General features: G+C 43.4%; 31 protein-coding genes (1 of these 31 cut by a window edge). 20 read left to right on the top strand and 11 right to left on the bottom strand.

Annotation, left to right across the window (positions count from 1 at the left end; all coding sequences use genetic code 11):
- The 6 genes from J8L84_RS04610 to ffh form a co-directional block, all read right to left on the bottom strand.
- Positions 1 to 93 carry the 5' portion of a phosphoenolpyruvate carboxylase gene (locus tag J8L84_RS04610; RefSeq protein WP_211069652.1) on the bottom strand. 1128 nt of this gene lie to the left of the window's left edge, so the window shows 93 of its 1221 coding nt (coding positions 1–93); the start codon lies at positions 91 to 93; its stop codon lies off the left edge, out of view.
- Positions 90 to 725: a hypothetical protein gene (locus J8L84_RS04615; RefSeq protein WP_013784910.1), complete on the bottom strand. Its 636-nt coding sequence runs from the start codon at positions 723 to 725 to the stop codon at positions 90 to 92. The genes J8L84_RS04610 and J8L84_RS04615 overlap by 4 nt, the downstream gene beginning before the upstream one ends.
- Complete coding sequence (locus J8L84_RS04620; protein WP_211069653.1) at positions 722 to 4471, bottom strand: ATP-binding protein; 3750 nt, start codon at positions 4469 to 4471, stop codon at positions 722 to 724. The genes J8L84_RS04615 and J8L84_RS04620 overlap by 4 nt, the downstream gene beginning before the upstream one ends.
- 322 nt (positions 4472 to 4793) lie before the next feature.
- Entirely contained in the window at positions 4794 to 5204 is a 411-nt protein-coding gene (locus J8L84_RS04625) for a hypothetical protein (RefSeq protein WP_211069654.1), read from the bottom strand.
- Between the two features lie 278 nt (positions 5205 to 5482).
- Positions 5483 to 7546 carry a hypothetical protein gene (locus J8L84_RS04630; RefSeq protein WP_211069655.1) on the bottom strand — a complete coding sequence of 688 codons (2064 nt, stop codon included), beginning with the start codon at positions 7544 to 7546 and terminating at the stop codon, positions 5483 to 5485.
- Positions 7547 to 7710: 164 nt separating this feature from the next.
- Positions 7711 to 9141 carry a signal recognition particle protein gene (gene ffh / locus J8L84_RS04635; RefSeq protein ID WP_211069656.1) on the bottom strand — a complete coding sequence of 477 codons (1431 nt, stop codon included), beginning with the start codon at positions 9139 to 9141 and terminating at the stop codon, positions 7711 to 7713.
- 322 nt (positions 9142 to 9463) lie between these two features.
- Between ffh and ccsA the strand changes: the two genes are divergently transcribed.
- Both ccsA and J8L84_RS04645 read left to right on the top strand, forming a co-directional pair.
- Positions 9464 to 10255: a cytochrome c biogenesis protein CcsA gene (gene ccsA, locus J8L84_RS04640; protein ID WP_129737313.1), complete on the top strand. Its 792-nt coding sequence runs from the start codon at positions 9464 to 9466 to the stop codon at positions 10253 to 10255.
- Positions 10256 to 10383: 128 nt separating this feature from the next.
- Positions 10384 to 11676: an HlyC/CorC family transporter gene (locus tag J8L84_RS04645; protein WP_013784915.1), complete on the top strand. Its 1293-nt coding sequence runs from the start codon at positions 10384 to 10386 to the stop codon at positions 11674 to 11676.
- Here J8L84_RS04645 and J8L84_RS04650 read toward each other — a convergent pair.
- Entirely contained in the window at positions 11673 to 11861 is a 189-nt protein-coding gene (locus tag J8L84_RS04650) for a hypothetical protein (protein WP_013784916.1), read from the bottom strand. The genes J8L84_RS04645 and J8L84_RS04650 overlap by 4 nt on opposite strands.
- Before the next feature lie 165 nt (positions 11862 to 12026).
- Positions 12027 to 12539, bottom strand: a complete 513-nt coding sequence (gene sixA, locus J8L84_RS04655; RefSeq protein ID WP_231518498.1) for a phosphohistidine phosphatase SixA — start codon at positions 12537 to 12539, stop codon at positions 12027 to 12029.
- 170 nt (positions 12540 to 12709) lie between these two features.
- Between sixA and J8L84_RS04660 the strand changes: the two genes are divergently transcribed.
- The 3 genes from J8L84_RS04660 (at position 12710) to J8L84_RS04670 (ending at position 20515) form a co-directional block, all read left to right on the top strand.
- A complete protein-coding gene (locus J8L84_RS04660) occupies positions 12710 to 15457 on the top strand; it encodes an insulinase family protein (protein ID WP_211069657.1) in 2748 nt (915 codons plus the stop codon).
- A 156-nt stretch (positions 15458 to 15613) separates the two neighbouring features.
- Positions 15614 to 20158 (top strand): EAL domain-containing protein, encoded by a 4545-nt coding sequence (locus J8L84_RS04665; protein WP_211069658.1) that lies wholly within the window; start codon positions 15614 to 15616, stop codon positions 20156 to 20158.
- Positions 20159 to 20350: 192 nt separating this feature from the next.
- Complete coding sequence (locus tag J8L84_RS04670) at positions 20351 to 20515, top strand: hypothetical protein (RefSeq protein WP_167347518.1); 165 nt, start codon at positions 20351 to 20353, stop codon at positions 20513 to 20515.
- A gap of 180 nt (positions 20516 to 20695) precedes the next feature.
- On the opposite strand, the gene J8L84_RS04675 is transcribed toward J8L84_RS04670, so the two are convergent.
- From J8L84_RS04675 to fadI, 3 genes are all read right to left on the bottom strand, one after another.
- The gene (locus J8L84_RS04675; protein WP_211069659.1) at positions 20696 to 20893 is read right to left on the bottom strand and encodes a hypothetical protein; all 198 of its coding nucleotides are present in this window, start codon (positions 20891 to 20893) and stop codon (positions 20696 to 20698) included.
- 201 nt (positions 20894 to 21094) lie between these two features.
- Positions 21095 to 23233: a fatty acid oxidation complex subunit alpha FadJ gene (gene fadJ / locus J8L84_RS04680; protein ID WP_211069660.1), complete on the bottom strand. Its 2139-nt coding sequence runs from the start codon at positions 23231 to 23233 to the stop codon at positions 21095 to 21097.
- 19 nt (positions 23234 to 23252) lie between these two features.
- On the bottom strand, positions 23253 to 24563 hold the full coding sequence (gene fadI / locus J8L84_RS04685; RefSeq protein WP_013784923.1) for an acetyl-CoA C-acyltransferase FadI: 1311 nt from the start codon (positions 24561 to 24563) through the stop codon (positions 23253 to 23255).
- Between the two features lie 305 nt (positions 24564 to 24868).
- Here fadI and J8L84_RS04690 point away from each other — a divergent pair, with 305 nt between their 5' ends.
- From J8L84_RS04690 to cysN, 15 genes are all read left to right on the top strand, one after another.
- Positions 24869 to 25825, top strand: coding sequence for a MoxR family ATPase (locus J8L84_RS04690; protein ID WP_057793039.1), 957 nt, complete (start codon positions 24869 to 24871; stop codon positions 25823 to 25825).
- Positions 25826 to 25828: 3 nt separating this feature from the next.
- On the top strand, positions 25829 to 26791 hold the full coding sequence (locus J8L84_RS04695; protein WP_211069661.1) for a DUF58 domain-containing protein: 963 nt from the start codon (positions 25829 to 25831) through the stop codon (positions 26789 to 26791).
- Positions 26791 to 27363 (top strand): DUF4381 domain-containing protein, encoded by a 573-nt coding sequence (locus tag J8L84_RS04700; RefSeq protein WP_211069662.1) that lies wholly within the window; start codon positions 26791 to 26793, stop codon positions 27361 to 27363. Before J8L84_RS04695 ends, J8L84_RS04700 begins: the two co-directional genes overlap by 1 nt.
- Entirely contained in the window at positions 27356 to 28390 is a 1035-nt protein-coding gene (locus J8L84_RS04705; RefSeq protein ID WP_211069663.1) for a VWA domain-containing protein, read from the top strand. Before J8L84_RS04700 ends, J8L84_RS04705 begins: the two co-directional genes overlap by 8 nt.
- The gene (locus J8L84_RS04710; RefSeq protein ID WP_211069664.1) at positions 28390 to 30387 is read left to right on the top strand and encodes a VWA domain-containing protein; all 1998 of its coding nucleotides are present in this window, start codon (positions 28390 to 28392) and stop codon (positions 30385 to 30387) included. The genes J8L84_RS04705 and J8L84_RS04710 overlap by 1 nt, the downstream gene beginning before the upstream one ends.
- The gene (locus J8L84_RS04715) at positions 30388 to 32145 is read left to right on the top strand and encodes a BatD family protein (RefSeq protein WP_211069665.1); all 1758 of its coding nucleotides are present in this window, start codon (positions 30388 to 30390) and stop codon (positions 32143 to 32145) included.
- 152 nt (positions 32146 to 32297) lie between these two features.
- A complete protein-coding gene (locus J8L84_RS04720; protein ID WP_211069666.1) occupies positions 32298 to 34151 on the top strand; it encodes a DUF885 domain-containing protein in 1854 nt (617 codons plus the stop codon).
- Between the two features lie 185 nt (positions 34152 to 34336).
- On the top strand, positions 34337 to 34894 hold the full coding sequence (locus J8L84_RS04725) for a sigma-70 family RNA polymerase sigma factor (protein ID WP_129737289.1): 558 nt from the start codon (positions 34337 to 34339) through the stop codon (positions 34892 to 34894).
- Positions 34887 to 35591 (top strand): DUF3379 family protein, encoded by a 705-nt coding sequence (locus J8L84_RS04730; RefSeq protein WP_211069667.1) that lies wholly within the window; start codon positions 34887 to 34889, stop codon positions 35589 to 35591. Before J8L84_RS04725 ends, J8L84_RS04730 begins: the two co-directional genes overlap by 8 nt.
- A 267-nt stretch (positions 35592 to 35858) precedes the next feature.
- A complete protein-coding gene (locus J8L84_RS04735) occupies positions 35859 to 37868 on the top strand; it encodes a GGDEF domain-containing protein (protein WP_211069668.1) in 2010 nt (669 codons plus the stop codon).
- A 151-nt stretch (positions 37869 to 38019) separates the two neighbouring features.
- Positions 38020 to 39528: a sodium/proline symporter PutP gene (putP, locus tag J8L84_RS04740; protein WP_211069669.1), complete on the top strand. Its 1509-nt coding sequence runs from the start codon at positions 38020 to 38022 to the stop codon at positions 39526 to 39528.
- A gap of 286 nt (positions 39529 to 39814) precedes the next feature.
- Positions 39815 to 40729, top strand: a complete 915-nt coding sequence (gene cysD, locus J8L84_RS04745) for a sulfate adenylyltransferase subunit CysD (protein WP_013784935.1) — start codon at positions 39815 to 39817, stop codon at positions 40727 to 40729.
- The gene (gene cysC, locus J8L84_RS04750) at positions 40729 to 41325 is read left to right on the top strand and encodes an adenylyl-sulfate kinase (protein WP_057793062.1); all 597 of its coding nucleotides are present in this window, start codon (positions 40729 to 40731) and stop codon (positions 41323 to 41325) included. The genes cysD and cysC overlap by 1 nt, the downstream gene beginning before the upstream one ends.
- A 17-nt stretch (positions 41326 to 41342) precedes the next feature.
- On the top strand, positions 41343 to 42125 hold the full coding sequence (cysQ, locus tag J8L84_RS04755; protein WP_211069670.1) for a 3'(2'),5'-bisphosphate nucleotidase CysQ: 783 nt from the start codon (positions 41343 to 41345) through the stop codon (positions 42123 to 42125).
- 1 nt (position 42126) lies between these two features.
- Positions 42127 to 43542, top strand: coding sequence for a sulfate adenylyltransferase subunit CysN (cysN, locus tag J8L84_RS04760; RefSeq protein ID WP_211069671.1), 1416 nt, complete (start codon positions 42127 to 42129; stop codon positions 43540 to 43542).
- Positions 43543 to 43657: the final 115 nt, after the last annotated feature.

Consider the following 43657-nt stretch of genomic DNA (forward strand, 5'->3'; position numbering starts at 1 on the left):
CGTGCCGTTGATATAAACCTGCATGATAAGGTCGCTGTGCTTACCCAATGCATTTAGTAAGCGAGCGCCTGTTTGAATAAGCGCTTGGCTCATAACAAACTACCCTGGGTAATAGCAGCATCAGCTTGCTCAGATAAACTTAACGCTTCTGTTTCATCAATAAAACGCAGCATTTCATACAAGTGCTCTACTTTACCGGTGGCAAGGTAAATCTGCTTTTCTGGGTTTGGCTTGGTTAAGTAACCCATTTCGGTCAAGCGTTTAAATACCTGCTTTAACTGGCCATCCAAATTCACGCTGGTAGAACCAAACATGCGGTAACGAGAAATTTTCTCTAGTTGCTCGGCATACGCAGGGGTATCTTCAATAGTAGTTTGCAGTTCGTTTAAGCGAATAGCATTGCCCATTGTCACCGGCATATCAGACTCATTGGCTTGTTGTACTAACAACAACCATTCCACAAGTGGTACAAGATTCGACGCAGTATCCTGAAACTGTTGGGTTAGAATTTTTCGCTCAGCCTCACCAATGGTTAAGTAACTGGCAAAAAAAACATCGCCTTCTGCCGTGCTTGAAAGTGTGCGGTTTAGCAATGCTAAATGAGGCTCTAATTGCTGAGCTTTCTCACGGTTTTTCAAAAAGCGCCATGCTTCCTCGTCAGTAACCTGACAAATAAACGTCCCTTGCAATAGTGCGCTTAACACGCGGCCTTGTTCAGTCATCATGATAATGTCTCCTGGCTAGCGTTCCCTTTACCTTGTGCTTTTTTGGCCTGTAGGCGAGCAGCAATACCACTGGTTCTAGGCTGAACCACCTGCAACTGACGGGTGACTTTGTCAATAAGGTAGCGATTCTCAAACAAAGTCAGTACTTCCGATTCAGGATTCGGGAATGCGCCTACAACACTAATGTTATTGTTCTGACAGGCATCGAAAATTTTCTTCACGTTGCTTTGATGCAGTGTACCCAACTCATCAATGGGCCAGTGTACGGTTGCTTCTGCATCGCCTCGCAATAAACGGGTAAAGGCCAGTAAGAACTTACATAAAATAAGATAAGCCATACCATGACTAGACGATTCATTTAACTGGCGATCGGTGCGAATAACCAAATCGCTCTTGCCTTCACGTAAATGAAGTTCGATATCAAGCAATTTACTGATGCCGCCAGTAAGTGCAGCGCGGCCTAAAATGTCTAGCACACGACGCATACTTAGCCCGTACTCTTCTTCAGGCAAGGTATTTGCGCCCTCTTCCATCCAGTGCTCGTAGAGCTTCCTAAACTGCTCTAGCTCTGGCCAAAATTCTAGCTCGCTAATGCGAGAGCGAATCTTCACCGCAGAATCAGACACACCATCTAGGAACAATTCACCGTCGACCTCTTGGGTAATCCGGCGGCTTTGCGACACAATGCGCTTATCTATATCTGCAAGTACAAAGTAGTACTGAGACAAATCGGCACCGAATATTCGGCCTTGCTCACGTAAGCCTTGTAGTTTCTGCGGCACTATTACATTTAGCAACTGTGATAAGTGAGATACCATACGGCGATGATCGAAGCTCTTTACCCCGTGGGCGTTAATAGTGGCGCATTCTTCACGTGCGCGTTCCCAGGTATCAGACAGCCCAGTTCCAGCTTGCGCTGCAATTAGCTGATCGAACCTTTCTACATAAGCACGAATATCGCTATAAAGGGTGTCTCGTTCTTGCAAGTGCCCTTGTACTTCAGAAATACGCTGGTTCACACTGACATCGTCATGCTTAATTTCAGTAAACTCTTTTGCGGCTTGCAGGGTAAGCTTACTGAGTGATTTGCTTAACGTACGAACTTGTTCTAATTGATCTGTTGCAGTTTTAAGCTTAGTTTCAAGTGAAGCTTGTTGTTCTTGCAATTGTTCACGGGTTGTTTTGTACTCGCTTTGCTTTTGCGCCAAACCGCGTTCAGATTCCCCTAACGATTTCCGCGCTTTTGCTAGTTCGTCTTGCCATACCACCTTTTGTTTGGTGAAAATGGTAGCGTACCAACGTTCGTAGTCAGCCACTTTATGGCGGTGGGTTTCGGTGCGGTTTATATCTTCTTTCAGCTTATTAATTTGCTTCTTAAGTTGGCCTATTTCATCGATGTCCACACCGCGATTATTCAGCTCATTTTCAAGCCACTTTTGCATATCTTCACGGTCGCGAGCAGCATTCGCTTTTGCCTGCTGCATGTCTTTATCAATTTGCGCAATACGCCCAGTGCTGTCGGCGATAAGTTGTTGCCAATGGAAGCTATGCTCTGTTTCCGACTCTCGCTGCTGATCTTTTATTTCGTCACGGCTAAGTTCATATTGAGCTTTGGCTTGCTTTTGGGCTTGAAGATTAGCTTCAAGTTTTGTTTTCGCCTTTTGCTTGCGCGCTGAAAGCGCCTGCTGGTATTCGCTTAACAAGCTGTCGCGGTCTTGTTGCGCGCGCTTACGGCTAGCTTCAGCACTTTTCACTGCATTGTCTTTTTGAGTCATCGACAATTCAGCGTTGCGCACATCTTCATTGGCTTTAGCTAAACGCGTTTCGCATTCATTTTGCGCAGCTAGTGATGCGGCTTGACGAGTTTCAGCTAACTGAAGCTGTTGCTTTAAGGCTTGTTCAGTTTGCGCGTATTCGGGCGTTTCAAGCTCTGAGAGGGCTAAGTTGATACCCATTAGCGAAGTACTTGCTTTCTCGCTATCCGACTTAGCGTCCGATTTAGCGTCTTCGACAGCTTTAGTCACGCTGGGGCTTAAGTCGTTTCGGTCTAACAATTCAGGGCGAAGTACTTTACCTAGCGATAACTCCCAATCATCAACATTGGCACGTAAGAACTCTAGCAGTGAGCCCTCACCTGGGTACAGCAAGCCATTGATTTTTGAAACTGCACTTTCTTCTTTTTGAAAGGCAACCCGCGCTTTATCAAGGGCGTTTGAAGCATCTTGCCTAAACTGCACCGCTTTACTATGGGCTTGCTGAGTTTGTCGGTACGCCGCTCGAGCCGCATCTTCGTTAACCGACGCTTCTTTTGTGGCGGCATCAAGCAAATCTAATTGCGACTGCTCAAATTCGTTGTAACCCGCGTTAGATAGCGAGGCCTTTAGTTCAGCTTCAGCGACTTTAAGCTCACCAGAGGCGGTTTGAAAATTGGCTTGTAGGGTGCTGAGCTGGCCCGCGTAATCATCACGAATGCGGGCAATGGCTTCGTGTTCTTGTTGAGTTTGTTCTGCTTTGGTTTCCGCTGCCTCTTGCCTTGCCGCTGACAGTGACTCTAACGAGAGTGACAACTTATCGCCTAACTCAGCCAATCGTTTGTTATAGGCTGATTCTATATCTTGGTGTTTTTCGGTAAGTAATAGATAGCGGCTGTCGGCTAATTCACGGGCGTTTTGCCATTGCGCTAAATTGGCAACGTCTTCTTTTAACTGGTCGATATTCTGGTCTTGCCATTTATCGAATTCACGTTCGACGGTATCCAGTTCACTAGTGTATTTTTCAACATCGGCACGGGCAGACGAAATAACTTGGTTAAGATGATCCCGCGTATCGTGCCACTGACTATCAGTTTGTTTACGCTGGAAGGTATTCTCGTCTAATTCGTTTTTAGTGGTATCAACACGAGTGGATAAGTGCACTTTATCTAGCTCAAAGCTGTGCTTTAAATTAGCTAATAGTTGCTCAGTGCTACTTAATGCCATATCGGCTTGTTCAAGTTTGCTGAACTCAGGGCGAATATTGTCGAACTGTTTAATTAACTGGCACTCTTTAATCCAGTCATCAACACGATTACGGCTTAAGCCTGATGTGGGCGGTGTTACGCCATCTTCTTCCAAAATAGCGGCAATCATGGCTTTGATGGTTTCCATCTTGCCTTCTTTTGAATGCACCGCTTTTGCAAGTTTTTCAATATGACGCATATGCTTGCTTGGCTCACACAGGCTGAATATTTTGGCGTAACCTAATAGTTCTCGACCGTTACCGCTTTGGTTCAAGACACCATGATCGTTTTGTACAATAGCGCGGAAATCTTTGGTGTTCAGTAAACTGGTTACCATCACGTTATTGCGTTTCATTGCCCGAGCAAGTTCTGCACTGCTTACGCTCACATGCTTACCACTTTTTTGCTTAATTAAGTAATCGTCAATATCGAACGGTTTACCCACTAAGCGATAGTTAACACCCGTGCCATTAGAGCTTAAAACCGCTTGGCATATATCACCGTCGGCGCGAGCATACTCATAAATAATAAAGCTAGATAAACGAGGTAAGTACCAACGCTCAAAACTGTCACGAGTAGCAGGAACTACACGACTAGGATATTCGCCGTAAAAAACTGGAATGAGCCGCTGCAAAGTCGTTTTACCCGATGCATTCGTACCACAGATGTTGGTATGCCCATCAAGCTTTAATTCAACCACACCCGGCAAATGGGTATCGATGAGAACAATACGTTTTAAGCCTGCCATTCAGTATCCTATTATTTTGAGTCTTTGCATGTAGCCTGAATAAGCTACTACCACTTTAATCAACCGTCTTTTTCATTCCATTTCCAACAAACTATTGCTGTCCTTAGACACGCTTGTTAAATGGATAATTAGCCGGTCAGTGTATTATGAATTGAATGATTTGCACAGACGGGAAAAGGGTTTGTGGCGTGCCAGGGTAAATGAATGCTGTTTTTTTATTCAAAGGTTGCACAATATTCATATCCGCTTTGTATCATAGAGACAAGGCGGGCAAGAAGTGAGCATACCTATAGGGAAATAAATGCGTTATTGCATAAGGTACTTACTCGAATACTCTCGCGGTTTGTGCGTTAAATCCATGTTTCGCCAACCAGTCAAACCCTTCTGATGCAGTTTCAAAGTGGCGTGTTGACCCTTTTTGTTTTTCTAAATCAATCATACGGTCAAGTTGATAAGTTTTTAATGCGTTGTCTTTATAGACTCTCGCGGTATGGGTCATGTTATTTGCTTCAGCCCATACAAGCATTTCGTTGATTACAGGCTCAGCATCAGGTGTTGATAACGCCCACTCATCAAAATAAACTAAATGTGCCCATGGAGCGTGGCTTATCATTCGACCAGTATTTTTAAATGCTTGACTAAAATTTTCAGTAATAATTGCGTCCCACGCACCTTTTACATGGATGATGACAATATTATTGTCTCGTCTAATAACATAATGTTTGTTCTTCATTTTAACTAAGCACTCGCTCGTTTATCAGAAGCTTACGTTAAGTATAGATGACTGTTATTTATATGCTTTATCTTTCACATAACTTTTATATTACTTTCTTCTGGCGCCTTGTCTTACCTATAACGTACAAATTCACTCCTGTAGTGCCCCCTACCTTAAGCATAATTTATAGGCGCAAAAAAGGGGCTATTAACTAGCCCCTTCCAATTACCGCTTACCGAATTTAGAACTCATAAAGCAGTATGACTATTTTATCGCGCCCTCTAGACGAAGCGATATTATTGGTTCAATAGCACAGATACCGATTCTGGCGCGGTGAAAGAAACACTATAGCTTGGTGCCATATCTCCCGATGCTTGATTGAGAATATTATCAAAACGCAGTACGGCATTGTTCGACTTTTCCGCCACGTAAACATGCCCATTGCTAAGCATCAAATCGACTGGGTTGCCTAACATGCTTAACGGACCAGAGATAGAGACCGACATATCCGTTAGGCCACTTGCATTTCCAGCGCCTGGAATAACATAAAGCTTTCCATCGGTGGCATCAGCACCACTACCCACATCAGAAATGACCAATGAGTCGCTTTGTGCATCGTAATCGATACCATGAATATTCGTAGGCGCGGCTACAGCCGTTCCCGACATTGCAGGCGTAATTAATCGGTCTTCACCGTCAATAGTGTCCATACCGCTATTAAGTTTACGCACCACATCTTCAAATACGGCCACTGTACCGTTAGTCAGCGCTAAGAATGCTTGGTCTGTTGCTGCATCATAGTCAACATCCCACGGGCTAGCGCCGTTAGATGCCGTCAGCGAAAGCAACGGAGCAACATTACCTGCAGCACATGTTGAGAAGATACGAACACCTGGTGCGGTGGCATCTATATCGGCAACAAAAATAAGATTATCGTTTGATGAAACATCAAAACCTTTAGGTGCAACAAGCCCTGTGCTATCACCGCTAATTTCATGGTCGTAAGACGTATTGTACATGCCATCGTCACGGGTAGATTTAAGACGATTTACTACCAATATGCCACCTGTACTGGTTGCCGTATCATCAAAGGTAATATACCCGTCGCCCACTGCGGTATAAGTTGCGCTCTCAATACTAATCGTGCTATCGAAGCTAGCTAATTCACTGCTTAACGTGGCGCTATAGTGCATAACACCGCCGGTGGTATCGCCAGCTGTTCCAGGGTTACTGGTTACACTTATCCCCTTGATGGGCATGGTAGACAGACCATTGTCAGACGCGTCCATTTGCATTTCAACATCTGTTAATTCAGCAATTGATTCAGGTTTGCTGGTAGAGGTAACAAGGTCAGGGGCTATGTCGCCACTCTCACCACTAAATATGTTGGTGAAAACAAGAATAGCGTCATTGGATTTTTCGGCGACGCGCAGGGTAGAACCGGTAAGTGCAATATCAACTGGATTACCTAATACCGTTGATACACCGCCAATAGCTCTGTTAGGTACGGTAGCGCCATCAGCAGTGGCTGCACTGGTGAGCACAAATAGTTGACCATCGTCAGCTACGGCAGCATCACCAACATCCGATACCACTAATCTGTCTGACATAGGCTCGTAAACAATACCATGAGCGTTAACAGAGATTTGATTTCCGTCGTTATCTGAAGGCACTATAGTACGCGTCACTGTTGGAGCAAACTCAGAGGCTATCACATCATCGTATACCGCAATGGTGCCATCGGTTAATGCCACGAATAACCTGTCAGCCTCTTCATCAAATGCCACATCCCAAGGTTGGGCTGCGGTTACAATTTCCGCTACTGGAGCCACATTTCCAGCAGCTTGGCTACCAAAAACACTGATGCGCATACCGGTAAAGTCAGCAGCAAAGATAATGCCCGCTTCATTAGCAACTGCAATTCCTTTTGGGTTAGTTAGCCCCGTATTTACGCCACTAATTTCTGTGTCAGCATCAGCTGAATACATACCTGAAGTACTGCTTGATAATGAACATAATGTACGTAACAAGGGCGTATCGCTGTCTCCTGCTTGTATTAAGCTACCGGTTTGTGTGAAGGCTATACCTTCATTTGCGCCCGAATTTATGGTCTCAAGAATATTAGCATTTTGATCAACAAGGCTTATGGTGCCGCTATTGCTATCACCATTGTTGGCAATGAGAAATTGGCTTTGAGGTAACCCAGGTGCACCATTGCTACCATCGGCGCCATCCATACCATCAACGCCGTCTATACCATCTTTTCCGTTGTCGCCATTACAACCCGTCAACAACATGGCAACGGCAAGCGAAATCGTTGTTAGCTTCAGTGTGATTGGTGAGGTATTTACTATTTTCATGCGATGTAACTCCATTTTGCGTACTCTCAGATTAAGTAGACGCGTGAAACTGCTTACGTCCTGTCACTTAAACCAAACGACTCACCTATAGAATTAGATGCAAGAAAATAAAAAAAAGCCTCATTTCGTTAAATGAGGCTCTTAAATATCATCAATTTTAAAGGCTATCTTGGAGGGAACATACCACCACCGCCGCCGAAGCCACCAGGGCCTCCGCCGCCACCAAATCCACCTGGACCGCCCGGCCCACCTGGAGGCATCATGCCTTTCATCTGGCGCATCATTTTCTTCATGCCGCCACCAGACATTTTCTTCATCATTTTTTGCATTTGAGTAAACTGCTTAAGTAAACGGTTTACATCTTGAATCTGGGTGCCAGAACCTGCAGCAATACGACGTTTGCGAGACCCTTTAATGATATCAGGGCGAGAACGTTCAGCGGGGGTCATCGAATTAATGATGGCTTCCATCTGATTGAACTGCTTGTCGTTGGCTTGCTCTTTGATTTTTTCAGACATACCGCCCATACCCGGCAGTTTGTCCATCATTCCCATCATGCCGCCCATGTTCTTCATTTGCTCAAGCTGATCTTTGAAATCTTGAAGATCGAAGCCCTTGCCTTTTTGAACTTTCTTGGCCAGTTTTTCCGCTTTGTTGCGGTCAACTTTACGCTCTACTTCTTCAATTAAGCTGAGTACATCACCCATGCCTAAAATACGAGAAGCGATACGCTCTGGGTGGAATGGCTCTAGCGCATCTACTTTCTCGCCCATACCGATAAACTTAATAGGTTTACCTGTAATATGACGAACAGAAAGGGCAGCACCGCCTCGCGCATCACCATCGGCTTTCGTTAAGATTACACCGGTTAATGGTAGTGCATCATTAAAGGCTTTTGCTGTATTTGCCGCATCTTGACCAGTCATGGCATCAACCACAAACAAGGTTTCAATGGGCTTAACAGCAGCGTGTAAGTCTTTAATCTCGTCCATCATGTCGTTATCGACATGCAAACGACCCGCGGTATCTACAAGCAGTACATCAAAGAAATTTTTCTTCGCTTCATCGATGGCCCCTTCAACAATGTGAATAGGCGTTTGCAAAATAGTTGACGGGTGAAAAGATACATTCACTTCGCTGGCAAGGGTTTCCAATTGTTTGATCGCCGCTGGGCGATAAACATCGGCACTTACTACCATAACCTTTTTCTTTTCGCGTTCAGTTAGGTATTTAGCAAGTTTAGCCACTGAGGTGGTTTTACCCGCCCCTTGAAGGCCTGCCATTAAAATAACCGCCGGAGGCTGAGTGGCAAGGTTTAGCTTTTCATTAGCTTCACCCATCACCGCTTCTAGCTCAGACTGAACAATCTTAATAAAGATTTGACCAGGCTTGAGGCTCTTGGTGACTTCAGTCCCAACTGCACGCTCTTTAACTTGTGCAACGAAGGATTTAATAACCGGTAATGCAACATCCGCTTCAAGTAACGCCATGCGCACTTCGCGAAGCGTTTCTTTAATGTTGTCTTCTGTAAGACGCCCCTTACCACTGACATTTCGTAATGTCTGGCCTAAGCGTTCTGATAAATTTTCAAACATAGTATGAAACTTCTATTTATTTCAGACGTAATGCGCCTATTGTAACGTAAAAGGGCGACTTAACGTACCGTCTAGTGAAGGAAATTTCTTTCCTCTGTCTACTGCTCATGCATACAAGCCTGACATGAGCCACCATTAAACTAATTCAGGGGGTTATTGTCTCATCTCGTAGGCTTGCATGCGAGGGAATTAAACGAACTCTATTGCCCCAATACATGGTACTTGCATAAAGAAAAACAAGGAGATGGTTGAATTTAAGCCCAACTTCCAGTATCAATACCGCCAGTATTGGTGATAAACACCATTTTTTACAGGAAACATCATGAACACCGCTTTCGCCATTGCCGCCGCTGCGCTTTACGCTATGGCCGCCATTGTTTTACTTGGCAAGTTTGTACACCAAGAAGGCCCAAACAAACGCTTAGGCTTAGGCATTGCTAGCTTAGGTGTTGTTGCGCACATTGCGTTTTTGCTTAACGTTATTATGGTAGCGCCTGGCCAAGACATGAGTATTACCAACGTGCTTTCATTAGTAGCTTGGATAATTACCACCGCCATGCTGATATTTGCTCGCGCAATTCCTAATCTTATTTTGCTTCCAGTGGTATTTGGGTTTGCTAGCTTATCGGTACTAGCCTCGTTGTTTATTCCCGTGTCTTATATTATGCATATAGAGTTGCAACCCGGGCTTGTGGTGCATATCAGCTTATCTTTATTTGCCTACTGCACTTTAGTTATAGCCTTTCTCTATGCCTTGCAGATGTCGTACATCACCTATCGATTGAAACAAAAAGGCGCAACGCTGTTACATTCATCTTTGCCACCTCTGATGTTAGTTGAAGGCATATTGTTTAAGCTTTTGCTGGCAGGAACATGCTTGCTATCTGTGTCGCTTCTTAGCGGATTTGTTTTCTTAGACGATATGTTTAATAAAACGTATGCGCATAAAACGGTACTATCAAGTGCCGCGTTAGTGGTGTACTTAATATTATTGGTAGGTCAGAAGCTTCGAGGATGGCGCGGAAAACAAGTGATATTCATGACAGTACTCGGTGTTATCTTACTGTCACTTGCATACTTCGGTAGTAAATTGGTTCGAGAAATATTGCTATAAATCGCCATTTATCCAAATGAATTAATCAAATTTACGTGCACACCTTGCGTATGCTGCGTATATTGCACATGTAGACCCAATTTCAAATTATAGTATTTGAACATCAATAAATGATAGGAACCCAATAGTTGGACGACATATCTACGAGTACGCTGTTTATCGCGCTCGGCGTACTCATATTACTTTCTGCGTATTTCTCTAGTTCTGAAACAGGCATGATGTCGATAAACCGATATCGCCTTAAGCACCTGCAAAACGAAGGCAATAAATCTGCCCAACGGGTTCAAAAACTTCTCGACCGCCCCGATAGACTTATAGGTCTTATCCTAATAGGGAACAACCTTGTTAATATTGCCGCTTCATCGTTAGCGACAATTATTTGTATTCGCTTGTTTGGCGATTACTGGGGCTTATTTGCAGCCACCTTTGGCTTAACTTTAATTTTGCTTATTTTCGCAGAAGTTACCCCGAAAACATTAGCTGCACTTTACCCAGAAAAAGTGGCCTTCCCAAGTTCAGTAATATTATTACCCTTGCTAACCATTCTTTACCCGTTTGTCGCTTTTATTAATGGCATTACTAACGGCATTTTAGCGCTACTTAAAATTAGTCCATCAGATGGTAATGATGACTCTTTAAGCCGCGAAGAATTACGTACCGTTGTTTACGAAGCCGGCAGCCTTATTCCCAAAAAACACCAAGATATGTTGGTGAGTATTTTGGATTTAGAGAGCGTAACAGCGGAAGATATTATGGTGCCAAGAGCTGAAATTGTTGCCATAGATATTAACGATGAATGGAAGCGAATTCAGAAGCACCTTACTCACGCTCAACATACCCGTGTGTTACTTTACCGCGATAGCATTGATGATGCGGTAGGGTTCGTACATGTGCGCGATGCACTACGCTTGTTGTCAAAAGATCAGTTCACTAAGTCAAGTCTGCTTCGTGCGGTAAGAGAAATATACTACACGCCAGAATCTACGCCATTACATACGTTGATGTATAAGTTCCAAGCAGAAAAAGAACGTATCGCGCTCGTTGTCGACGAGTATGGCGATATTATGGGCTTGGTTACATTAGAGGATATTCTTGAAGAAATCATCGGCGACTTCACCACCAGTATGGTGCCTGATCACAGTAAAGAAGCACACGTTCAGCAAGATGGCTCTGTATTGGTAGACGGCAGTGCTAATATTCGTGACCTTAACAAAGAAATGGATTGGAACTTGCCTACTGAAGGCCCGAAAACATTGAATGGGTTATTGCTAGAGTATTTAGAAGAGATTCCAGAGAACAAAGTGAGTGTTCGATTGGCAGGTTACCCGTTAGAGATTGTGGATATTACAGAAAACATGATCAAAACGGTTCGCATTATGCCGGAGTACTTCAACGCACCCCAGTCTGGCGCTTCAGACTAGATTTTATCTACTGCTTTTTGAGCACGTTTGGCAAGCACTTGCGCTTTTGCAGCCGCAACCTTGTCAGACAACGTAGACAATTTTGTAATAATGTCCTGCATCTCCTCGTCTTCGCGCAAATCTGCTTCCGCCATGTGCGACTGCAATGAACGCTTGAGGAGTTCAGGAATAGATTTGCTGGTCATTCCCCACCTTGCTTTCGAATAAACTTTGACACTCTCAATATTTATTATCGGTCAAAAACAAAACTTCTGAAGCAAAATTCACAAATAAATCTTTAGTCTAATGTAACCATGGTTGTTCAAGCCAGATACACCACGTACATTGACCTTTTATCGCCATTTAAACCTTCAGCCTTGGTAATGCGTTACCAAGGTGCCTTTTTGTGTTCTGAGCGAGTATCGAATAACGGCAATGGAGGCTGTAGCGAATAAACTGGTTGTATAAGACTGGCACAATGCGTCAACCAAATAGCTGACTAATGGCATGTGGCTAACCACTAATATTCGCTTAAGGGGTTGTTTAGAATTCACAGCACTGTGAATGCGCGCCGATAAATAATCGCTAACCAATTCTGCCGAGCCGTCGGGAATAATATCTTCATTCACTTCGACTTTATCAGCGACGATATCGAGGGAGACCATATCAAGGGTTTGACGCGTTCTGCGATAAGGGCTGATTAACGCCAAATCTACGGCGTTATCAGGACAATAATTCGCACACAACCACTGCGTAGCGGCCGACGATTGCTGTCTACCAACTTGAGTGAGCTGCCGACTTTTGTCATCCAAACGCGGTGCTTCTGCCTCTCCGTGGCGCATGATAAATAAAAAAATGTCGTCGTTGCTACTTTGACCTGACATAACATTACGCATACTATGTTTTAAGTGCAGTTACGATAACAGAGTGCTTTAATTACGCATAGCACAAAACCTAAATAGTGGTTATTAAACTGTATTATTTCATTTCAGGGATTGTGAGCAGTTCGTGGTTTTCCTGACAATTTTGTCTTGAGTTATTACAATGAGATCATGTGACTAACGTTCAAAAGTTTGATAACGCATATCATCTTACCTTGCCTAACGGTCTAAGGGTTATGTTATGCCATGAGCCACAATCCAGCACCTCCTATGTTTCTATGGCGGTTCGTGCGGGTCATTTTTACGATCCAAACGAATGTCAGGGGCTAGCCCATTTACTAGAACACATGCTTTTTATGGGAAGTCGACATTTTCCAAACCCAAATAGTATCAATGGGTTCATCGAGCAACATGGCGGTAATATTAACGCGTGGACAGGCACTGAATATGCGAATTATCACTATCAGTGTGACGGTTCTGCGATTGCCCAAACCCTGCCGGCCTTTGCCGATATGTTGCGCCAGCCCATCTTAAATGAAACCGCGCTTACAAATGAAATCAAATCCATTGATGCAGAGTTTCAGTTTAAAATTAAAGACGACTTACGCCGGCTTTATCAAATTCACAAAGAAACGTGTAATCCTGCTCACCCCTTCTCCAAATTTTCTGTTGGCAATGCTGATATATTTTCAAAACACGAAGTTAGCAGCCTTCGCGAGGCATTAAGAGCTCTGCATAAACAGTATTATTGTGGGCGCAATATGTGTTTGTGTATTTCAAGCCCAGTTCCCATTGCTCAGTTAGAAGCGTTAATAACACAGAGCTTTTCAAGTTTTGAGGCCGGCGCGTTAGCCAGTGATTCTTGGCCTGCGCTTTATTCCTCTTCTCAGCTTGGTATTCAAATTAATATTAAACCGCTGCAAACAGCGCGGCGAATGATAGTAACCTTTGCATTGCCTGGTATTCACAACGATATCGATACCAAACCGCTAAATTATATTAGTCATTTACTTGGCGATGAAGGCGAAGGCAGTTTACTTGCCTACTTAAAGAGCCAAAACTGGGCGGTAAATCTAATTGCTGGTTCGGGTATTGAAGGCGACAAATTCAAAGACTTCAATATTAGCTTTCAGCTAACAGAGCTTGGGTTAGCAAACCAACACAATGTGGTAATGGCACTATTTAGTTACTTAGAATTGGTTAAGCTCTCTATTAATGATTCATGGCGATTCGAAGAGAAAGCACAACTTACCGCACTAGCACTAGAATATGAAGAAAACGTTAAGCCGCTAACGATGGTTAGCGAATTTGCTCAGCATCAATTTTTATTCACTCCGGAGCAACTAAGAAAGCTTCGCACGAGTATTGGTAGCTACGATGGCGCAGTTATGAAAGAGGCCTTGTCGTTCTTTACGCCGTTTAATATTCGATTAAAAGTAATCTCTCCGGATGTAGAAACCGACAGAAGCTGCGCATATTACAATGCAAGATACCGTGTTCAGCCTATTGCTGAAGAACAGTTGAACGCCTTTGCGTCACCAATAACGATTGAAGCATTATCACTGCCCCCTCCGAACCCCTATTTGGGGGAAAGCTATGCGTTAGTATTACCCGAAACAGGATTCGATAACCCTACGAAACTGGTTGATAAAGACGGTGTGCGCTTTTGGTTTGCACAAGACCAACAGTTTTTTAGCCCCAAGGGCGACATTTATGTCTCGTTTGATATGGTGCATTTTTCTGATTCTTTAACCGCGGTTGCTGCTAAGCGAATTTGGTTAAGTGCATTAAATGACTACCTGCAAGCCAAGTATTACCGCGCCGAAATTGCGGGTCTGCATTATCGAATTTATGGCCACCAAGCTGGCTTTACACTGCATACCCGAGGCTTTACCAATCAGCAGATGTTATTAGCAGAGCAGTTACTAGAAGCGGTCTTATCGTTTAAACCATCAGAGTTTAATTTTCAGCATTACAAACAAATGCAGCTTCAGAATTTACAGAACTCATTGTTAAACAAACCAACTAACCGCTTGTTCTCTAGGTTGAGTGTGTTGATACAGCGTAATACTCAAGCCCCAATAGAATTACTGCAAGCCGTAGCCAACACATCTTATGAAGATATGATTAAAGTGCGTGACACTGCATTTGACGATTATTTCATAGAAAGCTTTGTGCATGGCAATTGGGCCAGCGAGCAAGCAATGGAGTTCGCAAACACTATTGATCGTAAATGTGATAACACCAGCGGTGCACCTTTGTCTCGCGCGGTATCAAAACTACCCGTTGGCGAAGCTTTTTATCATCAAGTCAGTTGTGAGCACGACGATGCGGCTGTTGTGCTGTATTTACAAGCCCCCACTGCAGGCCTTCACGACACTGCACTTTGTATGGTGTTAGAGCAAATGTTGGCGGCACCATTTTTCAATGCGCTTCGAACAGAACAGCAGTTGGGCTACATTGTGGGAACCGGCTATGTACCCCACAATCAACACCCTGGGATGGCATTTTATGTGCAAAGCCCTAATAACAGTGCCAAAACGCTACTTGATGCCATGACCGTATTTCTGTTTCAGCAGTTAGAAGAAATCGAGTTTTATCGTTTTTATTGGTCTACGATCAAACAGAACTTATTAAAACAACTTGAAGAACGTGACCTTAATTTGTCGATGAAGTCGCAAAGACTATGGATAAGCTTAGGTACGCAAGATTTAAGCTTTAATAGAAATACACAACTCGCTGAGTGTATTAGTGCGTTGAGTTTTGAAGATATTCAGAGTTACGCTCATCAACTTGCCAAGCGAGAGCGTTGCGGAGAGTTGATTCTGTTTGCAGAAGGTAAGTATGAAAAACTAGAAACGCCAAAGCACAGAACCATAAATGGAATTTCTGAGTTTAAATCCCAAATTCCTTATTACTAGCAAAAGATGGTTAACAATTGAACCATCACCCTCCTATAACTAAAAATCGCTTGTAGAGCCCGCGTTATTTCGGCATATTTATTATTCTGGCTGTTAGGGACGCGGCCAGCCTAACTATAAATTATAATGATAAGGCGTAATGCCAAAGGTGTGTAGGTGCGCTCAACCCTAGCTTACTCAGTTATAGTCATATGGCTTCAACTGCTTGGAGTAATTTTCTCCGATGCGGCGGCCATAGAAGTTGCTGATTTACAATTTACTGAGTTAGATAATCGAGATGGGTTATCTAGTACCGTTGTCCTCGACATTGCCGAAGACGACAAGGGATACATATGGCTTGCGACACCTAACGGGCTTAACCGTTACTCTGGTTATGAAATTAATCAGTATCACCCGTCAGATAATGACCCCCATGCCCTTCCTAGTGGATTTATTCAAAAATTATTTGTTGATTCTGATGGCATCCTTTGGATTGCGACTCATTCAGGGTTAGCCCGATACCGACCAGAAAGTGATGATTTTGAAACATTTTCCAAGCAAAACTCCGTTATCAAACTCGATGTAATCACAACAATTAGTGAAGGTATTAACGGTAATATTTTGTTCTCGGACCATAAATATGCGTATTCCTTATCTAAAAACGAAAATGACCAAATAAAAATACTTGCCCAAGTCTATAAGTCCGATAGCACCATAAAGTTAATATATGATGAACCTTCTCGAATCTGGTTTGGCTCTAACGAACTAGGTGCAAAGATTTTAGATAAGAACTCCAACGAAGTTTTTGAGTTAGGTATGGTCAACCCATGGGGGATCAGTCTAGATACAGGGGCTCTGCATGATATTACAGTAATTGAAGGCAATTATTGGTTAGCCACTAATAAAGGCGTATATATTATTAGTGCGAATGGCGGCCAACTCAAGCACATTAGTAGAGAGTTGATGAACCTTGATGGCGACGTAAATGTCACCTCTATCATAGAGTTTGATGAGCATGTTTGGTTCAGCTCAGACAATGGCCTCTTTATCGTTAATACCAATATTGAATCGCCAAAAAACATATCTTCTGCAGACATTACCCATTTAAGTTCAGACAAACAAAATACAACCAAGCTCAGCCAGAATATTATTTTCGGTATCACTAAAGATAGATCCGGTGCCCTATGGCTTGGCACTATGCAAAATGCTTTCAAATTCCACTCGGAGTTTTCTGAAATACGTTTTCACTCTAGTGCACTTAAAGACACAGATGGAGATGAAAACTCAACGATATGGGGTCTAGCCCAAGATTCTTCAAATGACATATATTTTGCTTCTCAACAAGATGGAATTGGGAGGCTTGATCGCGTTACGGGTGATTTCGATTATATCTCTTTCGATGAGGAAATCTCTCCTGGCACTAGCTATTGGGATGTTGAAATTGATAAAGAAGGTTATTTTTGGGTTGCTAGCTCAGGAGGTTTAAGTGTTTATAAGCGAATAGATAATAAGCTTGAACTATTGAAACGTTATTTCCCTGGTCAGTTTGTTGACTATATTTATAAAGGAAACGATAAAGTTTGGGTTTGGTTAGAAGATAATGGCCTGTATTCATTAGACACAACTATGAATACGGAAATCTCTTCGCCTATTCATCATGAAGTAGATACTGCTTCTACCATCCTGCTCCCTATATTTAGTGACAATAACAATCGGTTATGGCTTAGACAAGAAAGTGGCATTCTTCTTTACTCCCTGACGAGCAACAGAGTAGTAGAGCGAATTGGAAAAGAAAAAGGCCTCTCGTCACCCGTTTACGGCGTGTATGAAACACCTGACGCGTATTGGTTAACCACCCGTTCGGATGGCGTGCTTAAAGTTGACAAGAAAACTCTGCAGGTCGTACAGCGTCAAACTCGTGATGATGGAAAAGGGTTTATTTTTTCATCTATTGGTACCCACGACAGTATTTGGTACGCAGACAGTGCGGGGGTCCATCAAATAGAACTTTCTACACTCACGGAAATATCGAGTGTTTCAAATGATCAACTTGAATTTAATTCTCTTGGGGAAAGTGCAGTTTTAGCAACCTCCAATGGGGATATCTATTTTGGCGGCAACAAAGGCTTCAACAGAATATCCAAAGCACATCAAGTATCATCAATAGAAGGTGAAAATCGAACCAGTACGCCCGAACTATTTGAATTTAGAGTTTTTGGTGAATCAAACCAAGCAAATACGGGATTACTTGGTACCGATAAAGTAGTTGAAGAAGACAGTTTACTCGCAAATATTACATACAAAAGTGACAAACTACTTGAGTATTATGAATCTAGATTCAGCATTTCATTTGGTTTAATAAACGCTGTCTACCCCAAAGAGGTTTCATATCGCTATCGCCTAAAAGGCATGGATAATTTATGGGTTTACAATGAAAATGTTAGAACCGCTCAATTTAACAACATTTCGTTTGGCAATTATATTTTTGAAGTTCAAGCTATCGAGCCAGGGAAACATTGGTCTAAAAGTCGCGAGTTAAAAATCTATATTAATCGCCCGCCTTGGCTTCATACTGTTGCATTAGTTTTTTATGCGCTAATACTTACCATTGTTTTAGCCTTTATCATTCGACAGTACCAACTACGTAAATCGAATCAACTTTCCATACGTGAATCAGAAGAGCGACTTAAACTTACTTTATGGAGCTCTGGTGACGAACTATGGGATTGGGACGTATATCGTGGCCAAGTATATCGAGCAAACACATGGGGTACGTTAGATTTCCCGCAAGACGATATAAGAACCACGGGCGCCTACGACGCTAACATTCACCCTAATGATATTGGGCGCGTTAGAGATGCATTGCGCAGTCATTTAGAAGGCAAGAGTGACTTCTATGAGCTTGCCTATCGCGCTAAAACTTTTAAAAACCAATGGATATGGTTACTAGATCGCGGAAAAGTGGTTGAACGGGATCATAACCAGCAGCCGGTTCGAATGACCGGAACGTTGAAGAATATTAACCATCTAAAAGAAGCCGAAGAACAGCTAAACCTGTTTAAGCGCTCAATTGAAAATATCTCTGAGGGTGTTTTCATTACTACCACCCAGTTCAAATTTATTTCAGTGAATAACGCTTACTGTAGCTATACAGGTGAAACTAGAGAACAAGCCCTTGCAAGCTATCTGCATTTCCATTTGTATCCCGATGCGTTTACAGAAGAGATTAAAAAGACACTGAAAACCAAAGGTAATTGGTCGGGTGAAGTAGAATCAGTTCGCGTTAATGGTGAACGTTACGAAATGGAACTAAACATAGATGCAGTACACGATGACGACGGAAAGATAAGTCATTTCGTGGGTGTATTTAGCGACATCACCTCACGTAAGAGTACCGAAAAAGAATTACTTAAACTGGCTAATATCGACCCACTCACTGAGCTTCCTAACCGCTCGTTCTACCAAGCGAGTCATCAGAACTTAGTGCGTAAAGGGGCTCCTCACACTTTGCTGTGTTTAGACATGGACAACTTCAAGAAGATAAATGACTCGCTAGGCCACCAAACTGGCGACATCTTAATTAAACAAATTGCCAAACGCCTACAACGTATTACGGGTAAAAATGCTACATGTTACCGACTTGGTGGCGATGAGTTCAGTGTCTTAATGGAAGATAGTGCAGATATTCATACTGTCACCCATTATGCACAAAACTTACTCGATACCCTTGCTCGCCCGTTCATTATCAATAAGCAAGAGTTTGTGTTGGGCGCAAGCCTGGGGATAGCTTTTTTCCCTGACGACGGTAATACGCCACAAGAAATGCTAAAAAATGCCGACACCGCCATGTACTTTGCAAAAAATAATGGTGGTAATAGCTATCAATTCTTCAGCGGTGAAATGAACCAAAATGCGGTTCGTCAGTTGCAAATCGAAAACTTAATTCGCCAAGGTATTAAAGACGACTTATTTACGGTTTACTACCAACCAAAAGTTGATATCGCCTCTGGTAAACTGGTGAGTATGGAAGCGTTAGTGCGCTTTGAACACCCGCAGAAAGGCATAGTGAGTCCTGGGCAATTTATTCCCCTTGCTGAGCAAACAGGTCAGATCATCGAAATTGGTGAACAGGTATTACGTAAAGCCTGTATAGATACCAAACGCTGGGTCTCTCAAGGCTTATTTACCGGTCGCGTAGCCGTGAATATCTCTGTTAAGCAATTCGAACTTCCAGATTTAGACGATAGAATTAACCGTATTTTAAGTGAAGTTGGCCTATCCCCACTTCATTTAGAGTGTGAAATTACCGAAGGGACTTTAATGGAAGACCCTGAAAATGGCCTTCGGATGATGAGCCGCCTGAGAGAGCGCGGTATACACCTTGCCCTAGATGATTTTGGTACTGGGTACTCTTCCTTGGCCTATCTGAAGCGATTCCCACTCAATACGCTTAAAATAGATAAGGCCTTTATTGACGATATCGCTAAAAGTAGCGTAGACCGTCATATGGCAGCAGCAATAATTAATATCGCTCACAACCTAGGCTTAAAAGTAGTGGCTGAAGGGGTTGAGGAAGAAGAGCAGCTTAATATTTTACGTCGCTATGATTGCGAAATGCTACAGGGCTTTTTATACAGCCGCCCGCTTAATGCTGAGCGTTTTGAAAAATTACTTACCGAAAATCAAAAACTTCACAACCTGCTTGGCCATTCAAACATCTGACTATTTTTTGGCGCTTACTACTTTTGACTAATTCAAGTGTCAAAAAACGCACCAAAACCAACCTTAAACCATAAAAATCAACAGCTTAAAAAGTTGGCACATCTCTCGCAATATCTTCTGTAACCGGTAAACATCCTTTCTATCGGTTTTGTTTGTTCGTTCTTAAAATAAAAAAATCAGAGGAATATTAAAATGTTAAAAGAGTATGCTGTTGCATTAGTACTATCTACCGCTACCCCTGTTGCTGCTGATAACCAAGAAGGCGCTAAGCAAGCCCCTGAGCAGCAAAAAGAGTCGGTTACACAACCTCAAAACTACCGCCCTAAAACCGGCAATGGTTATGGTGTAGGCTTATAATAGCCTCGAAGAATTCCAAAAAAGAGAGCATAGACTCTCTTTTTTTATACCTGAAATTCAGCGGTGCGCCTAATGCATAGACTTGATGGGGGATAGAAAGGGGTTATTCTTGCTTTAAAGGCTTTAAAGGCTTTAAGCGCTTCATACATAACAGTGCTTCTATAGCCTCTATGTAGCTGTTTAAGCTTCTACCATTAGATTATTAAATCCTACAGCCCTGCGCCAATGTATATGTCTGGCAATACCGAACAAAGGGAATACAAAAGGCCCTATCACTAACGCAAGCGCTGCCCAATACTTAGCATTCATTCCCCACTTCACAGCCTCAACATAAAAGAAAACACTACTTAATAGGCTTATCGATATTAAAACAAACAAAAAGCTCTCCTACTTAACTTAGTATTTAAGGGAATTGAAAAACTCTTTTAAATACAACGCCAAAATTTTGACTGGAATTTTTTAAACTGCGGGATTGTACTGAAAATTGACTAGTAAACCAGCAACATTAATCATTACATACAAAAAAGCCGGGAACCCTTAATTTTTCAGGAGCCCGGCTATTTATCTATTGCTTATACATCAGTAAAAGGTGCTGTTCTCTTCAGCCATTTTCACCAATATATCTGCAGGTGTGAATTTATCACCCACGGTGCTAGCGTAATGATTCAAACGCTCAACAACATGTTTAATGCCTAATGTGTCCATGTAACGGAAAGGACCACCTAGGAACGGTGGGAATCCGATGCCAAAGATAGCACCAATGTCGCCATCACGGGCATTTCGAATAACACTCTCATCTAAACAGCGAGCGGCTTCATTAAGCATCATAAGCACGCAGCGTTCAGCCACTTCTTTTTCACTCAATTTAGTTGACGGTGTTAAGCCTAGAAGTGAGTAGATACTTTCATCCACTTCTTTACCTGGCTTCTTGCCTTCGTAGCTGTAAAAACCTTTTTGGTTCTTTTTACCTTTACGACCATCAGCCAGTACTTTATCGAAAGCAGATGGCGCCGTAAAACGCTCTCCAAAGGCTTCTACTAGGAAAGGGATAATCTTAGTACCAACATCAATACCAACCTCATCAAGCAACTTCACAGGACCTACAGGGAAGCCAAACTTAACGAGAGACTTATCGATATGCTCGATAGGCTCACCAGCAAGAATTAAGCTAGCCGCTTCATTCATGTAAGGCGCTAAAATGCGGTTAACGTAGAAGCCTGCGCCATCTTTAACAACGACGGGTGTTTTACCCTGCTTTTTCGCAAATTCAACAGTAGATGAAATAACTTGATCTGACGTAGTTTCATGAGCGATAACTTCCGCCAATGGCATTTTATCTACAGGTGAAAAGTAGTGAAGGCCAATCACGTTTTCAGGACGAGCCGCTTTGGCAGCAATTTGGGTAATTGGAATAGAAGAAGTGTTAGAGGCAAAGATGGTGTTCTCTTTGCAATTTTCTTCAATATCCGCGACCATTTTTTGCTTAAGATCTAAATCTTCAAATACCGCTTCAACTACAATATCGGTATCTTGATAGCCGCTATAGTCTAAGGTGCCAGTGATAAGCGACAGTTGCTTTTGCATTTCGCTACTACGCATGAAGCGCTTTTTCACTTTCTTATTTAAAATGTCGTAGCTGTATTTCATTGCGTTAGCAATGCCTTCAGGGCGAACATCTTTAATACGCACAGGCACGCCAGCTTTGGTAGAGGTTACAAACGCAATACCGCCGCCCATTAATCCGCCGCCTAATACGCCAACTTTTTTCATTTTCTCTGGCGCTACGCCTTCAATACCGTTTTCTTTCTTCATGTCGGTAGTCGCGAAGAATATTTGGCGTAATTGGAAAGATTCAGGCGTCATCACCAACTTTCCGAATGCTTCAGCTTCGGCTTTGAGGCCAGCTTCAATGCCATCGCGCATGCCAGTTTCGATAACATCAATGATGTAACCTGGCGCAGGATAGTTACCTTTAGTTTTTGCAAACGTCGCTTCGCGCGCTTTTTTGAACATCATGCCGCGGCCTGGGCCGGTATTTTCAAGCATTTTGTCCATTACGCTTTTTTGCGGCGCTTCACGCTCAGGCTTGCGCTTAAGGGCAAACTGTTCAGCCACTTTAAGCAACACGCTTTGCGGTACAACATCATCAACAATGCCGTACTTTTTAGCTTGCTTCGCGCGGGCTGGCGCACCAGTAAGCATCATTTTCATGGCTTGCTGTATACCAATTAAACGAGGTAATCGTTGTGTACCACCACTGCCAGGCAATAAGCCAAGCTGAACTTCAGGCAAACCCACCTGAGTACTTGGTGAATCGGTACAAATTCGATAATGACATGCAAGGGCAAGCTCTAGACCACCACCAAGCGCAGGGCCATTTATGGCGGCAACAAAAGTTGCTTTCATGCGCTCGATACGGTCAAAAATAGCTTGGCCGCCTGCTGCAATCGTTGTTGCGTCTTCTGCGGTATTACATGCCGCAAGCATGCTAATATCGGCACCGGCTACAAACGAGTTTGCTTTGCCACTCGTTAGCACAACACCTTTAATACTGGTATCTGCATCAATGTCATCCAGCATGGCAGATATTTCATCGCCAAAAGCTGCTTTTAGCGTATTCATAGACTCGCCAGGTACATCCATGGTGAGTATGGCTACGCCATTGTCTTGTTTAATTAACGTAAAGGCACCAGATGTTGCTTGAACGTCATTTGTCATTGTTGTGTCCTGACTCATATTATTCTGTCTCCACAATCATAGCTGCACCTAAACCACCCGCTGCACAAGCGGTTAGTAGACCAGTACCACCACCTCGGCGATTAAGCTCGTTAAGCATTTGAGTAATCATTCGCGTACCTGTCGCCGCAAACGGGTGACCATAAGCAATAGAACTTCCCATTACGTTAAATTTGTCCATATCAATTTCACCGGTCGCTTTAGCGCGGCCAAGTTTTTCTTGGGCAAATTTATCGCTGGCAAACATCTTCACATTAGAAAGGGTTTGCGCCGCAAAGGCTTCGTGCATTTCGATAAGCGTAATATCGTTTAATGTCATGCCTGCACGGTCTAGTGCGATTGGGGTAGCGTAAGAAGGCCCCATTAACATGTCTTCCCAAACGTCGATGGCAGAGAATGCGTAACTTTTTAGGTAACCTAATGGCTTATAACCCAGCTCTTTCGCACGGCTTTCAGTCATCATAATAACGGCTGAAGCACCATCAGTTAGTGGGGTGGCGTTAGCTGCCGTTACCGTACCGTATTTTTTATCAAAAACAGGACGAAGTTTTGCGTAGCCTTCAAGCTTTGAATCGAAACGTACGTTATTATCGCGAGATAACGCGCCTTTATACGGTTCTGCATAAGCGGTCATCACTTCACTATCTAGCTTACCTTCTTCCCAGCTTTGCGCCGCAAAACTGTGTGAACGATGCGCTAGTGCATCTTGTTCTTCACGTGAGATATGGTGCGATTTCGCCATTTGCTCAGCAGTTTGTCCCATAGACAAACCAGTTGAGTATTCTGCAACGGCTGGCGGCACAGGGGCCAGATCTTTAAGGCCTAAACGCTTAAAGATATTAAACTTCTGACCCAAGGTTTTGGTTTTTTGAAGATCCACCAATGCGCGAGCTAGGTTTTTAGATACACCAATTGGCGATACAGACGTAGAGTCAGCACCACCAGCAATACCTACCTGAACGTGGCCAGCCATCATACTTTCGGCAATATTCACAGTGGACTGGAAACTAGTGGCACATGCGCGAGATACGCTGTAGGCGTCTGTGTGCACGTTCATGCCAGTACCCAATACAATTTCACGGGCAATATTTGGGGCTTCAGGCATTTGAACAACTTGACCGTAGACAACCTGATCAACCCATTCTTTTTGTATACCATGGCGTACGAGCAGTTCGTTAACGACCATTTTACCTAAATCGACAGCGGGAACGCCGTGGAAATATGTCGCCATTTTTGCAAACGGAGTACGTAACCCCGCCACAATGGCGATGCGATCACCCTCGCGGGTAGTAACAGATTGTCTTGTTGACATAATGCACCTAAATTAATGACCACGTGAAATAAGTGGTCTGACCTGTAATAAACCCAATTTTTACAAACAATGAACAAAATAGCAAATTATCAACGTTCACGAACAGTTTTCAGCCTATTTGTTTCGAATAAGCGTCGCCTATCTGAAAATTAGATGTTTTTAACGACTTGAACTAGACGACAAGGGAACCATATAAGAAAAACATAGTCTGTTTTATGCCAATTTATCTACTCGCGACACACATTTGGGCGCGTTAATTGGTTTACTTTTCCTGATAACTAGAATTTCAACGGAATAATTGCATTATGGCAGCGGAACAATTTCAGCAACTGCAGAAGTATTTAGATCAGCAAATTATTGGTCAAAGTGCACTTACGAAAAGCCTTCTTATTGCGCTTTTAGCCGATGGTCACCTATTAGTAGAAGGACCTCCAGGTTTAGCTAAAACACGAGCAATCAACGCGCTTGCCAATGGTATCGACGGCGACTTTCATCGCGTTCAATTTACCCCAGATTTATTACCTGCTGATTTAACCGGCACGGATATCTACCGCCCTGAAACGGGTGAATTTGTTTTTCAAAAAGGCCCACTATTTCATAACTTAGTTCTGGCCGATGAAATTAACCGTGCACCTGCTAAAGTTCAATCAGCGCTGTTAGAAGCCATGGCTGAGCGCCAAATAACGGTTGGTAGTAAGACCTACCCGCTTCCACCATTGTTCTTAGTTATGGCTACACAGAACCCGCTTGAACAAGAAGGCACGTACCCATTACCAGAAGCACAGCTCGATCGCTTCTTAATGCACGTTGATATTGATTACCCAGACGCAGAAACAGAGTTAGAAATTTTGCGATTAACCCGTGGTGAAGCACTATCAGTACCGCCAGTAACACCGCCTAAATTAACTCAGCAAGATATATTCTCTTCACGTAAAGAAGCGCTCGCGCTTCATATGGCGCCTGAGCTTGAGCAATATTTGGTGCAATTGGTTATGGCCACCAGACAACCCGCTAAGTTTGACGCCAACCTTGCTGAGTGGATCGCCATGGGTACTAGCCCTCGCGCTACCATCAGCTTAGACCGTTGCGCACGTGCACACGCTTGGTTAAGTGGACGAGATTTTGTTGGCCCTGATGATATTCAAGCGGTTGTACATAACGTACTTCGTCATCGTATTATTTTGTCTTATCACGCAGAAGCGCAAGGCATTACCATGAACGATGTACTGAACCAGATTGTTGCTACTGTTGCTGTTCCATAAACGATGAGTGATGTTCATTCGCAGTTAGCGTTACTGCAAACCAACGGTGTTAATTTGTCTACTGCTGAACTATTGCGTTATCAGCAGTTGGCGAAGCTATTTAGCCTTGCGCCTAAGCGTTCTCCTCAAGCCCGTCTTGCCGGTAGCTATTTGACCAAGCATAAAGGTCGAGGCATGGAGTTTGACGAAGCTAGGCACTACCAACCAGGCGACGACATTCGAGCAATCGATTGGCGCGTTACCGCCCGTACCGGTAAAACCCACACTAAAATATATCGTGAAGAGCGAGAACGCCCAGTATTTTTGTTTTGCGACTTTTCGCCATCAATGATGTTCGGAACACGGTTACTGACTAAATCTATGCAGGTTGCTCACATCTGTTCACTGATAAGTTGGTCTGCGGCAGCGCATGGCGATAAAGTAGGCGCGTTGCTGTTTAACCAAAAACAGCACAAAGAAGTGAAACCCCTTGCTCGTAAGCGGGCTGTTTTGCACATTTGTCACGAGTTGATGGATTTGCATGCCACCAGCCATGAGCAACTGGCGAGCACTGAGGCCGATACTCAAGCTTTTGCAGACGCATGTGCTCGACTTCGTCGTTTAGCTCGCCCAGGTAGCCTCGTGTATCTACTTTCTGATTTTCAGCATTTAGGTAGTGCAGCACAGCAACACTTAAGTCAGCTTTCACGCCATTGTGAAGTGAGAGCAATTATTGTTGACGATCCTATTGAACACACCTTGCCCCAAACACGCTCCATTCAACGGGTAAGTGTTTCTGATGGCATTAATCAACAACGATGGTTATTAGGCGATAGAAAAGAAGAAGACACCTATCAACGTTGGCGTGAACAACAAAACAGTGCAATGGAACAATCACTTAAACAAGCAAATATTTCTCGCTACCACATTTCTGCGGGACTGCCTCTTGATACCCAAATTCAAGGCATGCAACAGGAGCGCTTTTGATGCAAACAGCCCAAGGTATGCCGCAAACCGACCCTCTTGCACAGCTTAAAGATATACATGTTCCAAACAATGTAGACGTTTGGCCTCTGGACTGGGGCTGGTGGTGCTTAATTGCGTTATTCTTAGCTGGTGCAATAAGCCTCATTGCCTATCTTGTCAAAAAGCATAAATTCAATAAGCCCCGTCGCGATGCACTAAAACTGCTCGGAAGTATCTCATCGGCAGATGAAAACTGGCCTATGCAAATCAACAACGTACTAAAACGTACCGCCGTGACCTATTTCAAACCACAAGAAGTAGCAGGGCTTTACGGAAACAGTTGGCATGAGTTTCTATTGAAAACGCTGCCAGACAGACACAAAAATACTATGAGCGATTCATTATCAACACTGCATTCGCAGCAGTACGCGCCCAAATGCGATAACAAACATTTTGACGAATGCAGTAAAGCAGCAAAAGCGTGGGTGAAGCACTTTAAAGTGGCCTCCCCTTCGAGTAGTAAGGGAAAGCAGGCTTCACAAAAACCTTCACCGCTTGAACAGCAAAAAAGTCAGGAGGCAACCCATGCTTGATTTCGCATGGTGGTGGGCTTTGTTCCTACTCCCCCTCCCTCTACTTGTTCGATACTTAATGCCAGCGAAGCCACAACATGTGATGGCTGCCTTACAGGTGCCTGCGTTAAGACCGGGTATTCAAGACACTCCCTCACCGCTTAAAAGCAGCAAAATCCCGGTCCTAATTGCTTCGCTAATTTGGCTCTGCGTGGTTATTGCAGCAGCCCGGCCTCAGTGGCTAGGTGAGCCAATCAGCATTCCAAATGAAGGCCGAGAGATGATGTTGGCGGTAGATTTATCCGGCAGTATGAAAATTGACGACATGGAATTAAATGGCAGACAAGTGAATCGACTGACCATGACAAAGTCTGTGCTGTACGATTTTATCCAGCGCCGCGTGGGTGACCGTTTAGGCTTAATATTGTTTGCCGATACCGCTTATCTTCAAGCACCACTCACCTATGACAGAGATACGGTTTCTACTTTACTAAGCGAATCTGTGATTGGTTTGGTGGGAGAACAAACTGCAATTGGTGATGCCATTGGCTTAGCGGTTAAACGGTTTGATGCAAAAGATGAATCAAACAACGTGCTCATTTTGCTTACCGATGGACAAAATACTGCAGGTTTCATTACCCCTGAGCAAGCAAAAGAGTTGGCAGTAAATAAAAAAGTGAAGGTTTACACTATTGGCGTAGGCGCAGATAAAATGCTTATTCAGAGTTTCTTTGGTAGTCGACAGGTGAATCCTTCTCAAGAGCTAGACGAAGACATGCTAAGTGACCTTGCTACTTCTACCGGTGGACAATACTTCCGCGCTAGAGATGTAAAAGAGCTAGAAGCCATTTACGCAAAGTTAGACGCACTAGAGCCTATACAAGGTGAAGCGAGAAAAATGCGGCCGCTAACAGCCCTCTTCTACTTTCCATTGGCGGTAGCCTTTGCTTTATCTGCCTTATGGGCATTGATAGTGATTGGAAGTACATTGTTTAAATCACTGTCACGGTCTCACGTTCCATTGAGCGACAAAAAGGAAAGTGTGTAATGGAAGATTTTATTACCAATTTTCATTTTTTGCGCCCAGAATGGTTTCTTGCTCTAATTCCTGTGCTTGTTTTATATGTGGCACTTAAGCGTAATACCTCAAAAAAATCGGGCTGGCAGTCAGTTATTCCCTCACATCTGTATCAACACATGGTGGTAGGAAAATTTACGAAGGGACAAAAGCCCCCTTTCTGGCTACTTGCGTTAGGTTGGCTGCTTGGTATTGTTGCCCTAGCTGGGCCCACATGGGAGCGCCTTCCCCAACCGGTTTATCAACTGAAAATGGGCCATGTCATAGTGATGGACATGTCGTTGTCGATGCGCGCTACTGACATTACCCCAGACCGACTTACTCGAGCCAAATACAAAGCCATTGATCTTGTAAACCAAATAGGTGAAGGCGAAATGGGTTTGGTGGCTTATGCGGGTGATGCATTTGTAGTGAGCCCGCTTACCCAAGATGCCGCTAACATAACGACACTCTTACCCAGTTTGTCACCCGAAATTATGCCTGTCCCTGGCAGCGACCCCTTATTAGGCGTTGAAACCGCTGCTGAGTTGTTAACGAACGCGGGTTACAGTAAAGGTATGATTTACTGGATAACCGATGGTGTCGATTTACGCCAACAACAAGAACTACAAGAATACGTTGCTGGCATGCCTTTTACGTTGAACGCTCTTGCTGTAGGAACAGACGACGGTGCTCCTATCAGGCAAATAACTGGTGAATTACTAAAAGATAGAAGTGGCGCTATTGTGATACCTAAACTTAATAGCAGTGCAGTAAATGCAGTTGTCCGTGCTAGCGGCGGTAAATTTAGTGAAATTACCACCAATGATGACGATATTACTTCACTCGCTTCCTTGTCGTTACTCGATAGAGACGGTGAATCAGAGGAAGATGCGAGTAATGCAGAAGGCGACCAATGGCGCGAGTTTGGTCCCTACCTTTTATTGGCTCTGCTTCCGCTAATGGCGCTTGGATTTAGGCGCGGATTAGTGTTTGCTGTTATAGCAGCTATCTATATGCCGATGAGCAGTGAATCAGTGATGGCACAATCTGTTACCCAAGAGCCGCCGTCAGAGAGTTCGACGTCCTCCTCTGTGTCATGGTGGAAAAAACCATTTTTAAATGCCAATCAAGAAGGCTTGGCAAACTACTCAGATAACGCCTTTGATCAAGCCGCGACTACATTTGAAGACCCTGCTTGGCAAGGTGCGGCGCATTACAAGGCCGGCGACTACGAACAAGCACTGGCCGCTTATCAACAACAAGGCGGTATTGAAGGTTTGTATAACCAAGGCAATACACTGGCTCGTTTAGGCAAGCTAGATGAAGCCATCGCCAAATATGATGAAGTACTAAAGCAAGACCCTAACTATCAAGATGCTGCGGCAAATAAAGCCTTATTGGAACAGTTGAAACAGCAGCAAGAAGAGCAGGAACAGCAAAATCAAGAAAATCAGCAATCGAATGAGGGTGAAAACCAACAAGATTCTGGCGAAGCTGAAAATCAAGAAGGTAGCGACGATAGTAGCCAAGATAGCCAAAATAATGATGGTTCAAACAGTGAAAACGCATCGGAAGAAAATGGTGAGCAGAACGCATCTGATAACCAGAATGCTAACGATGAAAATGACAGTCAAAGTGATCCCCAGTCTTCACAAAATGAAGGGGGTGAACAAGATGATAGCCAGAACCAAAATGCGTCGGAGGCGCAAGATGGTGCCAACGGTGAAGAAAACGATAAAGAAGACGCAGGTGCCCCGCAAAATACTGGGAATGAAGAAGGTACTGATGAAGCCCAGCAAGAAAGTGATGCCGCCATGCCGCAAGCTGGCGAGATGACAGATGCTGAAAAAGAACAACAGCAACGTCTTGAAAATTTAATGCGCAGAGTACCAGATGACCCCGCGTTCTTACTAAAACGAAAAATGCAATTAGAAGCGCAAAAGCGCCAAAGACAACGCATGCCTTCAAATCGGAGTGATTGGTAGATGAAAGCAATTTTATTCACTACAACCCTTTTCTTACTTTTACGCAGCATGGTTGTGCTGGCAGATGTGACTTCAGTTGAAGCCACCATAGATAAAAATCCGGTCATGCTTGATGAGGCTATTCGGTTAACCGTTGTGGCAAATGGCGGCGCAGATCGTGAGTCTTTTGATAGCTCAATATTACTAAAAGACTTCGTTGTTGGTAGAACGTCGGTGAGCAGTCAAACATCTATTGTGAACTTCGATACCAAGAAAACCACCACCTGGACTACCACCTTGTTTCCGCGTAAAGAAGGTACTTTCACCATTCCTGCTATTAGCATAGAAGGTAAGCAATCTGCGCCAATGTCGGTGAATGTTATTCCCGTTCAACAATCTGAGAACGTCGCCCGCGATTACTTCGTGACTACTGAAATTGATTTAAAAGAAGCTTACTTAAACCAACAACTTTTTTACACCATAAAGCTGCATCTTGCGACGAATATCGAGCGCGGCAGCTTGCAATCGCCCACCATGCAAAATGCAGAAATAAAGCAGTTAGGCGACGATAAGCAATATACCGATATTGTAAATGGCAGACGTTACCAAATTATTGAACGCCAATTTGCCATTGTGCCTCAAGCGTCTGGCGAATTTACCATTAAAGGCCCGGTTTTTACTGCCGAAGTTGCTGCTGCAAATACCAACCAGCGTTTCGGGTTATTTAATAGAACTCAGCAAGTTAATCGTGTTGGGCCCGATATTACGGTAAATATTAAACCCATCCCTGCTGGTATTGACTACCCATGGTTACCCTCTGAAATGGCGCGGGTTGATGAAGAATGGCCTCAAGGTGACGCCTTTGTAGTTGGAGAGCCGATCACTCGCGTGGTAACGCTAACCGCACTCGGTGTAGTGGAAGAACAGTTACCAGAAATACCAGAGTTCTATCCCCCCCACTTTAAGCTGTATCCAGATCAATCCTCTACCACCACGGTAGAAAAAGACAGTACCTTGATAGCACAGCGTAAAAGCTCGCTTGCGGTAATTCCAACCCAAGCAGGCAGCTTTGTATTACCGGAAGTGACTATCCCTTGGTTTAATACCTTAACCGAGCAGACAGAGTATGCGACTATCCCAGCCCGCACGGTCACTGTTCAACCAGCTACAGCTGCCTCGTCGCCCACTCAGCCAGTTTTCGACAATCAAGGGGCTAATAGCGCGACTTCAGTGCCGGCTAATCAAGTCGGCCAAACTGAAAATGGTAGCGAGCTAAATAGTGAACCAAAAAGTGGATCAACTAATAGCAGTGAAGCACAAGCTCCCCAATACTTAACTTGGCTATTTGCAGGGCTTTGGGCCCTCACGGTAATCGCTTGGGTAGTGACTTATTTAATCCAAAGAAAGCGAAAACCAAATTATACGGCGACTTCCGCCAATACTGTTTTAGTAGCGAATTCGGGTGATGAAACGGCGGCCTTTAAATCATTAATGGCGTCAGTAAAAGCGAGTAATACAGCGGCAATTGCTCCAGCATTACAAACCTGGTTGAAGTGTTTATATCCCCACCACAAAGGGTTTATAAATCCATCTGACCACGACGCAACTAGCGAGATCCAGCTTCATTTGAATGCATTGCAGCAAACACGGTTTAGCCAGTCGAAAAGTGATTGGAAATCTGAATCAATGCAAAGCGCGATTAAAAACGCCAGAGATACTTGGTTAAAAAACAAGAAGTCTGGTAAAAATACATTAACTAATTTGTACCCCTCTACCTAGATACTGCGCAAAGGAAAGGCGCTTTACTTGGACTGCTTGGCACGAGTAACTTGAAAAAGAAGCATTAACTCGTGCCAGGGGTACGAATTTAAAGATAAAGCTAAAAATTAGACGGTAGCAATACTACCGCGACCACCTAACCAGGAGAATTCATGAAAGCACCACTACTCACGTTATCCCCCATTGCTATTGCAATGCTTGGGCTAATGGCTTGTTCACCCGCACCTGAAACAAGCCAAACCACTCAACAACCGCCGCCAGCAGTAGAAACTGAAAGCCAAACTGATTCAGCACGAGTTAATGCTTTTTTTGAACGCACTTTCGAAGAAGATCTTAAAAGCTCGCCTATGTTTCAAAGCTACCTAGGCATTAAGTGGGACTATGATAAGTGGAATGATGTTTCAGAAGAGCAAAAAGAAAAAGACATTGCCAAAGCAAAAAATCGCCTTGAAACTATTGAAAGTTTCGATACGACTAAGCTGAGCGAGCAAGAAAAATTAAGCCTTCGTTTGTATAAATTGGGTATTGAAAGAGATCTAGCTAACGATGAATTTCGTCATCACAGCTATGTAGTACACCAATTTCGTGCCGCCCATACCCAAGTGCCTAGTTTCTTAATTAATATTCATGGTGTAAAAAGCAAAGAAGACGCCCAAGCCTACATTAGCCGTTTAGACAATGTGAGCGAGTATTTCAAACAAGTTATCGAGCAGATGAAGCTACGTGAGCAAGCAGGCGTATTTCCCCCAGCTTGGGCTTATGAGCAAATGATTGCTGCATCACAAAATGTAGTTACTGGCGCGCCCTTTGATACCAGTGATACACCTTCAACCATTTGGGAAGACTTCAACGCCAAGGTAGATAGCCTTGAGCTTGATGATGTAGAGAAAACCACCCTACTTGGTGAAGCAAAAGCCGCGCTAGTCACGTCAGTAATGCCGGCTTACAAAGACTTTATACAAGAATTAGAACATCAGAAAACCATTACCCCTGAAGGTGACGGTGTATGGCGCTTGCCTGATGGCGACAAGTGGTATCAAAACCGCTTAAACTGGTTTACTACCACCGATTTAACCGCTGATGAAGTGCATCAGATAGGCCTTGATAATGTTGAGCGTATCCATGCTGCTATGCGCGACATTATGAAAAAGGTGGAGTTTGAGGGTACGTTGCAAGAATTCTTCGTTTTCATGCGTGAAGATGAGCAATTTTATCTTCCAGCAACCGAAGCCGGACGTCAGCAATACTTAGATGACGCCACGAAAGCTATTGATGATATGCGCGAAGCACTGCCAGATTACTTCGGTATTCTTCCTAAAGCCCCTATGGTGGTTAAACGTGTTGAGGCGTTTCGTGAGCAATCAGCAGGAAAAGCTTTTTACCAAAGCCCTGCGCAAGATGGCAGCCGCCCAGGTACCTACTACGCAAACCTTTACGACATGAGCGCAATGCCAACCTATCAACTAGAGGCTTTGGCTTACCATGAAGGTATTCCAGGCCACCATATGCAGCGCGCAATAGCACAAGAACTCGAAGGCGTACCTCAGTTCCAAAAATTCCTAAGCTTTACGGCTTACACCGAGGGTTGGGGACTGTATACCGAAGAGCTTGCTAAAGATATGGGCTTCTATCAAGACCCTTACTCTGATTTTGGTCGACTCGCGATGGAACTATGGCGTGCATGCCGATTGGTTGTTGATACCGGTATTCATGCTAAGAAGTGGAGCCGTGAAGAAGCTGTAACCTATTTAGTTGAAAATACCCCTAACCCTAAATACGATGCGCAAAAAGCCATTGAGCGTTATATCGCTATGCCAGGTCAAGCAACAGCCTATATGATAGGTAAGCTTAAAATCATGGAACTGAGAGAAAAGGCCATGACTGAGTTAGGTGATAACTTTGACTGGGCCGGTTTCCATGATGAAGTGCTTAAGCACGGTCCTGTTCCACTTTCAATCTTAGAAGAAAATATTAATACCTGGATAGCCAGTAAGAAAGCTAGCTAGTAGTTCACTTTAGAATTAAACGGGTTCTGTTATTGAACACGGTCGTTATTGAAGTCATTATTGAAGCCGTTATCTACGCGATTTAATAATCACCAGTTATGAAACTTAAAGCAGCCTTAAGGATAAACCTTCCGGCTGCTTTTTTGTGTCATAATTAATAAAATTAAAAAAATGTCGGATTTTTTATGTTTGCACGAAATAGATCTGGAAGCAGTCGGGTCTTATCCAACATGAAAGCAAAACACAAACGATACGAAGCGCTCGTCAATGCGTTTCATGCAGATATATTTCGCTATGCATACTGGCTGGTTAAAGACCGCTCGGTTGCGGAAGATATTGTGCAAGAAACCTTTTTAAGAGCATGGCGCTCACTCGACTCACTCAACGATGAGAAGGCGGCCAAGTCATGGTTAATTACCATATTGCGCCGTGAAAATGCTCGTCGTTTCGAACGTAAGCAATTCGATACTGTCGATATTGATGATGTGTCGGTGCATGATGAAACCCAAGATGCAGAAGGCGATGTACAAGACAGAGAACTGCATCGTCTGTTAGGTGGGCTAAGCGACGAATACCGAGAGCCCCTTGTTTTACAACTTATATTTGGGTTTAGCGGTGATGAAATATCACAGCAACTGAATTTGAATAAAAATACCGTAATGACACGATTATTCCGAGCTAGAAACCAATTGAGAGAGGCGTTAGAAAGGCAAAATGAACAGAGAGGTCAGGCAAATGGATGAATTAGAATTTAGGCGTCGAATTTACGCCGATCCAGAAACCACTGACAGTGATGTTATCGCCGCAGCGAAAGCTGATGAAAGCAAACGCAAGTTCTGGAACGAACAAAAGCAATTCGATAAGCAGTTAAAACAAGCTGTAAAAGTAGATGTGCCTGAAGATTTAAAGCACAAGCTTATTTGGCAGCAATCTGCGAATGAATTTGCAAGCTACCAGAAGCGAAGTCGCTGGTATGTGGCTATGGCCGCAAGTATTGCCTTTACCGTGGGAATAGGTTTTACCATGTGGTATCACCAACCTGTCAGTATTGGTGGGCAAGCACTTGCGCATATGCAATACGCAGAGACTGAGCGAGCGCATACGTTGCTGCCTGTAGATTTAGAACAAGTTAATGCAAAACTAGCCAGCTTTGGCGGCTCCTTCACAGACATGATTGGTGATGTTGAAGTGGTTAACTACTGTCACTTAAGTACAGTAAGAAGCTTGCATCTTATTGTTGATACCCCGCAAGGCAAGATGTCAGTGTTTATCGTGCCCGAGCGCAGTGATGTAAGAGTACCGGCTGAGTTCGAAGATAAGCAATACCATGGCGAAAGCATAAAAATGCATCACGCTAATATTATGGTGGTGGGTAATAAAGGTGCTGACTTAACTGAAATGAAAAAAGCCGTTACTAACAGAATTCACTTTTCTGCTTAGTTTTTCTGTAATAGCTTTGGCTTTATTGGCTTTAGCTCCATGACTATTAGTTCAATGGCTTAACGGAATTCTGTATACCCATTTCAAATCGGCCCTCGCGGCCGATTTTTTATACTTATGTATAAGATAAAATAGCGTTGCATCAGGTAGAGATATGTAAACACCGAGCCGTTTACTTTATACTATCGTCTAATAAAAATAACATCTGGTTTCGTTTTCGCTGTCTTGATTTCACTCTTGCAGTAATAAGAAAACGCGTATTCCCTTATGAATAAACGCTTTAGCTGTGCGATTTCACCTCTTTTCTACTTCTTTTTTCAGAAGTCTCGCCTCTATCTTTTCGCAGTGCTGCTCTCTCTTATTTCAGTTAATTCGGTGGCTAATAATTATCAAAGCGAAGAAGAAAGATTTCGCCAATTAGGCAACATCGTTAACACCGTCATGTACATGTGGAATAGCCCTTCTGGGATGAGTAATGAAGAGATTACCAAATTAATCGTAGCTAGCGACATTCAGCAGGATTCGTCAGAGATTGGCAAGGTAATCAAAACTGTTCTTTATCACTTAGATGGTTCTTTATCTACATCAGATTCGAAAATTCCCCTAGATTTAGCTGAGGAAGCATCGCCAGCTGATTGGGCGTATCTTAAGAACATTAATGTAAGCCGGTATGTTGCATTAAAAGCCGTTTTTATTATGTATAAAACTGCAAATGCTCATTCAGATACGAGTGAACGTCTACAGTATAGTATTCCCCTACTCTATTCGCTTAAACAAGAAGCCTTAAAAACGTCGGATCATCACGCGGTTGCTATAGCGAGTATTTGGCTTGCTATGGAATACTCCGAAATAAACCAAATGAAAGCGGTTGTGGAAATCGAATATGCACTACCTTTTTTAAAACATATTGACATAGAGAACGGTCTAGAGACGGCACTTAATAAAAGAATGGCGCACTCATGGCTCGCCGATGCCTATACCAACCTTAATGACTACAGTCGCGCTGTCATTCATCAGGAGTTTGTCATAGAAGATAGCAAGGAACACGACATTGCTACGTCATATGTCTACATTGGAGTAATCAATAGTCTAAGCCACTTACAGCGATTTGATGATGCTCTCACAATGGTGGATGAAGCAGAGCAAGTTTCTATAACAAATCAAAGTGCTCCACAAACTCTATTTAGTCTATGGTTGAAGGTAAGTGTTTTTTTACACCGAGATGAGCCGAACGATCGTGAGGAAATAATAGCGCTGACCAAAAATCTATCTCACTTTGAAGGCATTACTTTTCCAACTAATATAAACCTATTACCCGTACTATCCGCACTTAAGACAACTTATTTGGCACTTGAAGGCAGTGACGCTGAATTTAAAAAGGCGATGAACACGTTAACTTCAGATTTTAACTCGCAAGCAAAGCACTCTTCTTACAGCACATCAATTTTGTTGGGTAAGCATGCTCATCTTAGCAAGCTATATAAATTAAGAGGTGATTTTAAGAATGCGCTTCTCCACCAACATAAATACGATTTGATTAGAAGCCAACCAAATGGATCGTATGCCCACTTAGATGAATTAAATACCGAATCCCCGTTGCAACGAGACATTACCATTACCAAGTTGCAAGAAATGGCACGGTTAAAAGACAAGCAAACCTTAAAGTTAAAAGCGGAGCGATTTCAAGCGCTCTCGTTTGCATTGGTTGCCGTAATGTCGACGTTTCTACTTTTCTGGTTTTGGCGTCGACAACGCTCTCGCGCTCAGGCCAGCGAAATTGATGATCTAACAGGCGCCCTATATCGACGTGTCATGTTTAAAGAAATAGCAAAACCCATGTCTAGTAAGCTTTCATCTTGTTTAGTACTTATCGACCTAGACCACTTTAAAAAGATTAATGACAGATACGGCCATGTAGTAGGTGATGAAGTGCTAACAATATTTGGGCAAGTTGTTCGCCAGCGTATAAGAAAAACAGATAAATTTTGCCGCTACGGCGGGGAAGAATTCTTATTGTATTTACACGATACAACAGAAAAAAACGCAAACGCCTTATTGGAAGACATAAAAATGTCGTTAGAAAGCCAACAAAACTGGTCAACAACTGAAGCAACCTTCAGTGTCAGCTTTTCTGCAGGCGTCATTCAGGTAAAAGCAGAGCGAAACATTAGTAAAATTATAAAAGCATGCGATAACTTACTCTACCGTGCTAAAAGTACAGGTAGAGGTAAGATAGAAACCATGTCATTCCCCGCTTATTTAAACGAAAACATTTAAAACTCGCTTGATTTGTGAACCGATTAGCCTGTTATAGTCAGAAAACTTTATCGGGGCTTGTACGTACACAATATACTCAAGGTTAATGACTTACGTAGAGAGTCTTTGCTATTGATGGTAGCATGACATGAAAAAAACATAGGGAATTTATATGGCTACGGGTACGATCATTTCATTGGGGCTCTATTTTGCTGTCATGCTGGGTATCGGTCTTTTCGCTTACCGTCAGACAGACACGAACGTAGAAGGCTACATGTTAGGTGGCCGTCAACTCGGTCCCGCTGTCACTGCGCTTTCAGCTGGTGCATCAGATATGAGTGGGTGGATGCTCATGGGTCTCCCTGGTGCAATGTACGTTTCAGGGCTTTCCGCCGCATGGATAGCCGTTGGTCTTGTCCTTGGTGCATTAGCCAATTACATTTTAGTGGCACCTCGTTTAAGGGTTTATACCGAGGTGGCTAATAACTCTATTACCCTCCCCGATTATTTTGAAAATCGCTTTGCTGACAATTCTCGCTTACTTCGCGTGATTGCTTCTGTGGTGATTGTTATTTTCTTCACCCTTTATACTTCGTCTGGTGTAGTGGCTGGTGGAAAGCTGTTTGAGACCTCATTTGGTCTATCCTACGAAACTGGCTTATATGTCACTGCAGGCGTAGTGGTTGCTTACACACTGGTAGGTGGCTTTATGGCGGTGAGTATGACTGACTTTGTGCAAGGCTGTATTATGTTTATATCGCTGATACTTGTGCCTGCCGTGGTCATTACTGAATTAGGTGGTGTAGGCGCTTCTATTGCTGCACTCGATACTATCAACCCTGCCCTATTCAATGCCTTTATGGATGCGTCTACCAATGAGGCTATTTCGGTAATTGGTATCATATCCCTGATGTCTTGGGGGGTGGGTTATTTCGGACAGCCACATATCATCGTACGCTTTATGGCAATCCGGTCGGTAGAAGATATTCCTACCGCACGCAGAATTGGTATGAGCTGGATGATTGTTTCTATCATTGGCGCGCTAATGACAGGCTTGTTTGGTCTTGCTTATGTTACGGGCAATGGAAATAACATCGACCCTGAAACTGTCTTCATTTACTTATCTCAAATTCTATTCCACCCGCTAATTGGTGGCTTCTTGCTAGCCGCTATTCTCGCGGCCATCATGAGTACTATTTCATCTCAGCTATTAGTGACATCAAGCTCGTTAACTAGCGATTTCTATCAAACCTTTGTAAGACGTGATGCGTCTGATAAAGAATTGGTCATTGCCGGCCGCGTTAGCGTAGTGGCGGTCGCCCTTGTTGCTATCTTCTTAGCCTACGACAGAGACAGCAGTATTCTAGATTTAGTGAGTAATGCATGGGCTGGTTTTGGTGCGGCATTCGGTCCACTCGTATTGTTTAGCTTGTTCAAACGAGAAATGACTCGTCGTGCAGCCCTTGGCGGCATGATTGTGGGCGCAGTAACGGTATTGCTTTGGATTTACCTACCGGTGACAATTAACGGAGAATCGTTAGGTAGCTGGATGTATGAAATTGTTCCAGGGTTCATTCTATCTAGTCTGACCATTCTAGTACTGAGCAAATCAGGTACGCCCCGTGAAGGAGTGCTTGAAACCTTTGATGTCTTTCAAAAGAAACTTGAATCGCATAAGTAACCGATAGATAGTTATTTAAAGCCCCGTTTTACGGGGCTTTTTTGTAAGTTTCATTTCTTAATTGCTGCACTATTTTCCGATAGTTTGAGTATGCAGTAGGTGCGACTAATGCCTTAAATTTCGTCGCTTATGCAAAAATTGTATGACAGTTTTATTTCTTGGCATAAGAGAGGTATTTTAAATAGCTAAATCGCATACTACATTAGTGAATAAATGTGTTACTGTTCTATGCATAAAAATAACTCGTATATAACTTTATCTTATATAACATAAATCGGACTCGAAAATGACTGCAAGTATCCCGTCTGTTACGCATCTGAAACAACTCGAAGCCGAGAGCATTCAAATTTTCCGTGAAGTTGCTGCGGAATTTGATAATCCGGTCATGCTTTACTCTGTCGGAAAAGACTCTTCGGTGTTGTTACATTTAGCGCGCAAAGCTTTTGCCCCAGGTAAAATTCCATTTCCTTTGCTTCACGTAGACACTACGTGGAAATTCCAAGAAATGATTGAGTTTCGTGACCAGCAAGCTAAGAAGCATGGTTTCGATCTGCTAGTACACATTAATGAAGAAGGTGTTGAGCAAGGTGTTGGTCCATTCTCGCATGGTTCAGCAAAGCACACTGACATCATGAAAACGGCCGCACTTAAGCAAGCGTTAAACAAGTACAAGTTTGATGCAGCCTTTGGTGGTGCACGTCGGGACGAAGAAAAATCTCGTGCAAAAGAGCGTGTTTATTCGTTCCGTGATAGCAACCACCGTTGGGATCCTAAAAACCAACGTCCTGAGCTTTGGAACATTTACAACTCACAAGTTAACCCAGGTGAAAGCATTCGTGTATTCCCTATGTCTAACTGGACTGAGCTTGATATCTGGCAGTACATCTACCTAGAGAACATCGACATTCCTCAGCTTTACTTGTCGAAACCTCGCCCTGTGGTTGAGCGTGATGGTGTATTGATTATGGTTGATGACGAGCGTATGCCAATGAACGAAGGAGAAACGCCTGAAATGCGTTCAGTACGTTTCCGTACCCTTGGTTGTTACCCATTAACAGGTGCTGTTGAATCGACTGCGGCTACCTTGCCAGAAGTTATTCAAGAAATGCTACTGACCAAAACTTCCGAGCGTCAAGGCCGCGTGATTGATCACGATAGCTCTGGCTCTATGGAGAAGAAGAAAATGGAAGGGTATTTCTAATGGCCACCGACAACGTTGTTTGGCACAAGCATGAGGTGAATAAAACCACCCGCGCTGCAAAGCTGAATCAATCGCCTCGCGTGTTCTGGCTTACCGGCCTAAGTGGTTCTGGTAAGTCTACTCTGGCCAACTTGCTTGAGAAGAAACTTCACGAGCAAGCCAAGCACACTTACCTATTAGACGGTGATAACGTGCGTCATGGCTTATGTGGCGACTTGGGCTTTAGCGATAAAGACCGTGTAGAAAATATTCGCAGAATCAGTGAAGTTGCAAAACTGTTTGTTGATTCTGGCACGCTGGTTTTAACAGCGTTCATCTCTCCTTTTAAAGCGGATCGCGACTACTGTCGTGGCCTTTTAGAAGACGGCGAATTCGTTGAAGTGTTTATCGACACACCTATCGAAGTGTGCGAAAAGCGCGATCCAAAAGGGCTTTATAAGAAAGCGCGTAGCGGTGAGATTAAAGATTTCACTGGTATCGACTCTGCTTATGAAGCACCGGAAAAGCCTGAGATACATTTAACGTATCAAGATGAACCTGCAGAGCAAACTGCTGAACGCTTATATGCGTTACTGCAAGAAAAAGGACTTGTGTAATGGCCCAGGCTAATACAATGACTAATACACTGGCACAGACCATTCTTCGCATTGCTAAAGAAGCAGGCGATAAAATAATGGCGATTTACGATAAAGATTTCGCCATTTATGAAAAACAAGATACCAGCCCGTTAACCGAAGCTGACTTAGCGGCGCATAACGTAATTGTTGATGCCCTCGAAAAAGAATCTGACCTTCCTATTTTATCGGAAGAATCGGCAGATATTTCATGGGATGAGCGCAAACAATGGCAGTCTTACTGGCTTGTCGATCCACTAGATGGCACGAAAGAATTCATCAAAAAGAATGGTGAGTTCACAGTAAATATTGCGTTGATTGAAGACGGCAAACCTACGATGGGTGTAGTGTACGCACCAGCACTTAACAAAAGTTATGTAGGCATTGTGGGTGAAGGCGCATGGACTGAAGTAGACGGCGAATTTACTACTATATCTGCACGTAAGCACGATGGCGCTGAAGTATGGAAGATAGTAGGTAGCCGTTCTCACCAAAGCCCTGAAATTCAAAATCTACTGTCTCAATTAGAGGGTGAAACTGAATTAGTGGCAATGGGAAGTTCATTGAAGTTATGCCTAGTGGCTGAAGGTGAAGCTCACCTTTATCCTCGTTTAGGCCCTACTTCTGAATGGGACACAGGCGCAGCCCATGCTGTAGCCCTAGCTGCAGGTGCAAATGTGACTGTGCTAGACCCTAACGATCCGTTAAATGACAACGCCGACGCTCTTACTTACAACCAAAAAGAGTCTGTGTTAAACCCCTTTTTCCTTGTGAGCGCATAACATGAACAACGAAAACAATTTATTAAAGCAAGACATACTGTCTTACCTTGAGCAGCACGAACAAAAAGACATGCTACGTTTCCTTACATGCGGAAGTGTAGATGACGGTAAAAGTACCCTAATCGGTCGCTTACTTCATGATTCTAAAATGATTTATGAAGACCAACTTGCTGCGATTACTAAAGACAGCAAAAAATCAGGTACTACTGGTGAGAAAGTCGATTTAGCCTTATTGGTTGATGGCCTTCAGTCAGAGCGTGAGCAAGGTATTACGATTGACGTAGCATACCGTTACTTCTCTACCGACAAGCGTAAGTTTATTATTGCTGATACTCCAGGGCATGAACAGTACACACGTAACATGGTAACTGGCGCATCTACTTGCGACCTTGCTATCATTCTTGTCGATGCTCGCGGCGGTGTAAAAGTACAGACTAAACGTCACTCATTCCTAGTATCTTTGTTAGGTATTAAGCACGTTATTGTTGCTATCAACAAAATGGACTTAATGGATTACTCTGAAGAAGTGTACAACCAGATCAAGCAAGACTATCTGAAGTTTTCAGAGCAATTGGATATTCCAGATATTCAATTCGTACCACTTTCTGCACTTGAAGGTGACAACGTAGTAAACGTGAGCGAACACACACCATGGTTCGATGGCATTCCGCTTATGCAAATGCTAGAGAACACGAAAATTGGTGAAGACGATAATCATGATGATTTCCGTTTCCCTGTTCAATACGTTAATCGTCCTAACCTAGATTTTCGTGGGTTTGCCGGTACGGTTGTATCTGGTCAAATTGAACCAGGCGATGAAGTCACAGCCCTTCCTTCTGGAAAAACGTCGAAAGTAAAATCGATTGTGACTTTTGAAGGTGATCAAGAGCGTGCTTATGTACCTCAAGCGGTTACCCTTACACTAGAAGATGAAATTGATATTTCACGTGGCGACATGATTGTAAAATCAGGCAACTTGCCACTACTTTCTACTCAATTTAAAACGCATTTGGTATGGATGGACGAAGAGCCACTTATGCCAAACAAGCAGTTCTTGTTTAAGTTTGCGACCAAGTCAACGACAGGTGTTGTGTCTCATATCGATAACCAAATTGATGTGAACACCCTTGAAGAAAAAGATGCGATGCACCTTAACTTAAATGAAATTGGTGTGGTAGATGTGAAATTTACCCAAACCGTAGCGTGCGACCCATACAAGCGTAACCGCCCTACGGGTTCTTTCATCGTTATTGATCGCATGACTAACAGTACTGTTGGTGCTGGTATGATCATTGATGAACTTGCTAAAGATGCACAACACGCTTCTCCAAACTTCTCAGAGTTTGAATTAGAGTTTAATGCGCTAGTACGTAAGCACTTCCCTCATTGGAGCGCTGTGGACATTAGCAAGCTGTAAAAGCAGGACTGGAAAATATATGGATATTAACCAGTTTATCGGGGGGGGGGGTTTTGGGGGCCCGCGTTTTTTGCGGTGTTTTTTTTATAATCGCCGGGGGGGGGTGTTTTTTGGG

Origin of the sequence: Alteromonas sp. MMG017, from assembly GCF_018100795.1 — a bacterium.
Taxonomy (GTDB): Bacteria; Pseudomonadota; Gammaproteobacteria; order Enterobacterales; family Alteromonadaceae; genus Alteromonas.

What these genes read in the sequence shown, in the direction of transcription:
- J8L84_RS04650 (WP_013784916.1), bottom strand. Translation starts at nt 11,861, where the DNA reads ATGACCAGCAAATCTATTCCTGAACTCCTCAAGCGTTCATTGCAGTCG.
- sixA (WP_231518498.1), bottom strand. Translation starts at nt 12,539, where the DNA reads ATGTCAGGTCAAAGTAGCAACGACGACATTTTTTTATTTATCATGCGC.
- ccsA (WP_129737313.1), top strand. Translation starts at nt 9,464, where the DNA reads ATGAACACCGCTTTCGCCATTGCCGCCGCTGCGCTTTACGCTATGGCC.
- J8L84_RS04710 (WP_211069664.1), top strand. Translation starts at nt 28,390, where the DNA reads ATGGAAGATTTTATTACCAATTTTCATTTTTTGCGCCCAGAATGGTTT.
- fadJ (WP_211069660.1), bottom strand. Translation starts at nt 23,233, where the DNA reads ATGACAAATGACGTTCAAGCAACATCTGGTGCCTTTACGTTAATTAAA.
- J8L84_RS04720 (WP_211069666.1), top strand. Translation starts at nt 32,298, where the DNA reads ATGAAAGCACCACTACTCACGTTATCCCCCATTGCTATTGCAATGCTT.
- J8L84_RS04620 (WP_211069653.1), bottom strand. Translation starts at nt 4,471, where the DNA reads ATGGCAGGCTTAAAACGTATTGTTCTCATCGATACCCATTTGCCGGGT.
- cysQ (WP_211069670.1), top strand. Translation starts at nt 41,343, where the DNA reads ATGACTAATACACTGGCACAGACCATTCTTCGCATTGCTAAAGAAGCA.
- J8L84_RS04705 (WP_211069663.1), top strand. Translation starts at nt 27,356, where the DNA reads ATGCTTGATTTCGCATGGTGGTGGGCTTTGTTCCTACTCCCCCTCCCT.
- cysD (WP_013784935.1), top strand. Translation starts at nt 39,815, where the DNA reads ATGACTGCAAGTATCCCGTCTGTTACGCATCTGAAACAACTCGAAGCC.
- cysN (WP_211069671.1), top strand. Translation starts at nt 42,127, where the DNA reads ATGAACAACGAAAACAATTTATTAAAGCAAGACATACTGTCTTACCTT.
- J8L84_RS04695 (WP_211069661.1), top strand. Translation starts at nt 25,829, where the DNA reads ATGAGTGATGTTCATTCGCAGTTAGCGTTACTGCAAACCAACGGTGTT.
- J8L84_RS04630 (WP_211069655.1), bottom strand. Translation starts at nt 7,546, where the DNA reads ATGAAAATAGTAAATACCTCACCAATCACACTGAAGCTAACAACGATT.
- J8L84_RS04735 (WP_211069668.1), top strand. Translation starts at nt 35,859, where the DNA reads ATGAATAAACGCTTTAGCTGTGCGATTTCACCTCTTTTCTACTTCTTT.
- putP (WP_211069669.1), top strand. Translation starts at nt 38,020, where the DNA reads ATGGCTACGGGTACGATCATTTCATTGGGGCTCTATTTTGCTGTCATG.
- J8L84_RS04700 (WP_211069662.1), top strand. Translation starts at nt 26,791, where the DNA reads ATGCAAACAGCCCAAGGTATGCCGCAAACCGACCCTCTTGCACAGCTT.
- J8L84_RS04615 (WP_013784910.1), bottom strand. Translation starts at nt 725, where the DNA reads ATGATGACTGAACAAGGCCGCGTGTTAAGCGCACTATTGCAAGGGACG.
- J8L84_RS04670 (WP_167347518.1), top strand. Translation starts at nt 20,351, where the DNA reads ATGTTAAAAGAGTATGCTGTTGCATTAGTACTATCTACCGCTACCCCT.
- J8L84_RS04690 (WP_057793039.1), top strand. Translation starts at nt 24,869, where the DNA reads ATGGCAGCGGAACAATTTCAGCAACTGCAGAAGTATTTAGATCAGCAA.
- cysC (WP_057793062.1), top strand. Translation starts at nt 40,729, where the DNA reads ATGGCCACCGACAACGTTGTTTGGCACAAGCATGAGGTGAATAAAACC.
- fadI (WP_013784923.1), bottom strand. Translation starts at nt 24,563, where the DNA reads ATGTCAACAAGACAATCTGTTACTACCCGCGAGGGTGATCGCATCGCC.
- J8L84_RS04730 (WP_211069667.1), top strand. Translation starts at nt 34,887, where the DNA reads ATGGATGAATTAGAATTTAGGCGTCGAATTTACGCCGATCCAGAAACC.
- ffh (WP_211069656.1), bottom strand. Translation starts at nt 9,141, where the DNA reads ATGTTTGAAAATTTATCAGAACGCTTAGGCCAGACATTACGAAATGTC.
- J8L84_RS04725 (WP_129737289.1), top strand. Translation starts at nt 34,337, where the DNA reads ATGTTTGCACGAAATAGATCTGGAAGCAGTCGGGTCTTATCCAACATG.
- J8L84_RS04715 (WP_211069665.1), top strand. Translation starts at nt 30,388, where the DNA reads ATGAAAGCAATTTTATTCACTACAACCCTTTTCTTACTTTTACGCAGC.
- J8L84_RS04625 (WP_211069654.1), bottom strand. Translation starts at nt 5,204, where the DNA reads ATGAAGAACAAACATTATGTTATTAGACGAGACAATAATATTGTCATC.